The following is a 57,671-nucleotide window of genomic DNA, read 5'->3' as shown; positions in this document are numbered from 1 at the left end:
ATGTCTCTGGGAACCGTCACCGCAACTCGTCGATTGTCTCGACAAACGACTCTAGCAGTTCACGGGTCACGTGGGGCATACAAACGATTCGCAACTCGCCGTTCGCCGTCCGAGAAAGACGCCACCCTCGCTTACGGAGTCGCTCGAACAGCCGTTCGGAGACGCTCGCGGCCACGAGCGGTAACGTTGGTTCAACGACGTCGAATCCGCGGTTCGATAACGCGTCGGCTAGCCACTCGGCGTCCGACATCGAGGTCTCGAACTGCTCACGGTAGCCATCCGGCCAAAGTTCTCGAAGGACTGCCACGGCACTCGCAACACCAGCCCCGGAACGCGTTCCTGTGAGCGTCGCCTGTGACGTCGACTCGAGATACGGTGTTTCGACGGCCAGCGTGTCCATAATCTTTCGACTTTGGGTGAGGAATCCACCCGCGGGAACGGCAGCCTGTCCGAGTTTGTGGGGATCGATGGTCAGGGTGTCGACGGCCGCGTCTGCAAAGTTCCAGTCGTACTCCGTGAACGGGAGATAGAACCCGCCCCAAGCGGCGTCGACGTGGGTGAAGGCGTCGACCGCCGCTGCGAGGTCGGCGAGTTTCGGAATCGGGTCAACGCGTCCGTACTCGGTCGAGCCGGCGACCCCGGCGACGAGTACCGTGTCTCGATCTGTCGCTGCTGCGACCGCATCGACGTCGGCGACGAGACGTTCGGTGAGCGGTACGGTCCGGAGTTCGACGTCCAACACGTCCGCAGCCTTGTGGAAACTGAAGTGGGCGTGCTCCGGGACGACGACGTTAGGATCGTTGACATCGTGGAAGTCGCGTGCGGCGCGAACAGCCTGGATATTTGCTTCCGTTCCCCCGGAGGCGATATAGCCTTCGACGTCTGACTGTCCAGTTACCTCACCAAGCCGTTCGACGACCTCACTCTCTAACTTAGAGACAGTACGGTAGGTAGTCGGGTCACCTGGGTTCGTGGCCAGAAAACGGCTTGCCGCCTGTCGAGCGAGCGGATGGGGTTCGGTGCACATTGACGAGAGCACTCGACGGAAGTTCTGGGGTTCGCAGGTCACGGTGCGTGTGGTCATTGGTACGGTATCACGTCGATAACGTTCTACCGGCATAAAAGGCCGTTTTCGCTCAACGACGCCCACTGTCTACATGCGGTGTCAGATTGCGAATCGTGAATAGTTATACCATACCGAAACGCTCAAATGAAACGTACCTGTTTTATAATTTGAGTCATGCAAGAGAATCTCCCAGAGGAGCACCTCCCTGACGGGGAACTCGCTCCTGACCCGGTTTACGCTCTTCCCGAAGTGAACTATCCCGAGCACGTCAACGTGGCGGAGGAGCTTGTCGACCGTCATGTGGCGGAGGGACGGGGGGACAACGTCGCCATCCGATTCCGAGAGCAAGAGATCACGTACGCCGAACTCTTAGAGAAAGTAAACAGTCTCGGAAACGCATTACATTCACTCGGCGTCGAACCCGGAGACAGAATGCTCGTTCGCTTCCCTAACCGTCCAGAGGCCATCGTTACTTGCCTCGCGGCACAGAAAATTGGTGCCGTCCCACAGCCGTCAATGAAACTACTTCGGGCGAAAGAGCTCTCCGAGATTATCGAAGACGCGGGCATCAGGTTTGCCGTCGTCTACGACGACCTCCTCGATGAACTTGAGGGGGCCGCCGAGAATGTTGACCTCCTCGAGGAGATCGTCGTCGTCGATGACGTTGGTGTCGACCATGACCATCAGAGCTATCGCGATCTCCTCGCCGAGGCGAGCGACGAACTGGATGCCTACGAGACCAAAGGGACTGACATCGGACTGATGCTGTACACGAGCGGGACAACTGGCCGTCCCAAGGGTGTCGTCCACAGTCACCAGGCGATTCTCGCAACCGCCGACACGTACGCGCGATACTGTGTGGACGCGTCCGAAGATGACGTCTTCGGCGGAAATCCGCCGCTACCTTTCGCGTACGGCTACGGCGATCTTGTGACACATCCGCTCCGATTCGGTGCGACGACGAGTCTCGTCCAAGACGCGACACCCGAGAAACTGCTCAAGACAATCGAGAAGCACGAAATCACTGTCTTCTGCTCCGTTCCGACGGCGTACAACCAGCTTCTCTCGAAGTTCCCCAAGGGACCTGAGAAGTACGACGTCAGTTCACTCCGACTCGGGTTAAGCGCGGGAGAGCCATTGACACCCCACACGTTCGACCGGATCAACGACGCGTACGGCATCGACATTCTCGATGGAATCGGAACGACCGAAATGCTCCATATCTTCATCAGCCACCGACACACCGACGATATCGAACCTGGAGTGACGGGGTTCCCAGTACCTGGATACGAGGCGAAGATTGTCGACCCGGAGACGAGAAAGACGCTTGAACGGGGACAGTCGGGGCTCCTCGCTGTCCGTGGTCCGACCGGAATCACATACTGGAACCGTCCAGGGAAGCAGCGAGAGGTCGTCGAGGACGGCTGGAGCTATCCCGGAGACATCTTTGTCCAGCGTGAGGACGGTCGCTTCGAATACCAGTCGCGACAGGACGATCTCATCATCTCCAGCGGTTACAACATCCCTGGCCCTGAAGTTGAGATGGTGCTTGAGGACCGCGACGCCGTCCAAGAGATTGCCGTCGTCGGCGCACCTGACGAGGAGCGTGGGGAGATCGTGAAAGCGTACGTCGTCCTCCACGACGAGTACGAACCGAGCGAGTCGCTCGTCCAAGAGTTCCAGACACACGTGAAGAACACCCTCGCACCGTACAAGTACCCGCGCGAGATCGAGTTTGTGGAAACGCTCCCTCGGACCGAGACGGGGAAGATACGGCGAACGGAACTCCGCCCATAGGTGCCCTGAGTTCGTCTTCATCGCTTCGTTCAAGCCGGTCACCCTCCACCCGGCCCGTTTCATCTTTAGGGTGGGATTCGCTCGTTCTGATTTCGGTAGTAGAGTATGTATAGAGAGTCGACATGTCGTTTTTGCGGCTGTAAACGAATTTGTAAACACCTACTGAAATTAACCACACTAACATCGAATCACCGCTACCAGGAATTCGAGATCCCCGAACTGCTTTTGACCTCGTGTGTTCTCTGTGAAAGGCTGGGTCCGATATTGACCATCATAGTGGTCATTACAACTCTATATCTGTAATGGGATGGAGCTCCACCTCTCGCGTCACACGTGTTTCCCTCGCTCAACAATTCGACCAGCGCTGTCCAGAGGTTTGGAAGTGTTGGTGCGAACGGTGTGCCCGTGTAGGAGTGGTGAGATGTTGTCGTCATCAGCGACGTCAACGGTGGTATCTAGACTCAGAGAACCTCAACATGCACACCATCCCCTCCAACAAGAATAGCCAGAAGAGATAATGAACTATGAAATCTCAGAAGAGGTGGCGAACGACGACTCCTCAAACGGGAGAGCGACGCCCCGCCCCTCTTGCAGTCGGCGGTGTAATCACGGCTGAAAACGTAGACTGAATACGAGTCGACCTCGTTGTCGGAGGTGCCAACGGGCGATCACCTTCAGCGGTGACAAGCTCTCGTCAAGCAGGACGTTCTGGCAATTCTCGATAGTCTCGCAAATGCCAGCAAGGTGACGTTGCCGTACTTTGAGTGACCAGAGAAATCAATCGCCGAGAATGTCGAAAGAGCGGCTCGGCGGCGAAGTTGAGTCGGCGATGCTATCCACATGGGACGACATCCCGATGGTCGTCGCCAAGCGGGGATTTGTGGTGAGATGCGGCGGGCGTTTTCGCTCTCAGGGCACCGATGAGGTAAGGAGACGGCGGACTGTGGAACCGACCGACACACGTAATTTTCATCTAAAGGATAATCATTAAAAGACATTAACCGGTATATCGAACTGGCCGTGGGTAATCGGCCTCGTGATCGAGCGTCTTCAGTCATAGGCAGGCACGGGTGGCCAGTGCGAGGGACCTGAGCACCCCCCGTCTGCCCGCCCGTTGCAACGCTCACACGAATCGTCACAGTCTGTCCCAACCACCCGTTACCATTTTTGTCGGTCTCGACGACTACCGATATGCCGACCGCCCGAGTTCGTTCAGGCTATACGGGCAGTTTACGAACTCCGCTGATTACCGCCGATGTCCACAGTACCGGGATCGGTCCACCTTGTGCACGACGCTAGACGCCGTTGTTCTCTCCCTACACGACGCGTGCGCTCCTAGGGTAACGGCGCAGTCGTTTTCAATCCCAGTATACAGGAACACGAACTACGTGGCACCCCTCGTCGATAGTGTCCGCGTTCGGCGACGAGACAGAGCGCCGTGATCAAGTATCGTCGTCTCGAAGAGAAGAGGTAAGAGTCGAGGTTGGTCCGTCGGGTTGCTGCGTCGGCCGACGTCGCTACTGTGCGTCCAGATCGAGGTTGACGTTGACGTTCTTTGCCTGCGTGTACTCCTTGATTGCCTCGGTCCCTTGTTCGCGTCCGAGGCCGCTCTCTTTGTACCCACCGAACGGCGTCTGCGGGAATGTCTGGGGGTACTCGTTGACGCTTATCATCCCGTAGTCGAGCCGCGAAGCGGCTGCGTGCGCTTTGTTGATGTCATTCGTCCAGACGCCAGCGCTGAGTCCGAACGGGGAGTCATTGGCGATTTCGAGTGCCTCCTCAAACTCCGAGAACTCAATGACCGAGAGCACCGGTCCGAAGATCTCCTCACGGGCGATCTGCATGTCGTTCGTCACATCCGTGAACACGGTCGGTTCGATGAAGTACCCCTGGTCGGTGTCCTCGGGGACACCGCCACCTGCTGCCACCGTGGCGCCCTCATCGACACCGAGTTGGATGTACTCAAGCACGTCGTCGCGGTGCGACTCACTTACTGCAGGCCCCATCCGTCCGTCGTCGTCGATACCACTCCCGAGCGGCGTCGCCTCCGCCCGCTGGACGACGCGATCGACTACCTCGTCGTGAACGTCCTCGTGGACGAGGAGACGTGAACCCGCCCAGCACATCTGCCCACAGTTCATGAAGATCCCGTAGTGGACTCCTTTGGACGCGGCCTCGAGATTCGCATCGGGGAAGACGATATTCGGGCCTTTGCCCCCGAGTTCGAGTGTGACACCGGTCACGTTGTCCGCTGCCTGAGACATGATGTGTTTGCCGACGCCTGTACTCCCGGTGAACGCGACGTGGTCGACAGCGGGTTCGTCGACGAGTGCACTCCCTACCTCGGATCCAGTTCCGGGAATGACGTTGAGGACGCCGTCCGGCAGGCCAGCGGCTTCGGCAGCCTTCGCGTAGTAGAGCGCTGACAGCGGTGTCGTGTTCGAGGGTTTCAGAACGGCTGTGTTTCCGCAGGCCAACGCCGGTGCGAGACTTCGCCCCGCGAGTTGGAAGGGATAATTCCATGGCGCGATGTGGGCAGTGACGCCCAGCGGCTCTTGGAGAGTGTAGTCGAGTCGATCTCCAGGGACCGGAATCGTCTCCCCGGTCAGTTTGTCTGTCCACCCGGCGTAGTAGCGGAACGTGTCGACGACCATGTCGACGTCGAGACCGGCCTCGAACGGCGTCTTCCCGTTGTCGTGCGACTCGACAAGGGTGATCTCGTCGGCCATCGCCTCGATTTCGTCGGCCATCGCGCGCAGAAACTCTCCTCGGTCGCTTGGTGCCGTGGTCCGCCACTCGGACCCGCGTTCCGCGGCCGCATCGGCTGCCGCGACTGCACGACTCGCATCTTCCGCGGTGGCGCAGGCGACCGTCGCATACGTTTCTTCGGTCGCCGGGTCGAGTGTTTCTAACGTACTGCCGTCTGCAGCGTCGGTCCATTCGCCGTCGATGTACAATTGTGTCGGGCCATCATACCGCATACTGATACCACTTCTCCGAACTGTGAAAAAAGTTGACTCGGCGGTAATCTACCGGAACTCCGGACGCTCTCCGTTCAGAAACGCGTTCACACCGGTCTCGTGGGCGTTACTTCCGTATGCAAGCACCTGGAGGTGTGCCTCTCTGTCGAGTGCGTCGCGGAACGGACGACCGATGTTCTCGTGGAGTCCTCGCTTCGTCAGTGCGAGCGTCTCTGTCGGTTTCTTTTCGAGTGTCTCCAACAGGTCGCCGACGGTGTTGTCAAGCTCCTCGGTGGGGACAGCACGGTTGATGAGGTCCATCTCCACTGCCTCCTCGGCGTCAAAGAGTCGTCCTGTCATCGTCAACTCCTTCGCCGTCCGGAGACCGACGAGTGCAGGGAGGATTACGGTTCCACCAGAATCGGGAATCAGACCAACGTTGGCGAACACCTCGCCAAACCGCGCCTCCATGTCCGCGTAGACGAAGTCGCACGCTGCGACGATGTTCGTCCCCGCACCGACGGCGTCGCCGTTCACCTTCGCGATTACAGGGAACGGAGCTGTCAGCATCGTTTCGACGACCGTATTGAGCGTCGACTGGACGCGATCGTAGGACTCGTGTGGTGTCTCCTCTCGTTCGGCCATCGACTGGATGTCGCCGCCGGCGCTGAACGCGTCGCCGTCTCCCGTCAGCACCACGGCGCGAGCGTCAGCCTCGGCCGCCGCTTCCAGTCCGTCGACGAGTTCTCTTGCCGCCGTCGGGGAGAAGGCGTTCTTTGTCTCGGGTCGGTCAAACGTAAGAGTGTGGACGCGGTCAGCTGTCTCGACTCGAACCATACTGACTCTCTCGGTCGACGGGCGTATAAATCCAGCCGGAGCCCACACTTTTTAGTCATCTATCCGCTTCGATAGTGTATGACCGATGCGTACGTAATCGGTGCTGGACAGTCAGACTTCGGTTCGTTTCCGTCGGAGACGTACCGTTCGTTGTTCGACGACGCGTTCGACGAGGCACTCGAGAGTACCGGGGGTGACTTCGACACTAACCGTATCGACGAGGCGTTCCTCGGCACACTCGGCGTCGGCGGTCGGCAGTTGGGGCTGAGCGGCCCGGCCGTGACCGAACATCTCGGGCTGCACGGCATCCCCACGACGCGCGTCGAGAACGCCTGTGCCGCCTCGGGGTATGCGCTCCGACAAGCGGTGATGGCCGTCCGGTCCGGGATGGCGGACGTCGCGCTCGCGGGCGGGTACGAGGTGATGACCGACATGAGTTCCGACCACACGAAGTGGTGGCTCGGCGTGAGCGGCGAGACAGAGTGGGAACGGCTCTCCGGAACCACGTTTGCGGGCGTCTATGCCCAGATGGCGAGCGCTTACATGCGCGAGTATGGTGCCGAGAAAGAGGACCTCTCCCGTGTCGCCGTCAAAAACCACGCCAACGGGGCGCAGAACCCGCACGCGCAACTCGGCTTCGAATGTACATTGGAGGACGCGATGAACGCACCGGACGTGGCCGCGCCGCTGAACCTCTATCACTGTTGTCCGACGACTGACGGGGCGAGTGCCGTCATCGTCGCCAACGAGTCGGTCGCACACGAACTCTCTGACGACCCGATTCGCGTCGCGGGGGTGGGGGCGGCCAGCGGTCGCGTCGGACTGTTCCAGCGCGACTCGCTGACGAGCATCCCGGCGTCACAGACGGCTGCCGACAGAGCGTACGAAGAGGCGGACATCTCGCCGGAGGACCTCGACTTCGCGGAGGTACACGACTGTTTCGCCATCGCCGAACTCGTCGCCTACGAGGACCTCGGGTTCTGTGAGCGCGGCGAGGCACCCCGACTCCTCCGCGACGGTGTCACAGACGCCGACGGAGAACTCCCAGTCAACACCTCCGGCGGCCTCAAGTCAAAAGGTCACCCCATCGGCGCGACGGGAACCGGACAGGTCGTCGAGGCGTTTGCCCAACTCCGAGGTGAGGCCCACGTCCAGACTGACGACCCAAAGGTCGGGCTCACCCACAACGTCGGTGGCTCCGGCGGTGGTGTCACCGTCCACGTGCTCGAGCGGGTCGACGGAGGTGCGCGATGAGTTCGAACCGCGGCATCGTCGCGACGGGCGTGTACGTCCCGCGGCAGCGGCTCTCCGGCGACGAAATCGAGGCCGCGTGGGGCACCTCCGCACCGGTATCGCGGGTGGCGGTGCCAGCGGCTGACGAGGATACGCTCACGATGGCTGTCGCTGCCGGTCGAGACGCCCTTGAGGGCAGCGACGTCCCTGCTAACAATGTTGGACACGTCGCACTCGCGACGACGACCCCACCGCTCGACGAGGGAGAGTTCGCACCGCAAGCCGCAGCGGCACTCGGTCTCGCCGCAGATTGCCGTCTCGAAACGGCGACACAGAGTACTGCGGCTGGTGCAGATGCACTATGCTCGGCAGCGATGGCGGATGTCCCCGCGCTTGCCATCGTCGCTGACGCCCCAGCGGGAGACGCCGCCGAAGTGGGCCAGCGCGTCGGGGCCGGGGCTGCCGCGTTCCTGTTCGCCGACGACGGGGCCGTAACGCTCCTCGACACGGCGACGCGCTCTCGTGACGCGCCCGGAATTCGGTTCCGCGAGCGAGGTAGCGAGACCGTCGCCGAACCGGGCATCACGACCTACGAACGCGAGGCGATTCGCGACCTCGTCGCCACGTCAGTCGAGGCACTTGACGTCGACCCAGACGCAGTGACCGGCGCGAGTTTCTACCAGCCGACGGGAGATATCCCTCACCGAATCGCACGAGCCTTGCCGTACGGCGGTGAGGTTGTCAGCCGCGGCACGGTCGTCGACGACGTCGGCGATGCCGGAACTGCGACGACGGCACTCGGCCTACTGGCGGCCTTGGAGTCGAGCGACCCCAGTTCCGTGACTGTCGCAGGGTTCTTCGGCAGTGGGGCGACGGCTACTGCACTTGCCTTTGCAACCCAGGAGTCGGTCACGACGGGTGTCGCCGATGTACTCGACGCCGGAACGGACGTCTCGTACACGACCGCGCTGCGCGAGCGGGGAACGCTCGGGGAGACGGACGTCGCGGGCGGCGGTGCCCACGTCAGCCTCCCCTCGTGGCAGCGGACGGTTCCCCAGCGGTACCGACTCGTGGCTGGGCAGTGCCCCGACTGCGGGGCGATCGCGTTCCCACCGGAGGGTGCCTGCCCTCGTTGCCACGAGCGGGTCACGTTCACGGACGTCGAACTCCCCCGAACCGGTGACGTCGTCGCCGTGACGACGATCGGACAGGGTGGTGCACCACCGGAGTTCGTCGAATTCCAGCGCCGTGACGGCCCGTTCGCCGTTGCTATCGTCGAGATCAGGGTAGACAGCGAAACGGTACGGTTCCCCGTGCAGTTGACTGACTGCGACCCGGATGGGGTGTCCGTCGGTGACCGAGTCGTCGGGCAGTTCCGTCGTATCTACAGTACAGAGGGTGTCACCCGCTACGGGCTGAAGTTCACTCCCGAGTGAGGCAGATCGACGGGTCATCTTGCCGTCGCCGACCGCTCGTCTGTTGCCCCGATCGTGTCGGTCGCGTCGTCCTCCGAGTCGCTCGCATCGACCCGCCGTACCGCCGACTCGGCAACGTGTTTGCTGACTGGGACCGCAAGGGGAGTCGATATCAGTCCGTGTTCAAACCGACTTTTCGCCGGTACGAAAGTACCCAATTCTGTATTAAAGTCAATATCTGACTGTATGCTCAAGTCTTTTGCGCGGACATTCGTCTCTTTGTCCATGCGCGGCGACGGTCCCGAACGTCCCCTTTCCGAAGACGATACGTGAGCCGTGATTGTGCGAGACTGTCGCCAGCACCGGTCCGTCGACTGAACAGTTCGAACTTCCACCTATGTCCCACCAATCACCACAACAGGCAAATTCACGCAGACGAGCAGACGAAGCGAGTGACAAGCAGTCGACCCCGCAGACATGTCCAGAGTGCGAGTCGGAGTCAATCGCCCAGGACGGCGAAGAACTGCTCTGTGAAGATTGTGGACTCGTGCTCGAAGAGCAGGCGATCGATCACGGACCGGAATGGCGCGCGTACAATCCTCAAGAGCGTGACTCGCGATCCCGGGTCGGCGCGCCGATGACACAGACGATGCATGATAAAGGATTGACGACAACCATCGGGTGGAAAGATAAGGATGCCTATGGGAAGTCACTGTCTGCGCGGAAACGCGAGCAGATGAGCCGGTTGCGTACGTGGCAACGGCGGACACGAGCGAAGGGTGCCGCCGAGCGCAACCTTCAGTTCGCGCTCTCGGAGATGGACCGGATGGCCTCGGCGCTCGGTGTGCCGCGTTCGACGCGCGAAGTCGCCTCGGTCATTTATCGCCGGGCCCTTGATGAGGACTTGATTCGCGGGCGCTCCATCGAAGGCGTCGTGACGGGGTGTCTCTATGCCGCTTGTCGGCAGGAACACATTCCTCGTAGTCTTGACGAAGTCGCGGACGTGTCACGCGTCTCCTACAAGGAGATTGGCCGTACCTACCGTTACGTCGCACAGGAGTTAAGCCTGGAAATGGAACCCGTCGACCCCAAAGAGTACGTGCCACGGTTTGCGTCCGAGCTGGAGGTTCCCGAGGAAGTTGAACAGAAGGCCAATGAGATTATCGACATCTCCATGGCTCAAGGGTTGTTATCGGGGAAGTCACCGACCGGGTTCGCGGCCGCAGCGCTCTACGCGGCGGGACTCCTGTGTAACAGAAAGCGGACACAGAAAGAAGTAGCCGAGGCTGCACAGGTGACCACGGTGACGATTCGGCTGCGATATCAAGAGCAACTCGAAGCGATGGGGACTCGCTGACTGTCACCGGGTGATCCCACTCCACCGAGCCGAGAGATTTATTAGCATATCTCACACCCACTCATACTGTGCAAACTATCGACACACACAACGTTCGGTTCGGCGAACTCGCCGGCCCGCTCGTCAACGGTGCACGGTTCTTCGACTGGGAACTCATCTCGACACAGGTCATCACAGAGGCATTCGACCACGCCTTCGAAGACATCGTCGACGTGGGGGGTATCCCGTACGCGCCCGTCGTTGCAGCGACGACCATCCATCGCTACCCTGGATTTCGGGATATAGTGACAGTCGAGACGACGCCGATATCGGTCGGTAAGAGTAGCGTCGAGTTACTCTACGAGATGATTGACGGAGACGGTGATCCACTTGCGACAGCGCGGCTCACGCACGTCACTATCGCTCCGGAGGGAGGTGCACAGCCCCTACCTGAGGAGACCCGGGAAGCGTTCCGCGACGCACTCGAAGATGCCGATCCCGATGTCGGCCCGCAAGAGTCGAACGCGGAAGGTTCGTGGCCGTCCTTCACAGAGTCGTTCGACATCCGCGGTCCGCACGTCGAGGGATCGGAACTCGCGTACTTCGAAGAGTACCCACGATTCGCCGACGTCGCACTTGAGCGCTTTCTCGAATCAAAAGACACGAGTCTCGACACGCTGAATGGGGACCGACAACCGTTCCGTCTGCGCAACTGCCGCTGGGAGTTCGTCTCTCCTGTCCAGTACGAGTCAACCCTCACTGTCGAGTCGGACATCCGCGCTGCCACCCAAAATACTCTCAGAATCAAGCATCTGTTCAAGAGCGACAATCGAGTCTGTATTGAGGGTGTCACCGAGTACGGTAGTTTCGACAAGTCGGGGGCTCCAACTTCGTTCACTCCTGGGATGCGCGCGCTGTTCACTGAAGGGTGACCTGCTAGACTCGCGATTTTGAGAGCCAAAGATTCCGGTCAGATAATGTATCCTCTACAATGAGGAATACTTAGGCTCCACTGACGGAGTGCGAACAGGCTTTCGAGCCATCCGAGACAGAGTCGACGAGTGAGAGACAACTGTCGACGTGACACTGCCGCCAACGTGGTACTACGGCTGAGTTCGACGAGGAGGACGCAGCACATTTCGTTCATTAACTGCTCTCGAAGGAGCATATAGACGTACTTCGTGACGAAGTGACTAGTATATAGTGAGTAAGATGCCCGAGATTACCACACCACGCGATTCACCTCTCTGATCAAGTTGGGCAGCTCGTACCGGAAGGGTGTTTTTATAGGGATTCGCGGAAGTGTTGATGTTCTCTGAGGACGCAATTACTTTGTGACTGTCGAAGACCAGAAATCAGTTGGTGTGAAAACAGTGTCAGCCCAGCTAGTCGATTCATCCCACGAACGACAATGGAGGTACTTGACATCACATAGATGCAAGGGGAAGCCTACGGACGAACTACACCGAGCCTCAAACCAGATTCTCGAAGAAGCCCACGAGTCCGGATGCACACATATCGCGTTCGAGAATCTAACCGATATTCGCAAGCGGAGGGCGGGTGCAAAGCGAAAGGAAATTCCACGTATGGGCGTTCCGACGCCTCTACCAGTACGTTGAGTACAAAGCCGAGATGTCCGGTGTCGTGGTCAAGCAAGTGAGCCTGCGTACACGTCTCGTCGGTGTTCGTCGCGTGGGTTTACGCTCGAATCGACGGTCGAAACACCGTTCGGGTGTCAGAAGTGTGAGTGCGAACTGAACGCGGACTACAACGCGAGCAAGAACATCGCTCGCGAACTGTTGAAGAAACCCCACTCGGGGCAGAAGTCTTCGGGTGGAGGCGCACCCTGTCGGTGTGTGCTAACGTCAGGGACGCTGAACCTGAGCGGCGATTTCCACGCTTCCGTCGAATCGACGGCAGAAGGGAAGTCCACTGACAAGCTAACGACTGAAGTCGTGGGTTACTGACAATGTGTATTGGCACCGTGACTCAAATAACTGATATAGTTCTAGAACATTGTTAGCGTGTAACGGCTTTCCAGCAGTATACACTGCCCATATTGCCGGTCCCCAGTCTGATGTATACCACAGAAATCACTACTGAGAGTCCAGCACTGTACAACGCGTTGAACGCTGCGCCTTCCATGCGCGTCGAATACGTCGACGATCGGATGGTCCCGGACGGACCAATCAAACTAATTGTGTGGGCCAGTGGAGGTGACTTCAGCGAGTTTGAACGCGCTCTTAACAACGACCCAACAATTGGAGGGGTCAGGACACTCACCATCGAAGAGACTCGCCGCTTGTATCGGATTAATTATTCCCCAGAAGGCGAATGTGAGTCCTTAACGACAGTGATCACTGACCTCGATGCGACAATTATTGATGCTGTCGTGACAGTCAGTGGACTCTGGATGAAAATTCAGTTCCCTGATCAAGAAGCGGTCAGAACGTTCGCAAACTGGTTTCAGCAACACCAACAAACATTTGCTGTCGAATCCGTTTACGAAGAAACTGAGTTAACACGAGGCTCTGCGGTCAATCTCACCGATCCCCAACGTGGGGCACTCGCTCTCTCGCATGAATGGGGATATTTTGAGATTCCCCGCGAAACGACCGCTACAGAACTTGCATCAGAATTAGATATCTCAGCACAAGCGTTCTCTGAGCGAATCCGCCGTGGAACAAGTACAATCCTTGAGCAGCTTGAATTATCATCTTCTCTGATACCTCGACGATGACAATGGATTGGACTAAAAGATGCTGTGTAGTCACCTATAGTAACCGGATTCAACACTGATTCCATACGAGACAGCCTCTTCGCCATCCATGTTCGGTCAAGGCCGTGAGTGGTGAATAGACGAGTCTTAAGCTCTAACATCACCACAGCCAAGTGGCACAGATTCTGCATTTGGATTTCTACAAACCACCAATTGGAAAACATTTGTAGTCGCTCGCAGATTACATCGTGTCTGTGTACCGTTTACTCAAGAGGTTGGGTACGTAGCTAATGGGTCTTGGCGACACAGGCAACGCATATCCTCGGAGAATAGATTTGATGCACGCATTTATTCAAGCCGAATAGAAATTAACCAATCTTGTAGAACGTCCTGTGGACTCTCATTGGCGAAAAGATAGAGATAGACCGCTTACGTCCAAGTCCTAACTTGTCGAATGTGCGTGCGGTGCTCCGCTAATCGTGATTTTGTGAGCGGCGTTACGGTATTGTCTGAATATATTGAGAGCCCAGTTCACTGCCGAATCAGAATCGTTAGCAAGAGTCCCGCGAAGTCCCCCACCATCTCGGTAGACGCAGAGCCAGACCATCTTATCATCAACAATAATGAGTCCGAACGGAAGTTCATCATCGATTTGCCACAGAGCGCAGTTATCTGATGCAGCGACGGGGGTGAACTGTTCAGCGTACGTGACTGTAAGCGCCGAAATGATCTGCTCCTCTAGGATGAGTTCAACCGTAAGGTTTCGCTCCATAATCTGCTCGTGGAAAAAGTCAACGTAACTCGGCAATACAACAGGTGAGTAGCCTTTCACGCAGTCAGCCGATCTCACCGCCTCTTTGATTTGTTTGAATGGTCCCTGTGGTGTCTGTCTCTTGGACAGAGTGACTTCTCCACCCCCCAGCAGTTGCATGTCAAGCTGAGTGTCGGCTGGGAGATTCGCGGATAATTCTATCGCCTTTGAGAGGTGGGTGTACGACCCTGTGAGGTTCTGGTATTGCTGATAAGCGAGCTTGCCGTGTAGTGTGAGTCCAAAGCTGCCGTTGTGAGTTTGGATCATGCCCATCTCTGTGAGTTCGCAAAACGCGCGATTCACTGTCGATCGCGAGATGTTCAGTTCGTCTTCGATATCTCGTTTATCGTCAACTCCCTCTATGAGAGATCCAAGGATCGCTTCTCGTTTCGTGACTGTTTCAAGGATACTAGAGGGGTGAGAGTCGCCCATTGGCCGATATTAACGAAACATGGCAGTTGGATAAAACTTACTACTGAATCAAACTGAAGTATCCCGCGCGTTGCTATTCATATACTGAGTTGTTAATCACACCCTGCATAGTCAATCATATCTTACGCCCCTAATCATCCAGTAATAACACTATCTTCCCAGATTATCGTTCACTTGGGTAGCAACCCATGACACGCGAAAGCAACGCAGACAGTAAAAGTATCAGTCGTCGAAACGCATTAAAAAAGACCGGAGCAGTTGCATCTGCCCTAGCGATTGGTGCATTGCCTGTTCGGGGTGCGGGGGACGATATGGTACAGCTCCCGAAGTACGTGTCCGGTGGCGAAGCTGTTGAATACTTCAGCGTACCCAGAGAGTGGAACGAGCATCGAAAGATCGCGAAGAGCGTCCAAGGTGAGGTCATCAATAAGTACACTGATGATACAGGAATTTACGGAGTCGGTCTCACACGGTCACCGAAGACGTACGGTGGTAAGAACGGGCTGGGTGTTGAACTGATCGTCGACGAAACGTTTGAGAACCTCGCTATTCCTGCTGAGGTTGACGGTATTCCGATCACACTAGAGGTTGGCGAACCGGGCCAGCTAGGTGGGTGTTCTATCTCTAGTGGGACTGCTAATTGCGTCAATAAAGAAGGGGATACAACAGTGAATCCCGCCGAGCGTGTATCCGGAGCCAATTCCGCTGGGACAGCAGCCATGCAGATGGGCGGCGGCAGCAACCAGTATCTGCTAACTTGTGCCCACCTCTTCAGAGACAGCTGCACTAACAATGTGAACGGCAAATCAGCATATACTGCTGACGGCGACAAGATCGGCGAGGTATCGGATTCGAACTCCGTTGACGACTGGGCCGTTATCGACTTGGGCAACGGGAGCACCAGCACTCAGATCGACGACAACGCTAATTATCCGACCTGCACAGATGCGGTATCGGAAGCTACTCTCCAAAACTGGGAATCTCAAAGCAAAAGCAGCCGACCATGCCTCTACCAGATGGGGTGTACAACCGGCAAGACGACTGGAAGACTCAAGTACGCCAACTTCGCAGAAACGACATTCAATGGCTGTGTCGACTACAACGATGATGGGAGTGCTGATGGGGTATACACGTACTGCGGCTTCGGACAAGGCGATTCCGGAGGCCCGACGTGGCATATGGATGGTGGAAACGCCCACCTCGTGAGTACTACGGCCCTCTATCACGGATACTCTGGATCTGTCTGTGGTGGCAATGACTTCGGACCAGACTCGTCTGGTATGGGAGCATACGCTATCGAGGACGTGACCGGCTATTCGGTCCCTTAACCACCTTCCCCGCTTTGTGGCACTGTGGAAGCTCTATACTGGCTAAGGGCTTTAGATTCGGTGGAAAGTATTAAAATAGATGGTCGAATCCAGCACGAAAACTCCGTAAGCTGGTTGACTTCCCACACTTAACCGTCGGATATCGTTCCGAGAACTCCTTGTTTGAAGCCCCTATGGAAATCTCGAATTCGGTCCTTACAGTAGACAGTAGTGTAACTTCTTCATTTAGAATCAACCAGAAAAAAGGGCCTGAGTGGGTTCAGTACAGAGAAAGAATTGAATCAACTGGCCGTGTTACCAACTACTGGTAACAATGGTCAGTAGAGACTATTCCGTACCAAAAATCCGTCTCATATTCATTCTCCGGACAGTTTAGTCAACCTGCGACTTTTTGTTTTCGGCGGTATTCCAGTCCCCCCGATAAACTCGCAAGAGCAACCACACCGACCCAGAGTAGAATGTACAGAGCGAACGGCGTCGGAATAGCAGACGGTGCACTAACTGGCCCTGCCAGCCACGACCCGAAGCCTGAAAGCAGCAGAGATAAAGCAACGATTATCGCGGGCGACATTACCTTCTCACCTATGTAAAACACAACTGGGACGAACCCAAGGAGGAACATTCCAAGTATAATATACGCTCCGTTGAGTGGTTTAGTCATAAACATCGCCCATAGATCATCGAACCAAATATTCCATAGAGCTATAGCAAGACCTGCGTGAACAAGCCCACCGACCAAACCGCCGATTATCGAGTTCCTTGTTACGATCGAGTGTGTTGAGATCCGTGCCATACTCCTCAGTTGACTACCCAGACCCTTAATACGATGCTTGGCTCAAAACGAGTTTTGAATGACTCGGATACTGGTGGTCTATTGGGTCCGAATCCACCATAGGAAAAATAGTCCGAGGATAAATAATCCGCCGAGAAGGAACTCTAATCCTGGGAAAGATAGTAGGTCGATAATGGTTGTTCCATCGCCTGCTCCACCGGGCCGTCCAAATGCCTGAAAGATGAATAGGAACGCAGAGACGAGAGATAACAGTGTGGTCGCGCCAACGAGTCGCTTGAGTAGATTACGGAAGCCGGTTGTCCGTTTCTCGGTGCCGACAAACATGACTACAGGGTTGTCTGCGGGTGCATACACATTCATTTCTTTTCCTTTCTCAGAGTAACGTGTGTCAGCTACTTGTACCAATCCTATGTCATGAAGGCGATCGAGGTGGTAACTCACGTTCTGAACAGATAAGTCAAGTCGGGTAGCAAGTTCGGATGGAGGGGCTGGCTCGTCATAGATTGAGGATAGAATATGCCGAGCCGTATCTGATGACAGGGCATCGAATACATCTGCGGTCTCATCTTCATCGATCCCAAGAATCTGTATCTCGCCCTTTTGTTTAGCAGCCAAGTCATCGGTAGAGGGTAACAGAGACATAATGTCTATACTCACCCCCATCGTTATAAGTTCAAGGTGATTTCTCTAGAGAATTTTGCGACACGACCAACCGATTGGACTCTGCCATGAGAGTAATAATCGGAGCCATGTTTCCCTTCATCAACCCGCAACAGCAACCCTCTCAGCTGTCGTTTGATTCAGACTCATCATTGTCTCGATTAACGGAGGTCAGATCTTCTTCCATTCGCTTGTACGTTGCTTCCTTCAGCTCCTCTTCAGACGGTTTCTCAAACTGTGTGTCTAAGTATTCGAACTCTTCTTGTGAATAGTCGGCGCTCAGTCCGGGCTTCGCATCCTGAACGAGAACCGTTCGGTCGCGGTTCACCTTTCCAAGGAACTCCTCGAGCTTTGCGTCCAACTCGCGTTGGACCCGTCGCCGTGCCCGTATCTTCCGGTGAAAATCGGTCTTCTCCGCCCAGTCGTACACTCGTTTCCCGAGCTTCGTGAGCACGTATCGCTTCTGTGTACCGTGGTCGGTTGGTCGGTGCTTGATTTCGATGAGGTCGGCCTCCCGTCCGTCGGTCAATCGATTCGACACCGTCGACGTACTCGCTAGAACACCACCCTCTAGGTCTTGAAACGTCGCACTCCCGCGACCGATCTCGATGAGGATTTCCGACCCGCCTGTGCTCCGAAGAAACGACTCTACCGCATTCTTACTCATGGTTCGACCCATTCGCCAGCAAGATATAAATCGAACCAATTATTGAATCGTTCCAATTCTCAATTCACTCCAACCCCTGAAACAGTCCAATTCTGGATTCAGAGCGTCCTTACCAATTGATGTCCCCGCCACGGATAGGTTTGAACAGATGCAGACGAATGCCCTCCCAATCGAGTTTCGCTCTCATTCAAAGCTATAGTTTTCTGTCTCAGAGATGAATCGCCCACATACTCACTCGAACCGACAGCCCCGTTCGCTCTGGGTAGCTGTGGGTTCATTCAGAGGGTCAGTACGTGGCTGCTGATCCGTCCGGAATTGCGGAGTCAATCGTTATCCATGCGGAGACGCTCTGTAAGCGCGAAGACCACCTCTGGGACGTCATCCGTGAGCTCTCGATTCCCGTCGAACAACTGGAAGACGCACGCGACCAGAACCGCGTCACCTATGGAACTGACGAGATGTTCCGAGCGCTGTTGTTCATGGGGATTCGCGGCATCTCCCAGAACGAACTCGCGGCCAGATTAGGACAGAGTTCGAGTCTCATCAAGAGTTTTCACCTCGATATCACCGATTTCTCGAATACGCCGACGCAGCAACAGCTCTCGTACACACACGCGCAGTTCAGCGAGGACACCCAAGAAGTGCTCAATCGGACGGTTGCTGGCGTGCGACAGGCCGCACTCGACCACGGCGTAATTACCGAAGGACTAGTTCCAACCATTCCAACCGAACCCGAGGAGGCGAACTCGAAGAGCGAGAACGAGTACAAGAAAGAGAAGGCACAGAAGACACTGACGCTCGCTCGGAAACACGTCCTTCCCGAGTTCGACACCCACCGAGCAGCCCACAAGACGTACTCCGACGAGGTAATCCTAGATATGTTCGCGCGGATCTGTGCGAACAAGGGGAGCGCTCATTCTGAATCGGAGTACGGCTGGCTTACAGACGACGACCTCATCTGCGACGACTCGACGTTCTTGCGGGCGATCAAGAAGATAGCTGCTCCAGAGGAGTCGGACGGCCAGCTCACGTTCGAGAATTTCGGGGACAACGACTCAATGCCGAAGATTGACCAGATTCGAGACGCGATTATGACGGCGTTCGACGCCGCGACGGACAACATCATCAACTCGATTCGTGGTGAGGACCCCTTCAGTACTCGTGAGACGGTTGCAGCTATCGACATTACGACTGAGCAGTTCCACGTCTGGCCGTGGGAAAACAAGGAAGCGGGCATCGCCAAGCCAGACTATCCGAAGATGGTGAGCGGGTACAAGAAAGACGGCGAGTACAAGCGTGGATACAAGTACGCGACAATCACCTTAGTCGGAGACCACGCACCGATTGTCCTCGGCATCGAGCCGGTGAAAGAGGATTCTGCGTGGGAGCCGGACGACTCGCCATCGTACTCGAAAGCCGACCTCGTGAGTCGGCTGCTGGACAGCGCCGAGCGGTTCGTCGATCTGGACACGGTGATGTTCGACCGAGGATTCTACGTCAATCGCGTGTACGCGGACGCTCATGAGCGGGGGCTGACGTACCTTTCACCAGTACCGACGTACGAGGATGACTTAACGGCGATTCACGACATTCAGGAACATCCGACGGCGGATGCAGCTGTCAAACACGACGTGCCGCTGGGAATCGACGGTGAGGTTCACCACGAGGCGGAGTTCCTCTACGCGCCGAGCACGAGCGACGATGCTGACGGGAAGTACGCGGTATTCGTGACGAACCAAAACCGTGTGGAACCTGAGGAGATTCGGAGTGTCGTGAACGGGTACAGTCGGCGATGGGACATTGAGAACCAGTACAAGTCGATCAAGAGCTTCATGCCGAAGACGTCGTCGACGGATTACCGGCTTCGCTTCTGCAACTTCGCGCTGTCGACGCTGCTATACAACCTGTGGCGGCTCACAGACTATCTGATCAAGGTCGCGCTTGACGAGCCGATTCGGTCGCCGCCCGTAATCACGGCGAAGACGTTCGTGCGAGCGTTGGGTGATTTCCTGCGTGAGTTCGGGTAACGCTTTTCTCACTCCGGTTTGAGAATCCAGTAGCGGCTGCTCTGTCGATTTTCGCTCGTTTTTTCGATATTCGGAGACCAGTAGGGTCGTGTCTGGTCGCTAAATCAACTTCACCCGGTTTTCGCACCCTGATTTGGCCTACTCATCCGGAAATCAGATAGTCTCGTTTGTAGGCTTATAAGCGCGCCAAGAATGTGAAGTGGTGATAGAAGCCGTTCCGCATTCGTCTCTGGAAATCATCTGCACACAATACCTGCTTGATCTCTTTGTGGAACTGTTTGACGACCCACCGCAGATGCGCCCATGAGACCAGTTGCTCAAGAGACACCTCATCAACTCCCCAGCAAAGCCGGACCTTCAAATTCGGGTCGTTATCGGCTGGGTACTCTTGGGAAAAGAACAGCCAGCCAATAGACGCCTGCGGAGACTGTGACCGCTACGCTGACCACATTCAGCAATTCTGGTGGCACGGTCAGTGCAAGTCGCGTCGTCGAAACAGGAAGCTCCATCAACAGAAGTCCTAACTTCTGGTTAGCAGTCAGAGCTCTTCAAGTCCTGGTCTGTATCAGCAGACGAGTAGGGTGGGATAGTTCACGTCTCTTAGTAAGTGTTGGTATAGTGCATGACTGTTCAGGTGGATAGCTCATGTTTGTCTTGGCTAATTATCTTTTGAGAACGTAACACACGTTCCCATCCCTCTATCAGACCACAATGTCAACCGAAAACGACGACACGATGTCAGATAGTTGTCTTTCAGAATGCCCTCTTTGTGGGGCTGACTGTGGACCTGAAATGAGCCTCCGAGAGCACATCATGGTTAACCACCGGAAGAATGCAATCACAAACGAACTACTGTCCACACTTTCAGACGATTCAATATAGTCTAATGGTAGTTTCATTACATAAGGTGCCTGCTAGAGAAAACAACAAGGACGACGCAAATGCCTCACCACCACAAGACGAAGACGGGAACTACATCTGCGGGAGAAAGTGCAAGGATGGGAGTATTTGCCAACGCACTATCCGTGTCGCGTGGATGCCATGTTATGACCACTTCGGACAACCCGTGCAGATGAATGATGAGGTGAGATGAGGTGCTATCTGATTTTCAGTACGCAATCTCCATCACGTCAATTATGTAATAGTGAAGCGTTCGATCGTATATGCGGTATCACCTTCGCTAGTTGTCCACACTATCAATAACAGCAGAGACAAATGACCAGTATCCTGCCTGAATCAAGCCGACCGAGAAATGTAGAGTAGTGATCATATATTCAGTTACGCTGGAACTGTTCAGAGGAAGTAACTATCACCCACTATTGTGTAGGTCGAAAAATTTACCTTGAACGACACGATAGTGTTCCTTCTCTGAGAGCTACCGACTGTGAACGTCGCAGTTATTGGCACATCCATGACCAAGTTCGGCCAGCGAGACAGCTGGCTCGGCGAGTTGCTCTCGCAAGCAGGTCAGGAGTGTCTCGACGACGCCGGTGTCTCACCCGATACAATCGACCATCTGTACGTCTCGAACATGGCGAGCGGCGAGTTTGAGGGGCAGACAGGCGTGATGAACGCATTAGCTCACGATCTCGGGGTAATGCCAGCCTATAGCCAGCGAATCGACCAGACCTCCTCATCTGGTGGCGCGGGTATCTACCAGGCGTACCAGTCAATTGCATCGGGAGTTAGCGAGATGACGCTGCTGGTCGGTGGTGAGAAGATGACCCACAAGACCACTGGTCAAGCAACCGACATTCTCGCCTCCTGTACCCATCCTGAGGAGTATAAGCACGGTGTGACGATGCCGTCGTTCGCCGGCCTGACGGCTCGACACTACCTCGAACGGTTCGACGCCCCGCGGGAGTCACTTGCACAGGTCGCCGTCAAGAATCATAAGAACGGCGTCGATAATCCCAATGCGCAGTTCCAAAAGGAAATCGACATCGAGACGGCTCTAGAATCGCCAATCATTGCCGACCCGCTCCGATTGTACGATTTTTGTCCGATCACGGATGGGAGCGCAGCGATGATGTTTACGACTGAAGAGCGAGCGAAAGAGCTTACCGATGAGTACGCTGTCGTCTCCGGTGTTGGCGGCGCGACCGATACCCACGTCGTCCACGAGCGAGACGACCCGACCGTAATGGGCGGTGTTGTTGAGTCGAGTAAGCAAGCCTACGAAATGGCTGATGTCGGGCCTGATGATATCGATGTCGCTGAGCTCCACGACATGTTTACCATCTTGGAATTCCTCCAGTTGGAAGGCATAGGCATCGCAGACCATGGTACTGCCTGGGAGCTGGCGATGGACGGTGTCACTGCGAAAGATGGTAATCTTCCGATTAACACCTCCGGTGGGCTCAAGTCGAAAGGCCACCCGTTGGGGGCAAGCGGCGTTGCACAAGGTGTCGAAATCTACGAGCAGCTCGTGGGCGAGGCTGGTCCGCGGCAAGTAGAGGCTAACACTGCCTTGGCATGTAACGTCGGTGGTTTCGGAAATTGTGTTATCACGACTATCATGGAGACTGCAGAATGACCTTGGAAGCTGGCAAGTGTTCTAACGGACACGTCTCGTATCCAACGCACCCACGTTGTCCGACGTGTGGCGAACCACAAATCGAGACGCTCGACCTTTCGGACCGGACCGGAGAAGTTGTCACGTGGACTCAATCTACGGCGACTCCTCCGGGTGTCCGTCAGCCGAACACGATGGCAATTGTTGAGTTCGAGGTAGACGGTCATGCAGTCCGCGCACTCGGACAGGTAACCACAGACGACGTTACGACCGGTGACGAGGTGGAACCAGTATACGTCGAGGAACTGCGCGACCCCAAGGCAGGAATCAAGGACCCCGAGAGCCAGTCGTGGGACGGCTATCGCTGGAACCCGGTTTGACAGTCTTCCGTATAATCTCTAAAGACGGACTCTCTCCACACCAATCAGAGATACTCTGTCAGTGGTCGTTGCCTCAGATGAACAATATCTCTGAATTCTCGTTCCGCTGCCAGTCGATTATGACGCGATAGTCACCGATGCGAGATTGGGAATATTCCGAACTACGCCGGTGCTTGAGATAGTGGTCGGGAAAGTCAGCAATTGAATGGGTGTCTGTTCGGCGGTAACGATGACGGATGGGGGTGCGACGGTTGTTCGAATTATTATTGAGTATATCGAATGGTTGGAACTTAAAATGGCTCATAAATAAATTTCCCGTGACAGAATTTTACATTGTTTTGATTCACCATTCGATATGCGACATATCGTGACATACTCACAACCAAAATAAAATTTGTACAGCTATTTTTGTGTTCCATTGGTCAAAGGATGATAACAAAACCATCGTGGAGAGTCACATCGGGATTCACACCACGGGTACAAGGCACACGGGATTAGATTGAACAGCCGCCAGGTTATCAAGGCAATATACGGAACCCCCTCAGCGTGATAGCCGGACAAAGATGTGCATCGTAACGGTCTCTCAAAGACGCAAAAATAGTCAATTTCAGACTCTCATCCACCCAAGGTGATATTGCTCACACCGATTTCTGGAGTGGGTTGGTTTCTCGTCGTTCCGCAGCACGGACGAATTAATCCCCTGGATCAATCTGTCCACCCGCTGGCCGATAGATCTCAGGTGTAGGGTACCTAATAAGAGTGCACGGATGTTGTTCATAACAACTTGTATTTTGGCATCCAAAGTCACTGCGATATGTGTCGGCCATTTTGTTGCATGATAGTCAGGACTGGCCTAATACTGATATCTATGCTAGCAAGTCACACTTATTTCACTCGCCATCAAACAACACTAGGACTATGTCTGGACCAGAAAATGATCCGTCCGATAGGGGGGCACAACTTCGTCTCCAATTCACCGACGAGGTTGAGCCTGAGGAGAGCATCATTGAAGCTGACGACGGCCTTGTTGAATGGTTGCGTAATGAATTCGAGAACAAGTTGCGCGTAGTCGGTGTCTATAGTGAGAACACGTTCGAGTTCCTCTATGTCAATCCAGTAGTTCGCGAGCAGTACACACGACAGGAATTTGCTGCAACCGGCGACGAATTTGTTCTGAGTGGCAGACAAGAGGACTCCTACCAGGAACGACTCTACCATCTCGGGAGTTTCGAGTACGAAGTTCGAGGGTTCGAAGAGGGGCAGGTAGTTCGGGTTCCAGTTGACATGCGGAAAGGGCTCATCATCTCTTTCGAAAAATCGGTCAATATCTCTGTCCCCCAGTTCATCGATCAACTGAAGCGCCGCCACGAAATTGCCATCTGTTGATATTTTTCCGCTATAGACGAGTACCTCGACAACCCATTAATGACAGACTCTTAATGGTTCAGAGACAGACCGTTTCACACAGACAGACAGACATAAATTCAGTACCTCACAAAGCATCCTGGGCCAACTGTTTCTGAAGCCTGGGTTCTGTGTCGGATCGGCTGTACTGGCGGTCTCGACGAGCTGCGGCGCGATTTGCTTCCAGAATCGAACTGACTTATTTGTCCTGTGTCCAAATCTCCTTTGCTCGGTGTTCGAGTCGCCGGAGGATCCGAACGCGCTGTTGATTTGCGTTCTCGTAGGCGACACAGGCTCGAAGCGTGGCTATGTCGTGAATAGTCGCGATACCTGCGTCGATGAGGTGGTTGGTTGGTGGTTCGAGACGCTGCTCGGGGGTGAGGCTGGTCGATTCTGTCGATTCAGTTGCTTCGTTTTTCATTGAGTTTCGCCTCCAGCCATTCTGGAGGCGCGAAAAACCAACTCTCTGAGAGCTCTATTCTGCCTCGTCGTCAGGTTAAATATCCCGAACGTCCTCGGTGAGTTAGTGCCTCCGCAAGCGTTCATGCTTTGACCTTGGCCGTCAGTTCGTCTTGGTCTCTCGTCGCCGTTCCACGTTTCAGTTTCACCGTCAACGAGACACCAACGTCACTACGCTCAACGTATTCGGTCTGGGTTGCTTTCTCTCGATTCGATTCCGTCGCTGTTGGGTTGTCGTCAGTCATTGGTTTACTGCGAGAGTTCTCTGTCTCCCGCACCCCTCTGGGGGCGAAAAACTCACTCGGCGCTCACCGAGTCAGCAGGATCGTCATCTCATTAACCAACAGAAACGGCGGTGGTTGCGCTCTGTTGGTTAAGACCATAGTGCCTGTTCTGTTGGGCGATTCTTAGCTCAGTAGTGGACGTCCGCCGGAATAATCCACACCTGCTCGTCGGACTCGAGGACACGATCCAACTGGTCGCGATGGCGAATCGCCCCGCCGTACTCGTCTAGTAATCGAAAACGGCGGCAGTGTCGGGGCCGACGCCGACGAGACGGTCAAACGCTGCATTGCCTCTGGTGGGGGCATCGTCTCGATTCGGTACTTCAACGAGCACGTAGATGAGTAGGTGCATTGTAGTTCTCGGGACGCGATGTGTGTGACGCCCCGCGCACTTCAGGGGCAGAAAGACTCACCAGACTGCGTCTTCGTCACTTGACGATTTCGCTACCGCGGCTCGTAGGGGTTTGTCGGTGTGTCAAGGCGGTAGACATCTTCGGCAGCGTCGAAGTCGTCATCGAACGCGTACAGATATCCGAGCCCTTCAGTTTGCATGTAGGCAACAAGACAGGCATCGACGAACGAGAACGGCTCGTGTCTGCGGAAGAGTGCCTTACCCGTCGCAAACGCATCTGCAGTCAGTGAGCCGACGTGAAAGCGGGTGTTTTCTTCGATGCGGTCGAGAAAGTCTACAGCCGCATCGTGGCCAGCGTGTGTCGTCAGTCCGTTCAGAGTCTCTCCAAGCACATAGTCGATGATTACTCCTTCTGGCAGTGATCCGTCATCGATGCCTCGAACGATTTCGAGCCCGTCAGCATGAGAGCTGTCTCGTCGATACGCAGCTGCAAAGAGGACGGATGTATCGATTACTGCTCGGGGCATTTATTCGACGTTGACACCCCAAGCGTCGTGGTCTGTACTCACGTCGGTTTCGGTGTCGCCATCGTAGCCGTTAAATTCGGCAAAGGTCCCACTTTGTCGTTGAACGACTTCGAGACGAACGCTCCCATCTGTGTCGAGATGCCAGCGAAGATAATCCCCGTCATCGATGTTAAGTTCGCGACGAATCCGAGCAGGAATGTTCGCCTGGTTACCCGATACCTTACTTTCTGCGTCGACTCGATCACTACTCATAGATAGTGCTTGGAGACCAACCGTCAAAAAGGCCTAGTGTGGCGGAACACTACTGTATCATTCCAGCAGCGCTCGCTTCCCGGTTCGATAGCACTCCCGAGCGTGTCATAGAATTCTCCTCATACCTTGAGCATCTCTCGCCCCGGATTGTCTCCTCGTTCGCAGTTGGTGATTGCGATGACCACTCGCAGACACAGTGCCAGAAACACTTGTGCTCGCTCGTGGACGCGGCCTTGACCGCATCGTTCGTTCGCTCTAGCTGTGTCCGGCAGTTGTACATCTCCAAGCGCGTCTTAGAAACAGGAAACCCATCCTCAAGCGCGAGCCATCAGGCGAGCGGTAGGATGGGGTAGTTCACCCGGTTTTGAAGGAGTAATCGAGTGTCGGGGCTGAGTGAGTGAGTTGTCCGATCGAGATGATGTCCACCCCTGTTTCTGCGTAGTTAGTCACATCACCGACGGTGATACCTCCACTTGCCTCTGAAAGAACGTCATCGGGAAGCGGTTCGATCGCTTGTTCAATCTCCGCAGGGCACATATTATCGAGAAGAACGATGTCAGCTCCCGCCTCGACAGCCGTCTGAGCGTCTGCTGGATACTCGACCTCGACTTCAAGCTGTGTAGGGAACGACACGCGGTCGCGGAAATACTCGATAGCGGGTCGCATTCCCATCTCTTCGATGTGATTGTCCTTTATCATCACCATGTGGGAGAGGTCGAGTCGATGGGTGTCGCCGCCACCAGCTACGACGGCACGCTTCTCGATACCACGTAGCCCGGGCGTGGTCTTTCGGGTCGCTGCGATTCGGACTTCGTCGTTCATCTCACGCGCGGCATCAACTGCGGTTCGTGTGAGTGTGGCGATGCCAGAGGCATGACCTGCGAGGTTCACAGCGACGCGTTCTCCGCGCAGCAGATCTCGAGCGGATCCTTCAACTGTGAGGACAGTATCGCCCACTTCGATCCGATCACCATCGTCGGCGTGTGTCTCGACGTCCACGTCTAGATAGTCGAACACAGCGACTGACGCGTCGAGACCCGCGACTACTCCGTCTTCTTTCGCCACGAGACGACCACTCGTCTCACCCGGGACCTGATTCGTCACGTCATGGTGCCCAACGTCTTCGCGAAGCCATTGTTCGATCCTACTCGTCTGAATCATCTGGAGATCACGCCTGCGTTTGATTTATCGTCCGAGATTAGGGTGTGCGTTCCAACGGAGTCCTCGTTTTCGGCAGCACCCCGAGCGACGAGCAGCGCTGTCACGCTTGCGTTCCGCAGTTCGTACAGCGATCGGGACGTCCTAGTCCGGGTATAGGCGTCGACTTCGCCTTTCAGCCGACGCAGACCCGCCTGAGCGCGTGTGAGTTCGTCGGGGTCGCGCCACAACCCAACGTAGTCGTCCATCACGCGCCGGAGCCGAACGAATTTATCGTGGACAAAGGCGCCCGGAAGTTCCGGATCACGGGTCAACAGTTCGGGTGGGTCGATGGGTTGGGCTTCCTTTTCGGCAGCGTCGGATCCAGCTCGAAGTCCCCAGACAAGCCCTTCGAGAAGACTCGTGCTGGCCAGCCGATTCGCACCGTGGACGCCCGTTCGAGCACACTCACCGACGGCATACAGGCGATCGAGTGTGGTTCTCCCATGACCGTCGACGGTGATGCCGCCACAGAGGAAGTGCTCGGCTGGTGCCACCGAAATCCCCGAAGTCCAATCGACAGCATGTTTCGCACATCGCTCTGCAAGGTCCGGGAACTCGTCCTCGAACGGCATCGAACTCACATCGAGGAGTACCTCGCCAGTGCTCTCACGTTCGTGCTGGATAGCTCGGGCGACCACATCACGTGGTGCGAGCTCGGCATCCTTGTGGACAGCGGACATGAATCGTTCTCCTTTCCCATTCCGGAGTACGGCACCTTCTCCACGGACAGCTTCACTAAGCAAGAACGGGTCCTCACCGGCGTAGACTGTCGGATGGAACTGCACGTACTCCATATCAGAGATGTCTGCGCCGGCGAGCGCGGCCATTGCGATTCCATCGCCCGTCGACCCCGGGGGATTCGTCGTTCGAGAGTAGAGATCACCGATCCCTCCCGTTGCGAGGACCGTTGAACCAGCGTAAATCGGAGCAACATCGCCCGAGCGTTCTAACATCGCACCGTGGACCCTCCCCTCGTGACGGATAAGCTCGAGCGCAGCAGTATCGTCGAGAATTGTCACTTCCTCGCGTTCAGCGAGATAGTTTAGGAAGGGGACGTGGATGTGCTTTCCAGTCGAGGCGTCGACGTGGAGAATGCGATCGGTGGAATGGGCTGCCTCACGTGCAAAGTCGAACATCTCACCATTGCTGTCAAAGTCGACCGAAAGCGTCTCCACCAAGACGTCACGGACTGCGTCGTTGGCGTTCTTGACGAGCACCTCGATGGCCGTGTGATCTGCCGTGTGACTGGAGGCTGCTTGGATATCCTCCTCGAAACCAGCGGGGTCGTTACGCGTGACTGCGACGCCACCCTGTGCCCACCACGTCGACGTTCCCTCAGGTTGAGTTGACTTGGTCGCGATTGTCACTGATGCGCCCTCGCGAACAGCACCGAGGGCAGCGGCTAATCCAGCGATACCCGACCCAATGACGAGGACATCAGTTGTGCGTGTCTCCATCGTTATATCTCCAGCATACGGTTGAGAGCGACCTGTGCGAGTTCTTTTTCCTGGGGTGCAACTTCGATGACGTTGCGTTCACGTCCGGCGACGAGTTCTTCGAGGACCCACGTGAGGTAATTCGGGTCGATTTGCCGCATCGCGTTGCAGTCCATGCACGCATCACCACATAGTGGAAGCACGTTCACGTCAGGGTGCCACCGCTGAAGGTGGTGGGTGAGGTGAACCTCAGTTCCAATTGCCCAGCTATCGCCGGGAGACGCTGCTTCGATAGTCCGACAGATCTCGGCCGTGCTTCCGGATTTATCGGCTGCTTCGACGACCTCTCGGGGACATTCGGGGTGGACAATGACATTCACGTCCGGATTGTGGGCTCGAATTGCTTCGATGTGTTTGACTTCGAACCGCTCATGTACTTGGCAGTAGCCGTCCCAGAGGATGATATCGTTTTCAACTGCTTTGCTGGCGTCTTTGGAGGCAGGGTCCCACGGATCCCATTCGACGGTCTGGTCTTCCATCCCGAGTCGGTAGGCCGTATTCTCTCCGAGGTGCTTATCGGGGAGAAATAGCACTTTGTCCCCTCGATCGAAAGCCCACTCGAACGCTTTGTGCGCGTTCGAAGAGGTACAGACAAGCCCACCCTGCTCGGCGCAGAATGCCTTCAGATCAGCATACGAATTCATATATGTGATCGGAATGATATCCGCGTCCGTCTCTGCGGTAATCTCGCTCCATGCCGAATCAACTTGGAGCGCCTCTGCCATGCCGGCCATTGGACACGACGCTTCCATGCTCGGGAGAATCACCGTCTGATCGTCTTCGGTGATGATATCCGCTGATTCCGCCATGAACGTGACGCCTCCGAAGACCACGTATTTTGCCTCTGCGTTCGCAGCTTGCTTGCTCAACTGGTACGAATCACCAATAAAATCGGCATGTTCAATGATCTCTTGTCGTTGGTAGTTGTGACCGAGAATCACTACGTCGTTCCCGAGTTCGGCTTTCGCTTGGACGATTCGTTCATTCCGCTCGTCTGCTTCAAGCGTACGGTACGCTGGCGGAAGCTGCTCTAAGCTATCATATTTGAAGAGGCTGAGGTCGGTTTCGAATTCAGCCGTTTCCATTTGTGGCATGGTAACTGGCTCCCTAGTAGCTAGTCATCTATTCTGGCTATTGTATAAAATTTATCTTCAAAGCAAATCGCTGTAGAGGGTCAAGGTACTAAACGCAGTTTCCAAATCAACTTCGTTAGTTATTATCTCATATTGATGGCTCTAGCTGCCGCAGATTGCTCGATGGCTTAAGAGCACGGGAACAATACGCTCAACCCGCTGAGCGCAGATTCAACCGGAGAGGATATCTCTATCATCCAAAAAGACCCCAATAGTGAAATGTTCGTCAGCATTGACGAACAAGACGCATGTCTCGGGGCCGTTCGGGAAATCAACTATCCCCGGTTGCCTGCCGGACGTGGTCGGCAGTAGTGAGACTCAGTAGATTTCTCAAGCAAGTTCAAGTCACGACGATTCACCTTTCGATTGACCCGTTGGATTCCTTCTGAGAGGCCTCCGACCCCTTGGTCGTGAGTTCCTGCAAGTATGTTTGCCCATCTGGTGTAATCTCATAGACGCTGGACGTGGCATGACGCACGTAGCCCTCAGATTGGAGACTATCGCAGTGACGATCGACCATGGATGGATGGTATCCAAGTGTGTCTGCCAGCGCGGGCACGCTCACTGGGCCCTGCTTGTTGAGTTCTGACAAGAGGAGTTGGCGTGCGTAATCCTCCATGCTATTGGTACACAATAACATGAGATAAGTCAATATAGGCGTTGGGGGAAAGACTGGAACACTATTTTACCCACAAAAGAATGATACTGAGGTATGTCATCGATTGATTTGACGCCGAGTCAGCAAACGATACTCACCGCACTCGTCAATCTGCATCGCGAGTCCGAACAGGCTGTCAAAGGCGAAATGATTGCCGAAGAAATCGACCGTAACCCCGGGACTGTCCGAAATCAAATGCAGAGCCTGAAGGCACTGCAACTCGTCGAAGGTGTGCCTGGTCCGAAAGGGGGCTACAAACCGACGGCACTGGCCTACGACGTGCTCGATATCCAAGAGATGGATGAGCCCGCAGTCATCCCACTCCTCCACGAGGGTGAGCGTGTGACAGGCGTGAACGTCGACAGAATTGACCTCTCGAGTGTCCACCACCCCGAAAAATGCCGTGTCGAGGTTCACGTACAGGGCTCGATTCAAGACTTTCACGAGGGTGACACGGTGACAGTTGGCCCGACACCACTCTCGAAGTTGCTTATCGAGGGTCTCGTCGATGGGAAGGACGACACAAGCAACATCCTCATCCTCCGCATTGCGGAGATGACGGCCCCTGCAGAAGAACCAGCTCATTAAACGGATTCAGCTGGATCTCCTGCAGAAGAGCGTAGAGGTTGTATTCAGCAGATAGTCACTCTTTATCTCACTTTTTGGTTGTGAAGCACCAGCGGAATCTCCATGTCCTTCGCAACGCTGGCCACGCTCGTTGAGTAGCATAGATACCCCTTCTTTGTGCTGTCCCTTCTACGAGACACTCCTGACGATATGGTTAGTCTATATCTTACCTTGTTACGGCTCAAAGACGCTTCAAGTAGTGCTTGACCGAGTACGTCCCCATTACTTACTAACCAATTAGTTTTTACCACACAACTGCATACGAGCCACCATGGTGAGAGCAGTAAACCCTCCGCGGACAGATTTTTCGAACCTTGAGATGAGTCTCATTGGCTATATTATCTTCCTACCATTGCTCGTTCTACTCGTTCCCGTTCTCCCGTTCTTGATTGTTCTATGGGTTGGAGAGAAACTCTCAAGTAGTCCCTAAGCATCGGTCTCCAGCCAACAGTGAGTGGACTATTCAGTGCCCAAGTGAACGTCAGAATATGGGTTTACTCCGTTATTTGGATCCCTACAGTCGGAATTTGCCGTTTATCACCTTAACCAAGCACAGATGAGTTCATAAGGTGACCGGCAGTACCTCGAGCGTCTTCTGCGTGCAAGCTACCGCAGAGTGGATATACGAATTGGAGAGCGAATCTCAGCCGTGAGTGAGGTGTGAATTCGATAGCAGGGACACCTTCCTCAGAGCAACTCACCGTCTTTCCACGTCAGTGAATGTTCGCAAGTATCCCACATTCGCTGTCGTCGCAAGCTCCTCAAGCGCTTGGCGTGCTTCGTCTCGTCTCCGTTTGGCATGAGTGCGAAGTTCCTGCTCGTCAAATGCGGGTGGGGCAACTTTGGCCCACTTGGACTCTGGGTCAAGCGCGTGGCGTATCTGTCGTTCCGTACTGAACCCACACCCTACCGTTGCGAGGTCGTCACGGCGAGTACCGTCAACGTCGGCCAGTATCGCCCCGAGAACAGTCGCAGCCGCACCGATGCTGCCAGCCGTCATATCGAAAAACGCACACTGGTCGGATGTCGGTGGTGTCGGCTGCATCTTGATGAGAGTGAACGCTTCCGTTATCGTCTCTGCTACGCTCGACAGCACCTCAAAACAGTCACTGAGCGCGGGATGGTCAATCGACCGAAGCGACGAGTATGCCGAGGTAGAGAGATACTCACCGGCCAACAACGCTGATGTGGGTTCCAGCGTGAACGAGTGTGGTCTATCGTCAGTAAGTTGGATCAAAAGTCTACTGCGGAGGCGGCAGTATCCACGAAGGAGTTCGGTTGCCACCGCAGCGGGAAGAACCATCTCAGGGTCTGTCGTCGACCCACTTGAGTTGTAAGCTCCTATCACGAGCTGACCATACCATCTGTCGTCCGGTTCTTCGACCGTCCTGCGTGCAATTGGTAATCCGTCTTCGTCCGCTGCGCTGAGCACCGTATCGAGTCGAGCGTTGATGCTCTTCCGTCTGAAGATGACCGATTCGTCCATCGTTGTCAGTCTCCTGTCGAGGCCCCGACGCTGGTCTCATCAAGGTCGACCTTGGCTCTCGTCAACTCGCTCGCCCGCCACGCCCCACGCTGGTACCACACGTAGGCGATTATCGCTCCTACGATGTTCGAGATGGCGAACGACAGCCAGACGCCGGTCTCTCCAAGTGGACCGGAAGCAACCCACGCGATCGGGAAGCGGATGACACCGAGCATCAAGACGGAGATCGCTGCTGCGGTCAGGGTTTTCCCAGCACCGCGGAAGCTCCCTGTGAAGGCGCGCATGATGCCGATGAATCCGAACGTCAGTGCAACGTAACGGAGGAACTGCGCAGTGATCTCGACCACGGCGGGGTCTGTGGTGAACAGCCCTGCGACCGACGTTGCAGTGAACCAGACGAAAATTCCGGCTACGGTGAGGACCCCGAAGAGCACCGTCGCTGCGAGTCTGGTTGCCTGTTCAGCCCGGTCCGGTTCGTCTGCACCCATGTTCTGTCCGGTCATCGTTTCGACACCGCGGGCGACGGCAATTGCCGGCAGGAAGACGACAGAGAACACGCGCGTCCCGATTCCGTAAGCAGCGACCACCGTATCGGGAAAGAGCGCAACGATGACTAAGAGTAGGTTCATCGACAGCGCTCGTCCCGTCCCTTCGATAGATGCCGGGAGTCCAATGCGGACGAGTTGTCGAAGATACGCGAGATTGGGCGTCATATCTCTGAGATGAATCTCGACACCGCGATTGCCGCGGAACATGATTGCGAGGCCAACGAGGAGCGCGAGCACACGCGAGAACACGGTCGCGATGGCTGCCCCTCCGATACCGAGTTCCGGGAAACTGATCGTTCCTATCAGCGGTGCGTTCTCGACGATAGTCCACCCGAAGATGAGAAACGGGTCGATGGCGATATTGAGCACGACCGACCCGAACATGACGAGCATCGGGGTGATGGTGTCGCCGTAGCCCCGCATGAGTGCGTTGAAGACGAAGAACCCGAACATGAACGGGAGACCGAGCGAGATGACTTCCATGTACCTTGTCGCCATTGGCAAGGTATCCGGTGAGGCACCGAGCAGTCCGAGGAACCCTTCGACGCCGAAGTAGCCGACCATACCGACGAAGACCGATGCGAGCACAGCAAACGTCATCGTCTGGGAGGCCGCGTACTCCGCCTCTCGTTCCTTGTCAGCGCCCGTGTACTGGGCGACAAGGATGCTGCCGGCGACAGAGAGACCCATCCCGAGAGAGATAAGAAGAAACACCATCGGAAACGCGAAGCTAATTGCCGCCAAAGCATCTGTACTATACTGACCAAGCCAGAACGTGTCTGCGAGGTTGTAGGCTGTTTGAAAGAGGTTTGTGACGACGATCGGCATCGAAAGAAAGAACAGTGGCTTCGCGATACTACCCGATGTCAGGTCAAACTCTTCGGGCCCCTTGAACAACGAACCGATGTGGTTCCGCAGCCCCATCAGCGTGGGTCCCCCGTAGTCTCGGCTGCGAGTAGGTGTGTCTCAACATACCGCGTTATCGGTTCGTAGAGCCGTTCTGATGGGTAGCCGACAGCAACGCGGCGCGTGTGCGCCCCTGTAATTGTCGTCACAAAGAACTCGGCGGCGACAGTCGGGTTGACGTCGTCAGCGAACTCACCTGCGTCGACACCGGCGATGATGATCTCTTGGACTCGCTCGAAGAGGAAGTCATCGAATCTCCTTAGTCGCGCCTGAATCGCGTCGTCGTAGGGCGCCTGTACCTTCACCTCAAGCATCGCCGTCCGCAACTCTTGGCTGGGAGTCGTCTCGTCGTCAGAGAGCACGATGTCGAGGATAGAAAACAGCTGTTCACGCGGTGGTTCGTCCTCAATCGACGTGAGCTGAGTCGTATATTCGTTGTATAGAAACCGGAGGAACTCGCTAAATAGGTTTGCCTTGCTACCGTAATAGTAGTGAACCAGTGATTTGCTTCGCTCCGCCTCAGCAGCGATATCCCCGACTGTGAGATTTGCGTATCCATGCTGGCAAAGGGCGCGATAGGTCGCCTCCAAAATCTCTGTGGTTGGGTCGTCATCCATTAGTCGTTACCCATACTTACTAACTAGTTAGTCAAAAGGCTTCGGACTATGAGGGTATCGCCACCGGGTCCCTTGAGACGCGACAAGCGATACCCGAACCATTTACTCGAGTTTCTCTCTGCATCTCCCAACTACCCGGTCAAAACTGTTATCTGCCTCTCGACAAACTCGTTGTGTAATGACCGACCCCACGGAACGTACCTTCTCGGAGCCGACCGAGGCGATTATGCAGGCTACCTATCGGGCGCTTCGCAACTACGGCTACGCCGATCTGACAATCAAACGGATCGCCGAGGAGTACGGGAAATCGACTGCTGCTATTCACTATTACTACGATACGAAGGATGACCTTCTCGTCGCGTTTCTCGATTACCTCCTTGAGCAGTTCGTCGACTCGATACGTAGCATCGAGACGACGGATCCTGAGCGGCGGCTAGAGATTCTGCTCGACGAACTCCTCGTGACACCCGAGGAAAATCGGGACCTCTTGGTCGCGATACTGGAGATGCGGAGCCAAGCACCATACAAGGAGACGTTCCGAGATCGGTTCCGACAGAACGACGACTACATTCGATATATGCTCAAAGCAGTAATCAACCACGGTATCGACGAAGGCGTGTTCGACGACGTCGACGCCGATCACGTGACGCGTGCGTTGATGACGATCGTCGACGGAGCACGGACGCGAGCGGTCGTACTGGACGACACCGCACTCCCAACGGCCAGACAGACTGCGTCCGAGTACGTCGACGCGATGTTGATGCCGGAGGGCCACGACTGACCTGGTACCACTTGTCTCTTAGAGAGATTCGCCGAGGTGTCGATACACTCTGAGGACGCAATTACGCTCGACGCTCTTCTGTAGGAGATTGTGGATACAGTTCACCTGTTGGTCTAGAATCGAAAAAGGCACGGACACCGCACTTAGCGGTGTCCGATACGAATGATTCCGCTGGATGTATTTAGCTCGGAATCGCTCGTAGTGGACCTGCTTCAACAGGTTTGCTGGCGCGACGGTGGCTCTCGCCGCATTGAGGCGTCTCAAAGGACAATTTGACACAGTATTTCCGTGCCTTCTAGCTACGAGCGAACTCTTCGAGAAATCCGGTCGAGAAGCACTCAAACATACTGCCAAAGCGACTCTCTGAAATCAACAATGTGCTACATATGAGCGTAGTTCGTTAATCCTACTTTCGAGTGGTAACCAGATGTGCCAAATCCGGCGTGAGAAGCTGATACAGACGAAATTGGACGTGAAAACAGGTCTTCGAGCTGAGCCTCCACGGGACAGTGGTGATTGCGGAAAAATCGAGAACCTCACTACACACCGTGTTGCCGTTGTAACTCCGATTCTTACAGGGTATACCGGCTAGTACAGGTAATACTCACCGCACTATTTCCAGCTAATCGAGAGAACAAATTAGGAGCCCGCCGATTTGAGAAGTCGTCTCTTTGAGTTGAAGATGACAATGAGACTGCTAATCGCCATACAGAGCGCGGCAATTAGGGGATTGATGTAACCCGTAATTGCAAGCGGAATGGCAATTGCATTATAGCCTGCTGCCCAGATAAGATTCTGTTTGATGCGTCGTCGTGTCGACTGCGCGAGTTCGAAAATCGTCGAGAGGGATGTAAGCTGATCATCCATGATAACTGCGTCGGCTGCATCAACTGCAATTTCAGTTCCGCTGGCGAGTGCGATGCCAAGATCTGCACTCGCCAACGCAGGTGCATCATTCGTCCCGTCACCGACCATCGTCACCGTACCGCGCTCTCGCAAGCCTCGAACAATCATCTCCTTGGACTCAGGTCGGACGCCAGCGAAGACGTGACCGATCACTGGATGCGCTTCGAACCGCTGGGCCATTCGTTCATCGTCACCCGTGAGGACAACAAGTTCACGATCATCCTCCGATAACTGCGAGATAACTGTTTGCCACTCTTTACGAGGTGTATCCCGAATCGTAATGATTCCTTTAACGGTCTCATCCCACCCGACAGCTGTCGGATGTGCTCCATCCTCGTAAGCGGCCTCGATCGCTTGCTGGATCGCAGACGGAACGATCCAGTCGTCAGCTGTGAACGAATTCGGATGCCCGACAGTCACACGTGTTCCATCAACGAGTGCTGAAACACTGCGGTCGTTACGTTCAAAGTTTGTGACCGTCGATGTGGTGGATGGTGCTGCGTCGTCAATCGCCGCCGCAATTGGATGGTTTGATCGACGTTCGACGGCAGCCGCGCGGGCTAGTACTGTTTCGGTCCGCTCGCCGTATACATCATCGACCGACATCTCACCAGTTGTCAATGTCCCCGTTTTGTCGAAGACAATAATATCGGTCTCGTCGATCTGCTCTAGGACATTCTCGTTGACAACGAGGATTCCCTCGTCGGAGGCATCGCGAGTGCCCGACGTCAGCGCTAACGGCGTCGCAATCCCCAGTGAGCAGGGACAAGAAATAACGAGTACAGAGACGCCAGCCATGATAGCGGTGCTGAGTGAGTTTCCCAAGACCAGCCAGAGACCAGTTGTGCTAACGGCAAGAACAAGAACAAGTGGGACGAACACAACAGCAAAGCGATTGACAATACGTTGGATACCAGAGTCAGAGCTTTGAACGTCCCATAAAAGCTCAACAAGACGATCGATTGTGCTGCTTGCATCTGCTCCGACTTCGACAATCAGTGCATTGTCAGTAAGCACTGTACCGCCGAGAAGATTGTCACCAACGGACTTTGACTGCGGAATCGATTCTCCTGTCACGAGGGCTTCGTCGACAGCACCCGATCCTTCGATGACTGTTCCGTCAACCGGGATTCGTTCACCGGCCTTGACCAGGAGCTGGTCACCAGCTGCACATTCGCTAGTCGAAATCTGTTCGGTAGCTCCGTCCTCAAGCAAGCGCCGAGCTTCGGTAACTCGGGATTTGGTGAGTGCAGATCGATTCCCGAGCGCTTCTTGCTTGACTCTCGATTCGAGATGGTTCCCAATGGTAACCACAACCAACACCATCACAGCGACGTCGAAGTATGGGTCGCGCTGGCCCATGAGATAGCTTCCAAGCGAGTAGAGGTACGCAGCAAGTACGGCAATCGCAATCAAGACGTCCATATTCGGTTGGCCAACTCGAAGGCTCACGTATGCACCACGGAAGATGGGATAGCCAAGTCCAAGCACGATTAGTGTACTCCAGACGGCAAGCGGCCCGAAAACCATCGAAACGATGTTCGATCCGTATAAGAAACTCTCCGGGTAGATACCAAGATACACAGGGTAGATAAACAGAATATAGGGTGCCATGACCGGCATCATGAGGATGGCAGCGATGACTGCCCGATACTTGCTAAATTCGATCCGCTCCTCACTTTCATCGTCTTCCTCGTTCGGGAGCGTTGCGTGGTATCCGAACTGACTAATGATGTCGGTCAGATTGGTTGGCGTGGTTTTTGCTGGGTCGTATGTTACCTGTACCATCTCCGTTGAGTAACTTGCTTGTGCATCGGACACCGCATCGCTCTCGGTTGCAAGGAGTTCGAGAAATCCCTCACAGGTCTTACAATGCATTCCATCGACAGAAAGGTACGCTGTCTCTTGGTCCTCAGGAACCTCGAGTTCGTCGTCACTGGATTCGAGCCGTTGTTGGAGATCCCCGACTGAGAGTTCGGTTTTCTCAGTATCACCCACAAGCTGATAAATCTCGAGACAGCCACGACAACAGAACGTTCCAGCAACGCTCGCGTCAGTAACCGCCTGACTTCGAACCGGGAGGTCACAAAGCGTACACGTAGTCATAGGGGGATAGTGGAGCGAAAGGTGGCTGTTTCAAGTGGTTGGTAAATCGGGATGTCGATCATTGGAAGATTGATGCCGAATCGTGTCGCGCCCATTGCAACCAGCACATATCCCATGCAAACAAATAGAATGCCGAGACCATAGTGCACGATATGTCGTTGCCGGGCGGTAACTGATTGGATAACTGTTCCATAGAGAAAGAGAGTCGGGATTGTTCCGAGACCAAGCGCTGTGAGCGCCACTATCCCGTAGATAGGGGATCCCTGAGCAAAGACGTAGAGAAACGCTGGGTAGAGCAACATACAGGGTAAAAGTCCATGGAGTGCCCCGAGGCCGACGATACCAATGCCATCGACCCACTGATCGATTCGTGACGAAATTGCGGTGTAACTTCGGGCAAAGATAGATCCGATCCCACTTCTCGAGAGGGCTGTTTCAAAGGCTCCTTGGTGATACCCAACGAGACGTGTCGCACCCATGAGGATGACTAGCGTCCCAGTGATGATACCGACACCACCCTGAACCGGGCGTATTACTCCTGCTAGTTCGACGGTTCCATACAGTACGGCTCCAAGAAATCCGAATACCCCGCCGAGAATTGCGTACCCGATGGTTCGCCCGAAATTGAACAGCCCGTGTTGTCGAACTTCGTAGAGTGTGAGCGCTCCATCCCAACTTGCTGTCTTTGCCATTCGCTCTGCATAGGTTGTGACCAATGGACCACACATTCCAATGCAATGAGCACCGCCGAGAAGACCAACGAGAAAGAATGCCAGAAGGTCGAACTCGGTAGGGCTCGTGCCTAAAGGGGAATCAAGTAGCTCGATTAGCCTATTGTTTGGTATGACGTGATTCTGCAACACACTGGTTACAAAGACGTACCCTCCCAAAATGTATTAATTGGTCTGTCTATCGAATCTGCAGTGATTGCCCAGTTATTGAGTCTTCGGGTCGCTCGTCCCTACAACTAACCTCTCAAGCAGGAATTCTTCACATACTCAGAGGCTCACAGTGAGACTCGAGTGGCTGTAGCCACGACCCAGATTCGGCAAAGGAGAGTGGTCGACCTAGTTGACTAATAGAATCGATGGCACTGTCTAGATAAGGAACGAGCAGGTCGAAGAGTAGTGATCTATGCTACTCTCAAACCTGCTCAAAGAGAGTGTAGATACAGCTACGCTTGAATGTTGGCAGCGGGAGCGGACGGCGACGTTAACGAGACGCTCCGTGTCTCGTTCGTATACCAGAATGCAAAGCGTTCTGGGGGATGCCCGTCAGGGCGTTCGCCGTCCACCTCCACGCTGCCGGTTTGCCACTCAAGGCGACAGAAGCGATTCTTCGACTCCTCGGCGTAGAGCGATTATTTCAAGCAATTTCCCAGTGGGTACATCGGTTGGCTGACAGCGTTGCAGACCCGCCGACGTTCCCGAGAGCTTCGCTCTCGTGAGCCAACCAGAACGCACCGCGTTCTGGTGACGGCGCAGCCGAGGCGGGTCGCAGTTGACGAGACCGCTGTCAAAATCAACGGAAAGCGCTCTTGGTTATACGCTGCAACAGACCTCGACACAAAGGTAATCCTTGACGTCGCGTTGTTCGAACGTCACGGGACTGATCTGGCGTTGGTGGGGAATCGAACATGGGTCACCGTTGTGTTAACCAACACAGATTGGTCTTTTCAGGCTACAATGAGATAGGACGTTGGATACCCTGTTTCCCCACCGTCACCTCACCCGTCGATAAGAGGGCTGTCGCATTCCTCCTGAAAAGACCAAGACATCAGTGCCAAAGCTGCGTTGGTTAAGTGAGTCCTGATCCAGCGTTGATTCACTCTTCGAGCAGGGCGAGAATCTCTGTCGACGTTCGACTGATCCGTCCGAGTCGCTCACGGATCACGTCAGCATCGTCTGACTCCCACGTGGCAAGGTAGAACGCCGAGCCACTTGTATCGAGTCCACAGTACCGCCCGACGATGTACGCCACGGCTTCGGCTTCGACCTCGCGTTTTGCCCGCTCGGTGTCGTCGTCGACGTCGAAATGCAACAGCGCGTGCGCGTACTCGTGAACCAACGTCCGTGCAAGGTCGGCTTCGTTTGCTCGGTCCTTGACCTCGACGAGTGGTTGGACGTCGACGAGGCTCAATCGCTGGCAGATACCGCGTGCACTCCCGTGAGACCACTCCTCTTCGGGGACAATTCGGACCGTCACACCAAGTTCATCAGCCGCGTCGGTCAGCTGGGACACGAGATCGCCAGCGTCACCCGTTGCGGCCGTCTCGAGGTCGGGGAGCGGTTCGCCGTCAGTCTGGGAGATGTCGAATACCGGAGCGGGTCTGAATCCGACGAGTCCTCTCGACCACTCCTCGGGTGGTGTTGCGTCGTACTCACAGTCGGTGTTGGCGTGGTAGCTCGGCGAGTTTGCACACTCGGGACACCGCTTGGTGATGATGGGTGCCCAGATCCAGATTGCGCTTTCGCCTTCCTCAACGTGGCGGTCGAACTCTGCTTGCCAGGTTCGATACCCGGCGACGCGACTGGCCTCGGGACACTGCTGCTTGATGAGCAGTGTATTCCGGTAGGAGTAATCGTGGAACTGCCGTTGAACGTCAAGCCACTCCTGAAATTCTGCGCTCGCTTGTGCGTCGTCGACGGAGTCAACAAGGTCGTCAATCCACTGTTCGATGGTACTGTGCATCTCGTCACGTCGGGTGTCGGAGTCATCGAACGACACCACTGCATAGTCACTCGTCGCCATGAATTTCTCGCGAGCACTCCAGTTTTGGAATGCCCCGCACCCTTCGGGGGCAGAAAAACTCGCCGGCGAGCAGCGGTTTCTCAGCCTTCCGCTCAGTGCCTCACTACCTGAGCTCACAACGATGCCGCAGACGAGTCCTCCGTACTGCTAATCACCAAGTTAAGATGAGTGAGCCACAAGATTCTCAGACGAGCGTTACATATGCAAATTCCAGACGACTTACTTTGCCTCTTCAGCGCCCAGGTGGATGAGCAGAGAGGTTCATACGTTCTCGAAGTTCCGAAAGAAGAAGTGACAACAGGCGATGTACAAGTGGGTGATGTTCACCGCGTGGCTATCTTTGCGACTGATACTACTGATGACACTCCGTCAACCCACGAAGCGGTGCAGAATCGGGAGAGCCTCGCACCGGTAGAGAAAGGGGATCAGCGGACCGTCGACATCGAAGACATCGGAGACCAGGGCGATGGCATTGCCCGTACTGACCGTGGATACGTTCTCATCATCCCTGATACTGAACAAGGCGAACGAGTAACTGTCGAGGTCACTGAAGTGAGCGAGTCAGTCGGCTTCGCAGATGTGATTGAGCGAAAGCCCTACTACGAATAACCGAGGCTGGACACCAATCTTGGCGCATAAGAGTGACGAGGGGCGGACAAATACCGCCGGGGGGTGAGTTACCAAACAACCTCGAAATCGGCCCCACTCTGTTGGTTACTCCTCGAACAAGCAGCGAGTGGCCGCCTCGGTACCGACGAGCGTCTGCTGAGTCTCGTCGATATCCGCGAAGAGCGTCGCCTGATTACCCTCGATGAACGGGTCACTTCCGGTCAATCGTCAACGCCAAACTCGGTCGCCGCTGGTTGATCACGTCGCGATTCACGGTCGCGATGATCGACCTCTGCACCGAAGTCCTCGAGTGAGGTTTCGGCGCTCGTTTCGGTCATTTCGAGTTGGCCGTCGTCGCCAAAAGCTGTCTGCCGATGCACCGAGATGTCTGGTCGTTCGCTCATCTGAATCGAGCCTCCAGCCATCTGAGGCTCGAAAAACTCCTCAGAAGACCCGACTGGAACCCGTGGTCACCACGATGGTTCTCTGAGGGGTTGGCAAACAGACGACGTGTTATGTGGGTAAGCGTTTAATCTGCAGCCATGCTCCGCAAGATACTCACAACGATTGGCATTGTCGAACTCTTGGCACCAGAAGCGCTCATCGAGACTGCCGAGCAGGTCGCCCTCGAAGACCCAGACGAGTGCGAGTTGCGGTCCTGGGTTGTCACTGGTGCGCGGGTTGAAGGACTCGCCTTGTTACTGCTTATGTGGGGCAGTGACGCCTCGTATTCGAGATTCAAGAAATTCCTCGGTCTTATCGGGATTCTCGCCTTGAGTTCTCCACATGTCTTTGTGGGCTGTGCAACACCACTTGCGTACACCGACGCAAGCAACTGCAATTGGAAGCCATGGGTGTACGAAGGAACGCGGCTGGTCGGAGTGCTCTACGTGCTGATCGCTCTCAACGAGCTACGGCACGATTGGCTTTCTGACTCAAACTGAGTTATTTTTTGTGTCCGATTTTCGAGCCGTCGGAGAATCCGAATGCGCTGTTGATTTACCTTCTCGTAGGCGACACAGGCTCGAAGCGTCGCTAGTCAATTACAAACTGAAGAACTGAAAAAAGGGTTACACTGGACGGAACAATTGACTACAGCTGTGCATTCAGGTGGGCTTTGAGAAGCGTGCGATGGCACCGTTTCTGATTGGTGTTCTCAAAACAGACTAAGACGAGGCGTTCTTCATCACGAAGCCGGCTCGTAAGTTCGCTGACTGCTTCGCGGGCATCTACGACTTCGGTAAGATACGATTGGTACCGCTTCTCAAACTCCACGTCATCCCAAGCAGCATTATGCGCCCCTTCGTCACACAGCCCTTGCATCTTGAAATCCTCGTGGCGCTGTTTGAATTCGTTGAGGAGGTCTGCTGGGGGGCCGAGTGCTGGATAGTTTTCATCGACTGTTGTTCTGAACCAGCTGGTTGGCCGCCGAACCACACCCACGAGCGTTGCCTCCGTGGGAACGTCCACGAGGTTATGCTGCAGCGCTGCGACGTACGTGTCCTCGAGGAGGTTAGTTGTGGTCATGGTTTCTCTCTTAGTGGTAGGGGGGCTGAGGTAGTCAATCTCCTGGCAAGATGCTGTACACCGGATATGAGGATGCAGGAGTCAATTGCGGGTGTTGATTTCCTTCACGGTGCGATTTGCGAGCTCAGAGAATTCGATTGTGTCTGGTAGGATGTCCACCGTGATGTCATGCCTCCGAACTACACGAGCGGTCGGCGTTCCAATGGCCCCAATAACCGTCTCCGCTACTCCCCGTTGGAGTGCGTGTACATCGTCTTGCTCCGCGGCAATCTCGAAAAAGTGGTCGACCGTTTTCGGTGAGGTAAATAGTATCCCATCCAATTGACCGTCAATTGCAAGCGAGACAGACGGACCAGCCGCTTGTGGTCTCTCCAATTTGTACAACTGCGTTTCATGGACATCTGCACCGGCGGCGTCTAGTCCCTGGATTAATACGTCGCTGCCGTGAGCGCTTCGAGCAATCTCGACAGTCGATCCGTCGACCTCCCCAGCAAGTTCTTCGACGAGACCAGCGGATGTGAATGTCGACGGTACAATATCTACTGACACGCCGTAGGCCCGTAATGCTGATGCGGTGCGTTCGCCGACCGCACACACTGTTGAGTTACCCGGATGCCAGTTTTGTTCGGCAGCTATGTGTACTCCGGTACGGCTTGTGAAAACGTAATAGTCTCCTACTGAAGGTGTCGCTCCGGTCGGTCGTATCGTCAACATGGGGTCTGCCACTGGCGAAGCCCCAAGTGACCGGAGATACCCGACTGCCTCAACGATACGAGTGTCATCAGGTCGGAGAACAGCTACTGTCGGCTTGCACATTTTTGAGAGATTGTGTTGTTGGCCATGTTCGTACTGAACTTCGTGTGTAGTGGTCTGGGCGATTCGTCACTTTCATGATTCTACACTGGTCTGAGTGCAGCCAACCAAGCTAGAATTGGATTAACCGTAATTCGGACTGTGGCTGCACCGAAGCCGAAAGCGATGAGACTTGTCAATAGGACAAATTCGGCGTTAGCATCTTTCACACTCACTAGCAGTGTGAGACACGTAAGTGAGCCAGAGAGGAGACAGATGAGTCCCCCGGTGAGAAAGCATAAAATCGTGAACACGGGATCAGAGAAACTCATCAGCGGGAACGAGGGTGTATAGACCCTAGCGATGTGGAGCGCACTGCCGATACAAAGATAACCGACGAAGCTGATGATTGTTACTGCGCTCCCAGCCGATGACAACCGGAATACTCGGTAAAGCTCTCGCTCAAGTGGGGTCGATGGATGCCACATCTGAAGAGCGGAGGGGTGAGGCATCTGATTACGGCCACAGCCCTCGTGCTTCGTGTGCTTCTGCGATTCGGGACAGTGCAACGATGTAGGCCGCATCACGCCAGGTAACATCGCGCTGTTCGAACTCTTCTCGAACCGCATCCCACGCGGCCTGCATCTCTGCATCGAGTTCGTCGTTTACCCGTTCGAGTGACCACGCTCGCCGATTGATGTCTTGGAGCCACTCGAAGTAGCTCACCGTGACACCACCGGCGTTAGCGAGAATGTCAGGAATTACTGCGATATCTCGCTCTGCAAGAACCGAATCAGCTGCGGACGTAGTCGGACCGTTCGCACCTTCGATGACAAAATCCGCGGCTATCGCCTCCACGTTTTCTTTGGTAATCACGTTTCCGAGGGCGGCGGGAATGAGTACGTCGACATCGAGTGTGAGCAGTTCGTCGTTCGAAATGATGTTCTCGGCGTACTTCGTGACTGCTTCCGGTTCCTCGTCATGTGACGGAACTGATGTCGTCTCGATCCCCTCTGGGTCGTACATTGCACCATTGACATCGCTGATAGCGACGACGGTCGCGCCCCAGTCGTCGAGAAGGCGAGCGGCATTTGCACCGACGCTCCCGTAGCCCTGGACTGCAACCGTCGTCTCTTTGAGCCGTCGGTCGTAGTATTCGCAGACTAGCTGTGTGATAATCGCGACACTCCGCCCGGGAGCTTCTTCACGCCCCTTACTGCCACCGACAACAGGTGGCTTTCCAGTGACAACACCCGGCGTCGTCTCGCCTTTCTGCATTGAGTAGGCATCCATCAACCACGCCATCGTCTGGGGATCCGTTCCCATGTCGGGGGCGGGAATATCTTGATTGGGGCCGATTGATTCACGAAGTTCCTGTGCAAACCGACGAGTGAGCCGTTCCTTTTCGTCTGTGCTCAATTCCTTCGGGTTAACAGCAACACCACCCTTGGCACCCCCAAATGGGAGGTCCATGACGGCACACTTCCAAGTCATCCACATACCGAGCCCAACACACTCATCTCGAGTTACCTCGGGGTGGTATCGGAGTCCACCTTTGAATGGCCCTCTGACGCTATCGTGTTGTGCTCGATAGCCCGTGAACACGTCAACTGTTCCGTCGTCTCGTTTGATTGGAACCGTTACTTCGTGAACCTTTTTTGGATACTTGAGCCGCTCGACGATGCTTGGGTCAATATCTATGTGAATGGCAGCATGACGCAACTGTCGGCGAGCCGTCTCAAGCGCTGATTCCGACCCATCTGATTCTGTATTTGCATCAGAAGACTTGTCGTGAACCGTATGATTTTGGGATACCATGGTTACTCGAGCGGTATCTGTCGATTTCGTATCGGTCCGCTACAGTCGGGACATTGTCCCGGTCTATCTTCTTCGATGACGATGTTTCCACACTGGAAGCATTCGTATGGGGTTTCCTCGTCCGGTTGGGGGTTGACATCTCTCATAGTGGGTTTCCGAGTGCTACGAATCCGGGGCACTCTGGGTCGTTATAATAGGTGTATTAGGGAATATTTGGCAGTTCATTACCAAACCATTTCCTGAGAATTGGGTTTGTTATTTAACCTATTTGCGAGACCCCGCGAGGGAAAGGTTGCTCTCTTCGAAAATCGTTGCAAACAGCTTCCGCTGGACGGTTCGAGCGTGTTTGTAGAACGCAGGCGGGGAGATACCGAGTGTCTCTGCAACGTCTTCCCCCGTACTCTCGCGGGGTGACTCGAAGAACCCACTGTAGTATGCCGTCTGGATCACTTCGAGTTGGCGCTCAGTCAACTTCTCAAGGAACTTCGAGTAGAGGTCGTGTTCTATCGACTGATCAAGCGTCTGCTTCGAACGGAGTTCGACAGTAGAGAATGTCTCACGAACGAGTTGGGTAATCGTTCGGACGTCGATACTGTTCGGAATATCAATGACGAGCGTCGTAGAGGTTGGGTCAGCAGTCGCCTCCCGGAAGATTGCGCCGTGGTCGGCTAACTCCAGAGCAAGAAACGGCTGTGTGAGGCGGAGCCGCAAGACACCGCCGTCCCCTTCGGTACTGATCTGTTGGACGTCATCGATTGCAACCAGCTGCGAGGCGGCTTCTGCAACGTTTTCTAGAGACCCGTCTTTGACGGTGACAAACACGTAGATTCCTTCTGTAGATTGCTGAACACCGCCCTGATACGAGAGTGTGCACGCTCCATCCTGTGCAAGCCGTGAGAGGATGAACGCGGAATCGTCGACTGCGAACTCAACACGCGTTATCGACGTTGTGAGCAACGCATTCTTCCGCTCAATTGCACTGAGAGCAGAGGCGATGGTTTCGCCAAGTTCAGCTAGAACGGCCTTCGTTGTGTCGTCGAACGCGTTTTGAGTCGGCGCGTAGACGGTCAAGACGCCGTGCGTGAGGTCGTTGTAGACGAGGGGAATACTCAATACAGAGAGATAGTCGCGAGCGAGTGCGTCCTTCCGCCACGGCTCGTCGCGGAGCCCAGCAGCGACGTTAGTCACTATCGTCACGTCGCCAGTCGCAGCGGTTTGTCCAGTTGGCTCTGTGTCCGATGCGCTGACAGCGAACGACTGACTATCCAGATATCCTCGTTCGCTACCAGCCCATGCCCGTGGTTCAACGGTGTTGGTCGTCGGGTCGACCGTGCCAATCCAGGCGAATCTGAACCGGTCATCTGCAGTCAACAGCTCACAGACTGTGTAATCGATTTCCTCTCGCGTTTCCGCTTGTACGAGCGCTTGATCGATCTCTCGAATCGTCTCATTGATGCGATTCAGTGCGGTGAGCTGTTCGTTTTGGGCTTGAAGTGTACGATCTTGCTTCCGAAGTCTGGACTCTCGTGTGACCCGGTCGAGAGCTGCTTCAGCAGTTGCGGCGAGAAGATCGGCTAGCTCTCGCGTCACGTCGTCGAAGACGCCAACTTGGTTCGAGCCAGCGATGAACACACCGTGGTTGCCGAGTGGAATGTAAGTTGCACTGCGAAGGTCAGTCGCTCGGTTTGCAAGCCGGTCTGCGTCATGAACATCATCGAAAGACAGCGTTTCGCCCTCAACGAAGCTAAAACTCGGAAGGGTTTCGCCGTCGGCGTGAACGGTAGGAAGCGGTCCGTTCAATTCTCTCATTGTTGCCGAATGAGCTGCGGGTCGAAGGTCGTTAGTATCAGCATCGAAGAGGTAGACTGCACTCGCATCCAAATCGAGGACACCGGGTGTATCATCGACGACGTGTTGGGCAATTTCTTGGTGGGTTTCGGCGTACAGGAAATCACGGGCGGTCCCTTGGAGAGTGGCAAGCGCCTCTTCACGTTGCTTGCGTTTCGTAATATCTCGACAGCTGAAGAGGAGCGTCCCGTCCTGAATCGAGACTTCACGGACGTTGACTAAGAGCGTGTGTTCGTTCCCAGCCTTGTCCGTGGCGGTCGTCTCGATGTTCTTCAGAACGCCCTCGGCTGCCAGTTCGTCACGGTCGAAGAAATCGGCTCCAAGAAGATCGCTAATCTCTCCTTGTTCGTGAATCTCGTCAGCCGTGTAACCGAAGATGAAGTGAACGTTGGGACAGACGTAGGTATACTTGCCGTCTTCGTCCGTGATGAGGACGGTATCGGTCATGTTGTTGAGCGTAACTCGATGGAGCTCCTCTGATTGACGGAGGTCGCGTTCGAGGTCAACACGCTCGGTGATGTCGACGCCTTCGACGACGACTGAAACGAGGTCGCCGTGTTCGTTCTCGACCGGGCGTACGGAGAGATCGATGACACGCGGATTCTCAATGTGTTGCGGTTGTGGAACGACAATATTTCCGAACGTCCCATCAAGTGCGTTCTCCACGATTTGGTGCACTTCCGCTTCAGTTGCATCAGCCTGGGACCACCACGGAAGTGTCCAGAATGGCTCGCCGATGATTGTTTTGATGTCCTCGTCAATCATTCGCCGTGCTGTTTCATTCACACGGGCAAGTGCGCCATTTGGGTCAAGCACCCACGTTGCGGTTCGTGAATCGTTGAAGATTGCGTCGAACTGTCTGGCCCGCTCTCGTTGCGTGGCCGACCGCTGTGCGGATCGGATAGCACGTTCAGTTCGCTCGATGAGCTCGCCAGTCATCTGCTCGGGTGGGTCCGTGAGCGCGATGTAATCGGTGACTCCAGCTTCGATAGCCTCGCTGGCGATAGCCTCACTCCCGGCGGCAGTACCGAGTAACACTGGAAGTGCAGTGGTCTCGTTGCGAATTGCTCTAAGAAGTTCGAGTCCGGTTGCCTCACCAAGCGCGTACTCGGTGATGAGACAGTCCGTGGTGTGCGTCCGAATGACGTCAATTGTCTCTGACTTAGTCCGAACACGTTGTACAGTCGCGTCAGTTCGCGCTTTCAGTGTTGCGGCAAGTTGTGTAATCCAGTCGTTCGTCCCGACGAGCAAAATCGTCGACGAACCCAGGACGGTTGGGGGAGAGTCCATTATTCAAACAGAGAGGAAAAATCAACGCTGTTCTTGATGCCGAGTCGAGCGTGGCTCCAGCTCTGTTGCTGGACCGTGTCGGAATGTGCGTGCATAGATGGTTTGTTAATTAACCACCCGTGGACAAAGATATTTGCTATCTAACCCCTCAAAGTGATGAGAATCGATACGTACTATCGAAACACGAGCCTCGGGATTCAGCACGCTCAAACGCTTCTTCCCGATTTCCGCATTCCGTCTTCCGACCACACTCTCGAAGCATGACTTCCCGACCTACCACTACTCACTCCGACGACTTCACCAGCAACGAACCACAACAGAAGAGCCAGTCGACGTGGAGAATTGTCGCTGGGGCAAGCCTCATCTCGACAGGGTTGGCCGCTTATGAAATTGTCCCTGCCAGTGTTACCCCGCTCATTCGTGAATCGCTGCATATCGGCCCAACAATCGCAGGGTTCCTCGTCGGGATTATGTTCGGTACTGCAGTGATTGCAAGTCTCCCGGTTGGTGCGGTTCTCGATCGGACTGATTCTAGAAACGTCATGGCACTCGCGGTTCTCACACTAATTGTCGCTGGAACGTGGGGCTGGATTGCTGGAAAGCAGGGAGACTACCGGTCTGTAATTGCATCGCGAGCGCTTGGTGGGGTCGCCTACGTCATAGTATGGAACGCTGGCATCGATCTCGTGAGTCAGGCAGCGACCAGCGAAACCCGAGCGACAGCTGTCGGCATCTTCACTGCGAGTGGCCCGATCGGATTTGCGCTTGGTCAAGGAACTGGTCCACTGATTGCTCACCAGTTTGGATGGCCCGCAATCTTTGTTGCGTTTACTGGTCTCACAGTCATTGGTCTTGTCGTGTTCTGGCCGGCAAGTCGAGGGCTTGAGCCGAGTCGGGAAGACGCTCCTTCGGTTCAGGAGTTCGGCGCGGTCCTCCGAAACCGGAAGGTCTGGTCGATTGGGCTGCTTGGCTTTCTCGGCTATTCGCTATACCTGTTCGTGAATAGTTGGGGCGCGTCCTATCTCACCTCTGAGCTTGGACTGTCGCTCGCAGTGAGCGGTCTCTTGGTAGCAGTGTTCCCTGCCATTGGTGTGGTGTCCAGAATCAGCAGTGGGCTCTTATCCGATCGAGTCTTCGGTGGTCGTCGCCAACCTATTGTCCTCGGGTCGTTTGCAGTTTCCGCGCCCCTCGTGCTCTTCTTCACTCGATTTCGGTCACTTCCACTGCTTGTCGCTCTCTTGCTTCTCACCGGCTTTGCGGTTCAGCTAACGCTGGGCCTCTCCTTCACGTACGTTCGAGAGGTCGTTGATTCGCGGGTCGCTGCGACGGCAGTCGCATTCCAAACTAGTGTTGGGTTGGCAGGGGCATTCCTTGCTCCGATTGCAGGCGGTGTTATTGTCGACCTCGCTGGATTCGATACGGCGTTCCTACTCGCTGGGCTCCTCGCTGTTTGTGGCATCGCGGTTGCATGGCGAGCTCCAGAGCCCGGCTACTCGTAGCAAGATTCCCCATTATTCTCCTTGTGTCCGAATCTCCTGTGCCCGCTCTGCGAGTCGCCGGAGAATCCGAGCGCGCTGTTGATTCGCGTTTTCGTAGGCGACACAGGCTCGAAGCGTCGCCATGTCGTGGATGGTCGCGATACCTGCGTCGATGAGGTTGGTGGTCGGTGCCTCGAGACGCTGCTCGGGTGTCAGGCCGGTCGATGCTGTTGATTCGGCTGAGTCGTTGCTCATCTGAGTTTCGCCTCCAGCCATCTGGAGGCGCGAAAAACCAACTCTCTGAGCGCTAACTATCTCCGACAGTGACGGATGGCGACTTCCCACTTCACTTCCTTTCCCACTTCGAGGTGCCCCGAGAGAGGACCTATCTCGATAGACGATGAATAGGCACTATGGCTCACTTGCCACCAGTCGAGAGGAGACTCTCTACGCTATCTCACGTCATCGCTCTCGTTTCCGTTGGCGTTTGCTTTTTCGTGGTGGTTTACCTTTCGGTCACTGCGATCCCATATCTCGGTGTTGGTAATCGACTTCCGCTCACTGTCTCGCGGGTCATTCTGATTGGGTTGCTACTCGTCGCACTCGCTTCCTCATACATAGCTGCGTATGCTGGTGAGCGACTGACAGTCAGCTGGTTACCAATCCTCGCCATGGCAACTGGAATGAGTCTGTTTCTTCTCGTGAACGAACAATTCGGCCTTGACGCAGTCGAAGCAGACCTGCCGATCCAGTACGGGATTCTGTTTTATTTTGTAAGTGCACTCCTGTTGAGCGTCGTAATGTTCCTCCTCGGGAGAGGGACTGCTTGGGTACTATCTAGAGGCGGTTAGCACTTGGATGCGCTCAAAATCAGCCAATTCTCTGAGCGCTCTATTCTGCCTCGGCGTCGGGCTGAATCTGCCGAACGTCTTCGGCGAGGTCGTGCAGATACGCTCTCAGCGTGTCCATATCTTCACGGGCTTCTGCAAGCGTTCGTGCTTTGACTTTGCCGTCAGTTCGTCCTGGTCTCTCGTCGCCGTTCCACGCTTCAGTTTCACCGTTAGTGACACGCCGACGTCGCTACGCTCAACGTATTCCGTCTGAGTTGTTTCCTCTCGATTCGATTCTGTCACTGTTGGGTTGTCGTCAGTCATCGGTTTACGCGAGGATTCTCTGTCCCCCGAACCCCTCTGGGGGTGAACAAATTCACTCAGCGATCACCGAGTCGGTGGGTCCGTCATCGCCTTAACCAACAGAAACGGCAGAGGCCGCACCCTGTTGGTTAAGACCATACGCTCTTATGTAGAACTCAGGAGTGACCCTGTAGCAAGGCAATCGACGACGATTTCGAGAGATGCGCCGACGAGGTTCAACGAGCGAATGAGTCCGAACGTGTGAGCGGCCTGCTCCAAGCCTTGCTTGGACAGGCCGCGGAACTTCCGCAGCCACGGTTTGACCAGTGAGAAGAGACACTCAACCTGGTTGATGTGGACGCCGTCGGCGGAAACGTACCGTTCGTCGTGGACAACGATTCGATGGTCGTACTCCATTCGCCGGTACGCTTGGAGACCGTCGGTCCAGACCTCTCCCAGCGGTTGGGAGAGGTCTTCAGCCTCCTGCATGACCGGCGCTAAGTCCGTCTCAAAGTCGATTCCAAGATGACCGCGAATCACCCGCAGCACGTCGCGGCAGGCCGCGACGAGCGTGATTTGATCACCGTGACGTCCCTTCCATCGTGAGCGCCCCGATCGGGATGACCCGCCGCGGTAACGGCTGTTCCGCGGCGGGTCTTGGCCTTTGTAGCCTGAACACACCGTGCTCGACTCGTCGACTTGCGTTGGTCCCGAGATAGAGTCTTGGAACTGCTCCCAGACGAGGGGGAAGCCGCGCGTGACCGCGGCTTCCACCTCTCGGATCGTGTAGTAGACAGTCTTGTACGCCCTGTCGAGCACAACCGCAATCTGAGAGATACTGAGCAACGTATCCGCATAGAGGAGGTACGCGAGAAGCACCTCACCGCAGGAGAGGTGCTTCTCGTGAAAGGGTGTCCCATAGGTGTAAACCGGTTTGAAATCGCAGTTTCGGCAGATAACGCGATCGGACGATTCCCACGTGTGGATGCTGGGATGGTCGCAGCGAGGACACGTGGTATACTCCCAGAACTCCTTGAGTCGCCGCTCGATGCCGGCATCGAGCGGCTCGGTGTCCAACTCGAACAATCCAATATCGACGAGCTGGCGAAGCATCCCACCGAACGCGGGCTGAGTCTGAGGCATAACCTCAAGTTTTCGGCTCGCTCACCGTAACTACACGGTCGTTCCGCAGCTCTACACAAGAGCGAGACCATAGTGCCTGTTCTGTCGGGTGATTCTTGGCTCAGTAGTGGACGTCCGCCGGGATGATCCACATCTGCTCGTCGGATTCGAGGACACGATCGAGCTGGTCGCGATGGCGGATCGCCCCGCCGTACTCATCGTACAGGAAGAGCGACGGGCCACGGTACGCCCCGAGGTTGTAGCAGGCGTGTCGAGCAAGCTCTTTGTCGCGCATGAATTCCTCAGTAGAGAACTCGTCGACGGCGGCTCGCACTCGTTCGAGATTCCGCTCGAACTCTTCGATCGTTGCGCTCCATCCTCGTTCAAGGAGTTCAGCTCCCTCGTCGGAATCGACCGGGGCCACGACAGGTAGTTCGCCCCACCGTGCCTTTCCGGCGACAGACATTGTCTCGTCGTCAAACGTGACGTAGTAATCGAAGACGGCAGCGGTGTCGGGACCGATGCCGACGAGACGGTCGAACGCTGCGTTACCGCTGGCGAGGGCATCGTCTCGATTCGGTGCTTCAACGAGCGCGTAGATGAGTTGGTGCATTGTGGTTCTCGGGACGCGATGTGTGTGACGCCCCGCACCCTTCGGGGGCATAAAAACGCTCTCCGGTGCGCTCCAGTTCCTCTGTATCTCGTCGCTCTCGGTTACCCCTCAATCAGTGATAGGTTTCTGCGGTCGTGCTGAATAGAGCGCGCAAGTCGGGCACTGGTCATCGAGTTTCTGGTTAGAAGTCAGAGTGATAGATGCGAAATATTGGTATATCCGTTCCACTGTGAATATTGAAGATTCATATTTTCTAAGTCATTTTCTCAAGTTAGAATGAGATTTAAATAGTGTCGTAGTGTTTTTTCATCAATGACGCAAAAGCTCGTCGAATACGCTTCACACCGCGCAGGAGACTATCTACGTGTGGTTGCAACGTATTCAGAATCCTCGTATAGTATTGAGTACGTCCGTGACGACATTCGAAAGAAACACGCAGAGTCGTTCATTCGTCTTGTTGTGCAAGATCTCTGTGAGCAGTCTAAAGACACTGAACGGATGCGACGGACCTTCGGATCGCAGTATGCGACTGTCCACGCCTATCGGAGTAACTGTATTGTCCACGTTCGTTCAAGTCAGGACAGCGACGCTGGGTTGATCATCAGTCTAGACAAAGGTGCAGCGAAGAACCTTCTCGAATTCATCGAAGGGTGTGCATCCAAATGGAGTCAAAGTAGAATCTAGGGATTTTGACCCGACAGTTCGAATACAATTGATAGATGGATGGTATTTTCCACTCCTTGTATTGGTCTGTACAATTACTCCAGGATAAAACAGAGAGTGACGGATTGCTGCATTCACCCTCTAAGTTCAGCACACACCTTCTGTCACCACTTGGAGAAATACACCGATAGCTGCTCGCTTTGTGAGCCGTGAGCCGGTGCTACTCCGGCAGCGTTCGCTTCCCCGTTCGATAGCACTCCCAACAGGGGAACCCGTCGCCAAGGTCTGCACAGTCGCACTCGTCTGACTCCCCAGCGTCGCCGTCGCTTACGACGGTTCCGCCGTCGGCGACCGCCTGCGTTGCAGCGGCATCAAGGAGTGGGGTTCGAATCGCAACTGCGACACGGTGCTTACACGCCGACGAGTACTTCGCGTCGGCTGGACACTCACAAGCTACCGGGACTCCGTCGTCGACGGTGACGTGGTATTCGTGCTCTGCTGGCTCGGCGTGACTGCAGTTTCTGACGCGAATACCACCATCACAAATTTCGAACTCGAATGCCTCATACTGGGCTCGTTTGACGACTCTCCGGGTTGTGTCGAGGTGTGCAAATGCATTCGTCATGGGTCGACGAGGCACCTCTCGAGTGCCCCGCACCCTTCAGGGGGTGGATAAAATCTCCGTGGCGTTTAGCGTTGCAAGAGGTTTGACCTCGAGGACCCCCGTTGACCCCTTGAATGTGTCCACTCCCCACTTCCGCTGAATCGTGAGCTAGTCGGCGCTAGCGGGGGTACTGTCTGCGTCGACGTCGTCGAGAAGCGGGTAGTCGATGTGCATCTCGATTTTGTCGAAGGGGACGACTGGTTGAATCGCTCCACCGGGACCGCCTTCTTCGAGTTCGAGGATGCCGAGTACCTCCAGATGCTTCAGGTCCGCGTGGACATCGGAGACGTCGCGGTCGACGAGTCGGGCTGCCTCACGCATACTTGAGGGGTGCTCTGTGGCGATTGCTTGAATGAGTTCGAGACGAAGTGGGGTGAGGCTCTCGACGAGATCGTCGTAGGACCCAAACTGAAGGACTGCTCGGTCATCTTCCGTCGTTCCCCTGTCAGACTCTGTGTCTTGGACAAACTGCAGGGTGTCCTCACGAAGCTGTGCTCGGTCGCCGACAGTGATGTGAAGTGTCGTCATGGTGGGTTTGCTTGGAGTGGTGATTGTGTTTCAGTACGACCGTGGTGGGCTGCCCCCGATAGCGTCCCAATACTCGTCAGCGCTGGCCCAGAACTCGACGAGGAGTTCTTCCATACCTGGGAATTCAACGTCAGTATCGCCAGCTGCGGTATGAAGTTCGTGGCCTTTGGTATCCTCGTGGGCATTGTCGTATCGGATGAGCGTGAGGTCTTCGAGCGTTCCGAGATGAAGCGTGTACTTCCATCCAGATGGGTAGGCATCCGTATCGGTTGTTCGCCGGATGACGACATTTTCGACGAGTCCGGCTTCGACGTGCGTATAGCGACGCGTTAGTTCCTGGCCCATCCGTTACCTGTTGGGACGGTTCCCAACAGCAAAAGTGTGTTGGGAATAAGCCCAACACACTTCCAGTATACTCGTAGTCACAGTTTCACACTAGCAGTCAGAATCTGTAGGCCGCGACGTCGGTTGATTCACAGACTGGACACAAGTCATCGGTGCTGTTGAGTGTCGTTCCACAGTGACGACACTCGTGGACAACAGTCTCCTCTGTAGCGAACAGACGGGCAACTAGCCGTTTCATTGGCCCACACTCTGCCGTGCGACGCATTTCATTTGACATCCGGTGTTGCCAGGGGCGATACAATGGTTGCTCTTGAGAGGTGTCTGACTGGTGGTGTCTTTCGTTGTCATCGTTTACTCTCGGGACAATTCTCTCTGAGTGCCCCGCACCCTTCGGGGGCGAAAAATCTCTCCGAGGCAACAAATCGGAACCACTCTGCTGTTTAGTTCCATTCACGAGTTTTCTCACCAGAAAGAATTTATATGGAACTCACTTCGCTACTCCTGTCGGCACAATAACTCGCTGACAGTTCGGCCCTCCTCCCCTACCATTCTCTCGAAATTTCTCTGCGCGACCCTACGTCTCTATTCCCGGATTTGACCCAAAGCAGGGTGTTCCACAGAGATTGCACTCCCAGATTGGCTGCCCACTCCACCCGTCGTCAGGATTCTCCTCGAACGCTGAAAACCGATGTATCGTCTCTCGGTCACACTCCCAACATTGTAGTGGCCTCTTCGTTGGTATCTGGTGTTCTTGAGACTCCGAACGCGTCTCCACGGGAGCGTGCTGCAGTGCAATCGCTGGCACGAGCCAGCTGTCGTCGCCTGCGCTCTCGAGGAGCGTCGAGAGTTTCGCTTCATCCTGAACGGCGCTCCCACTCTCGTCGTAGAGGTACGTCGCGTGTTCAGTCGGTGAGCGAGCTGTGCTTCCCCAGGTCGTTCGCTGACGGGCAACTGCAAGCACCTCCGCACCATGCTTCGAAGCAACTCGCAGCGCAGGGGAGAGCGCTGGCCACGCGTCGGTCACCTGGGCGGCAGGCTCCTCGTCGAAGTCGTAGATGAGCTGGCACTCGTCGATGGCGGGGTCGGACCCGTTCGTCGCAAGCAGTCTCGCTGCGGCGGCTCCCTTCGCGACGGCGCCGTAGTACGTCGTCGACTCGACGAACAGGTGCACGACGTGCAGGAGCGACAGCTCGGTATCTGAGTGACGCTGCTCGTCCGATGGATCGAGATGGTGAGTGAGACAGAATCGGCACTTTGGCTGGCCGGGCGGAATCGACGTCCCACAAGAGGGACAGTTGGCCTCTCGTTGTTGAGACTCGGCTAGGTATCCTGCAATGGAACGACTGTTGTTCTGGGCGTCGAAACGAGCATTGAGTTCGTGATCCGGCGTCCGGGTAGCTTCACCCACGGGACGAAGTGCTTCATAGTCGGCGTAGTGGTCAGTCATCGGCTTGTCTCGATTTCATCCGTCCTCGTATTTCAATATCCAGACGACCCCGATGAATCGCACTCGGGTTGCGTTCGGCCACAGAACCACTCGTCTTGTCTGTCGACGCTGACCTCACCTGAATGCACCCTACGTTGATGCGACTTGGACCTCCCCGTCGATTAGCTCAGTAAGTTCTGCACGTCGCGCTCGTAACGTCGTCGGCGTCGTGCCAGCGGCCGCTGCAACCTGTGTCTGTGTCAGCGACTGCCCGTGTTCACGACTGGCGAGATAGAGACAGGCTGCAGCAACCCCAGACGGCTGATAGCCGTTCGTAATGGACGTC

49 protein-coding genes and 8 pseudogenes are annotated in these 57,671 nt (G+C 55.3%); 21 read left to right on the top strand and 36 right to left on the bottom strand.

Features of this window, described 5'->3' with window-relative positions; all coding sequences use genetic code 11:
• Positions 1-16: 16 nt before the first annotated feature.
• The gene (gene mfnA / locus BSG17_RS16320; RefSeq protein ID WP_089825992.1) at positions 17-1,084 is read right to left on the bottom strand and encodes a tyrosine decarboxylase MfnA; all 1,068 of its coding nucleotides are present in this window, start codon (positions 1,082-1,084) and stop codon (positions 17-19) included.
• Positions 1,085-1,240: 156 nt separating this feature from the next.
• Between mfnA and BSG17_RS16315 the strand changes: the two genes are divergently transcribed.
• Positions 1,241-2,863 carry an acetate--CoA ligase gene (locus BSG17_RS16315; RefSeq protein WP_089825990.1) on the top strand — a complete coding sequence of 541 codons (1,623 nt, stop codon included), beginning with the start codon at positions 1,241-1,243 and terminating at the stop codon, positions 2,861-2,863.
• Positions 2,864-4,380: 1,517 nt separating this feature from the next.
• Here the strand turns inward: BSG17_RS16315 and BSG17_RS16310 are convergent.
• Both BSG17_RS16310 and BSG17_RS16305 read right to left on the bottom strand, forming a co-directional pair.
• Positions 4,381-5,844, bottom strand: a complete 1,464-nt coding sequence (locus tag BSG17_RS16310; protein ID WP_089825988.1) for an aldehyde dehydrogenase family protein — start codon at positions 5,842-5,844, stop codon at positions 4,381-4,383.
• Between the two features lie 48 nt (positions 5,845-5,892).
• Positions 5,893-6,660, bottom strand: a complete 768-nt coding sequence (locus tag BSG17_RS16305) for an enoyl-CoA hydratase/isomerase family protein (protein ID WP_089825986.1) — start codon at positions 6,658-6,660, stop codon at positions 5,893-5,895.
• A 78-nt stretch (positions 6,661-6,738) separates the two neighbouring features.
• Between BSG17_RS16305 and BSG17_RS16300 the strand changes: the two genes are divergently transcribed.
• The 6 genes and pseudogenes from BSG17_RS16300 to BSG17_RS16270 all read left to right on the top strand — a co-directional run bounded on the left by BSG17_RS16300 (position 6,739) and on the right by BSG17_RS16270 (position 13,384).
• Positions 6,739-7,914 carry a thiolase domain-containing protein gene (locus BSG17_RS16300; protein WP_089825984.1) on the top strand — a complete coding sequence of 392 codons (1,176 nt, stop codon included), beginning with the start codon at positions 6,739-6,741 and terminating at the stop codon, positions 7,912-7,914.
• The gene (locus BSG17_RS16295; RefSeq protein WP_089825982.1) at positions 7,911-9,329 is read left to right on the top strand and encodes a zinc ribbon domain-containing protein; all 1,419 of its coding nucleotides are present in this window, start codon (positions 7,911-7,913) and stop codon (positions 9,327-9,329) included. Before BSG17_RS16300 ends, BSG17_RS16295 begins: the two co-directional genes overlap by 4 nt.
• Before the next feature lie 376 nt (positions 9,330-9,705).
• Positions 9,706-10,665, top strand: coding sequence for a transcription initiation factor IIB (locus tag BSG17_RS16285; RefSeq protein WP_089825979.1), 960 nt, complete (start codon positions 9,706-9,708; stop codon positions 10,663-10,665).
• Positions 10,666-10,733: 68 nt separating this feature from the next.
• Positions 10,734-11,576: an acyl-CoA thioesterase gene (locus BSG17_RS16280; RefSeq protein ID WP_089825977.1), complete on the top strand. Its 843-nt coding sequence runs from the start codon at positions 10,734-10,736 to the stop codon at positions 11,574-11,576.
• Between the two features lie 438 nt (positions 11,577-12,014).
• A pseudogene (locus BSG17_RS16275) lies at positions 12,015-12,611 on the top strand (zinc ribbon domain-containing protein); the annotation flags it as partial.
• A gap of 110 nt (positions 12,612-12,721) precedes the next feature.
• Complete coding sequence (locus BSG17_RS16270; RefSeq protein ID WP_089825975.1) at positions 12,722-13,384, top strand: helix-turn-helix domain-containing protein; 663 nt, start codon at positions 12,722-12,724, stop codon at positions 13,382-13,384.
• 421 nt (positions 13,385-13,805) lie between these two features.
• Here the strand turns inward: BSG17_RS16270 and BSG17_RS16265 are convergent, their stop codons facing one another.
• Entirely contained in the window at positions 13,806-14,606 is an 801-nt protein-coding gene (locus BSG17_RS16265) for a helix-turn-helix transcriptional regulator (RefSeq protein ID WP_139246659.1), read from the bottom strand.
• A 311-nt stretch (positions 14,607-14,917) separates the two neighbouring features.
• Here BSG17_RS16265 and BSG17_RS16260 point away from each other — a divergent pair, with 311 nt between their 5' ends.
• Positions 14,918-15,934 (top strand): hypothetical protein, encoded by a 1,017-nt coding sequence (locus tag BSG17_RS16260; protein WP_089825971.1) that lies wholly within the window; start codon positions 14,918-14,920, stop codon positions 15,932-15,934.
• Positions 15,935-16,310: 376 nt separating this feature from the next.
• On the opposite strand, the gene BSG17_RS27105 is transcribed toward BSG17_RS16260, so the two are convergent.
• The 3 genes from BSG17_RS27105 to BSG17_RS16250 form a co-directional block, all read right to left on the bottom strand.
• Positions 16,311-16,727, bottom strand: coding sequence for a hypothetical protein (locus tag BSG17_RS27105; protein ID WP_170864830.1), 417 nt, complete (start codon positions 16,725-16,727; stop codon positions 16,311-16,313).
• Positions 16,728-16,805: 78 nt separating this feature from the next.
• Entirely contained in the window at positions 16,806-17,342 is a 537-nt protein-coding gene (locus tag BSG17_RS16255; protein WP_211609165.1) for an ArsR/SmtB family transcription factor, read from the bottom strand.
• Between the two features lie 169 nt (positions 17,343-17,511).
• Positions 17,512-17,817, bottom strand: a complete 306-nt coding sequence (locus BSG17_RS16250) for a hypothetical protein (RefSeq protein WP_170864829.1) — start codon at positions 17,815-17,817, stop codon at positions 17,512-17,514.
• A gap of 530 nt (positions 17,818-18,347) precedes the next feature.
• Here BSG17_RS16250 and BSG17_RS16245 point away from each other — a divergent pair.
• The 4 genes from BSG17_RS16245 to BSG17_RS26105 all read left to right on the top strand — a co-directional run bounded on the left by BSG17_RS16245 (position 18,348) and on the right by BSG17_RS26105 (position 24,362).
• Entirely contained in the window at positions 18,348-20,081 is a 1,734-nt protein-coding gene (locus tag BSG17_RS16245; RefSeq protein WP_089825965.1) for a transposase, read from the top strand.
• 1,384 nt (positions 20,082-21,465) lie between these two features.
• Positions 21,466-22,617 carry a thiolase family protein gene (locus BSG17_RS16240; RefSeq protein WP_089825964.1) on the top strand — a complete coding sequence of 384 codons (1,152 nt, stop codon included), beginning with the start codon at positions 21,466-21,468 and terminating at the stop codon, positions 22,615-22,617.
• Positions 22,614-22,976, top strand: coding sequence for a Zn-ribbon domain-containing OB-fold protein (locus BSG17_RS16235; protein WP_089825961.1), 363 nt, complete (start codon positions 22,614-22,616; stop codon positions 22,974-22,976). The genes BSG17_RS16240 and BSG17_RS16235 overlap by 4 nt, the downstream gene beginning before the upstream one ends.
• A 918-nt stretch (positions 22,977-23,894) precedes the next feature.
• The gene (locus tag BSG17_RS26105; protein WP_139246653.1) at positions 23,895-24,362 is read left to right on the top strand and encodes a DUF7522 family protein; all 468 of its coding nucleotides are present in this window, start codon (positions 23,895-23,897) and stop codon (positions 24,360-24,362) included.
• Positions 24,363-24,579: 217 nt separating this feature from the next.
• Here BSG17_RS26105 and BSG17_RS16225 read toward each other — a convergent pair whose 3' ends face one another.
• The 8 genes and pseudogenes from BSG17_RS16225 to nadA all read right to left on the bottom strand — a co-directional run bounded on the left by BSG17_RS16225 (position 24,580) and on the right by nadA (position 30,044).
• Positions 24,580-24,801, bottom strand: coding sequence for a DUF8129 domain-containing protein (locus BSG17_RS16225; protein ID WP_089825957.1), 222 nt, complete (start codon positions 24,799-24,801; stop codon positions 24,580-24,582).
• Positions 24,802-24,928: 127 nt separating this feature from the next.
• Positions 24,929-25,084: pseudogene (locus BSG17_RS28950) on the bottom strand (DUF7389 domain-containing protein); the annotation flags it as partial.
• A gap of 483 nt (positions 25,085-25,567) precedes the next feature.
• Positions 25,568-26,002 carry a PIN domain-containing protein gene (locus BSG17_RS16210; RefSeq protein WP_089825955.1) on the bottom strand — a complete coding sequence of 145 codons (435 nt, stop codon included), beginning with the start codon at positions 26,000-26,002 and terminating at the stop codon, positions 25,568-25,570.
• Positions 26,003-26,254 carry an AbrB/MazE/SpoVT family DNA-binding domain-containing protein gene (locus tag BSG17_RS16205; RefSeq protein WP_089825952.1) on the bottom strand — a complete coding sequence of 84 codons (252 nt, stop codon included), beginning with the start codon at positions 26,252-26,254 and terminating at the stop codon, positions 26,003-26,005. It abuts the gene before it with no gap.
• A gap of 119 nt (positions 26,255-26,373) precedes the next feature.
• Positions 26,374-26,537 (bottom strand): annotated as a pseudogene (locus tag BSG17_RS26100) (IS5/IS1182 family transposase); the annotation flags it as partial.
• 71 nt (positions 26,538-26,608) lie between these two features.
• Positions 26,609-27,415, bottom strand: coding sequence for a carboxylating nicotinate-nucleotide diphosphorylase (nadC, locus tag BSG17_RS16200; RefSeq protein WP_089825950.1), 807 nt, complete (start codon positions 27,413-27,415; stop codon positions 26,609-26,611).
• Positions 27,412-28,911 (bottom strand): L-aspartate oxidase, encoded by a 1,500-nt coding sequence (locus tag BSG17_RS16195; protein WP_211609162.1) that lies wholly within the window; start codon positions 28,909-28,911, stop codon positions 27,412-27,414. The genes nadC and BSG17_RS16195 overlap by 4 nt, the downstream gene beginning before the upstream one ends.
• Positions 28,912-28,913: 2 nt before the next feature.
• Positions 28,914-30,044: a quinolinate synthase NadA gene (gene nadA, locus BSG17_RS16190; RefSeq protein ID WP_089825946.1), complete on the bottom strand. Its 1,131-nt coding sequence runs from the start codon at positions 30,042-30,044 to the stop codon at positions 28,914-28,916.
• A 751-nt stretch (positions 30,045-30,795) separates the two neighbouring features.
• On the opposite strand from nadA, the gene BSG17_RS16180 reads away from it, so the two are divergent.
• Entirely contained in the window at positions 30,796-31,329 is a 534-nt protein-coding gene (locus tag BSG17_RS16180; protein WP_089825942.1) for an Rrf2 family transcriptional regulator, read from the top strand.
• 310 nt (positions 31,330-31,639) lie between these two features.
• Positions 31,640-31,798: a DUF7535 family protein gene (locus tag BSG17_RS28945; protein WP_449271719.1), complete on the top strand. Its 159-nt coding sequence runs from the start codon at positions 31,640-31,642 to the stop codon at positions 31,796-31,798.
• A gap of 267 nt (positions 31,799-32,065) precedes the next feature.
• Here BSG17_RS28945 and BSG17_RS16175 read toward each other — a convergent pair whose 3' ends face one another.
• Genes BSG17_RS16175 through BSG17_RS16165 form a run of 3 tightly spaced genes read right to left on the bottom strand, consistent with a single transcriptional unit; the run spans position 32,066 to position 34,925 of the window.
• A complete protein-coding gene (locus BSG17_RS16175) occupies positions 32,066-32,854 on the bottom strand; it encodes an isoprenoid biosynthesis enzyme family protein (RefSeq protein ID WP_089825940.1) in 789 nt (262 codons plus the stop codon).
• Positions 32,855-32,859: 5 nt separating this feature from the next.
• A complete protein-coding gene (locus BSG17_RS16170) occupies positions 32,860-34,326 on the bottom strand; it encodes an MATE family efflux transporter (RefSeq protein ID WP_089825939.1) in 1,467 nt (488 codons plus the stop codon).
• Positions 34,326-34,925, bottom strand: coding sequence for a TetR/AcrR family transcriptional regulator (locus BSG17_RS16165; RefSeq protein ID WP_089825938.1), 600 nt, complete (start codon positions 34,923-34,925; stop codon positions 34,326-34,328). The genes BSG17_RS16170 and BSG17_RS16165 overlap by 1 nt, the downstream gene beginning before the upstream one ends.
• Positions 34,926-35,103: 178 nt before the next feature.
• Here BSG17_RS16165 and BSG17_RS16160 point away from each other — a divergent pair, with 178 nt between their 5' ends.
• Both BSG17_RS16160 and BSG17_RS27855 read left to right on the top strand, forming a co-directional pair.
• Positions 35,104-35,706, top strand: a complete 603-nt coding sequence (locus BSG17_RS16160; protein ID WP_089825936.1) for a TetR family transcriptional regulator C-terminal domain-containing protein — start codon at positions 35,104-35,106, stop codon at positions 35,704-35,706.
• A 224-nt stretch (positions 35,707-35,930) separates the two neighbouring features.
• Positions 35,931-36,073, top strand: a pseudogene (locus tag BSG17_RS27855) (IS1595 family transposase); the annotation flags it as partial.
• A gap of 272 nt (positions 36,074-36,345) precedes the next feature.
• Here the strand turns inward: BSG17_RS27855 and BSG17_RS16155 are convergent.
• Both BSG17_RS16155 and BSG17_RS16150 read right to left on the bottom strand, forming a co-directional pair.
• Positions 36,346-38,718, bottom strand: coding sequence for a heavy metal translocating P-type ATPase (locus BSG17_RS16155; RefSeq protein WP_089825935.1), 2,373 nt, complete (start codon positions 38,716-38,718; stop codon positions 36,346-36,348).
• Entirely contained in the window at positions 38,715-39,545 is an 831-nt protein-coding gene (locus BSG17_RS16150; RefSeq protein WP_244531571.1) for a sulfite exporter TauE/SafE family protein, read from the bottom strand. The genes BSG17_RS16155 and BSG17_RS16150 overlap by 4 nt, the downstream gene beginning before the upstream one ends.
• A gap of 307 nt (positions 39,546-39,852) precedes the next feature.
• Here BSG17_RS16150 and BSG17_RS16145 point away from each other — a divergent pair.
• Positions 39,853-40,337, top strand: a pseudogene (locus tag BSG17_RS16145) (hypothetical protein); the annotation flags it as partial.
• 205 nt (positions 40,338-40,542) lie between these two features.
• On the opposite strand, the gene BSG17_RS16140 reads toward BSG17_RS16145, so the two are convergent.
• On the bottom strand, positions 40,543-41,469 hold the full coding sequence (locus BSG17_RS16140) for an ArdC-like ssDNA-binding domain-containing protein (RefSeq protein WP_089825933.1): 927 nt from the start codon (positions 41,467-41,469) through the stop codon (positions 40,543-40,545).
• 201 nt (positions 41,470-41,670) lie between these two features.
• Here BSG17_RS16140 and BSG17_RS16135 point away from each other — a divergent pair, with 201 nt between their 5' ends.
• Positions 41,671-42,078, top strand: a complete 408-nt coding sequence (locus BSG17_RS16135) for a TRAM domain-containing protein (RefSeq protein WP_089825932.1) — start codon at positions 41,671-41,673, stop codon at positions 42,076-42,078.
• A gap of 105 nt (positions 42,079-42,183) precedes the next feature.
• Here BSG17_RS16135 and BSG17_RS28620 read toward each other — a convergent pair.
• Positions 42,184-42,482: pseudogene (locus BSG17_RS28620) on the bottom strand (hypothetical protein).
• Positions 42,483-42,620: 138 nt separating this feature from the next.
• Here BSG17_RS28620 and BSG17_RS16125 point away from each other — a divergent pair.
• Positions 42,621-43,022 (top strand): hypothetical protein, encoded by a 402-nt coding sequence (locus tag BSG17_RS16125; protein ID WP_089825931.1) that lies wholly within the window; start codon positions 42,621-42,623, stop codon positions 43,020-43,022.
• A gap of 148 nt (positions 43,023-43,170) precedes the next feature.
• On the opposite strand, the gene BSG17_RS16120 is transcribed toward BSG17_RS16125, so the two are convergent.
• The 5 genes from BSG17_RS16120 to BSG17_RS16100 form a co-directional block, all read right to left on the bottom strand.
• Complete coding sequence (locus BSG17_RS16120) at positions 43,171-43,605, bottom strand: DUF488 family protein, N3 subclade (RefSeq protein ID WP_089825930.1); 435 nt, start codon at positions 43,603-43,605, stop codon at positions 43,171-43,173.
• Positions 43,606-43,686: 81 nt separating this feature from the next.
• Positions 43,687-44,421: a uroporphyrinogen-III synthase gene (locus tag BSG17_RS16115; RefSeq protein ID WP_089825929.1), complete on the bottom strand. Its 735-nt coding sequence runs from the start codon at positions 44,419-44,421 to the stop codon at positions 43,687-43,689.
• Between the two features lie 492 nt (positions 44,422-44,913).
• The gene (gene gdhB, locus BSG17_RS16105; RefSeq protein ID WP_089825928.1) at positions 44,914-46,215 is read right to left on the bottom strand and encodes a glutamate dehydrogenase GdhB; all 1,302 of its coding nucleotides are present in this window, start codon (positions 46,213-46,215) and stop codon (positions 44,914-44,916) included.
• A 2-nt stretch (positions 46,216-46,217) separates the two neighbouring features.
• On the bottom strand, positions 46,218-46,361 hold the full coding sequence (locus tag BSG17_RS26095) for a rubrerythrin-like domain-containing protein (protein WP_139246651.1): 144 nt from the start codon (positions 46,359-46,361) through the stop codon (positions 46,218-46,220).
• 118 nt (positions 46,362-46,479) lie between these two features.
• Positions 46,480-49,353 carry a bacterio-opsin activator domain-containing protein gene (locus BSG17_RS16100; protein ID WP_089825927.1) on the bottom strand — a complete coding sequence of 958 codons (2,874 nt, stop codon included), beginning with the start codon at positions 49,351-49,353 and terminating at the stop codon, positions 46,480-46,482.
• 260 nt (positions 49,354-49,613) lie between these two features.
• On the opposite strand from BSG17_RS16100, the gene BSG17_RS16095 reads away from it, so the two are divergent.
• A complete protein-coding gene (locus tag BSG17_RS16095; RefSeq protein WP_170864827.1) occupies positions 49,614-50,852 on the top strand; it encodes an MFS transporter in 1,239 nt (412 codons plus the stop codon).
• Positions 50,853-50,864: 12 nt separating this feature from the next.
• Here BSG17_RS16095 and BSG17_RS16090 read toward each other — a convergent pair whose 3' ends face one another.
• Positions 50,865-51,086, bottom strand: a complete 222-nt coding sequence (locus BSG17_RS16090) for a DUF8129 domain-containing protein (RefSeq protein WP_089825926.1) — start codon at positions 51,084-51,086, stop codon at positions 50,865-50,867.
• A 158-nt stretch (positions 51,087-51,244) separates the two neighbouring features.
• Between BSG17_RS16090 and BSG17_RS16085 the strand changes: the two genes are divergently transcribed.
• Positions 51,245-51,682 (top strand): hypothetical protein, encoded by a 438-nt coding sequence (locus tag BSG17_RS16085; protein ID WP_089825925.1) that lies wholly within the window; start codon positions 51,245-51,247, stop codon positions 51,680-51,682.
• Between the two features lie 40 nt (positions 51,683-51,722).
• Here the strand turns inward: BSG17_RS16085 and BSG17_RS27845 are convergent.
• The 8 genes and pseudogenes from BSG17_RS27845 to BSG17_RS16045 all read right to left on the bottom strand — a co-directional run.
• Positions 51,723-51,985, bottom strand: a pseudogene (locus BSG17_RS27845) (DUF7389 domain-containing protein).
• Positions 51,986-52,129: 144 nt separating this feature from the next.
• Positions 52,130-53,107: an IS1595 family transposase gene (locus BSG17_RS16075; RefSeq protein ID WP_089825924.1), complete on the bottom strand. Its 978-nt coding sequence runs from the start codon at positions 53,105-53,107 to the stop codon at positions 52,130-52,132.
• Positions 53,108-53,207: 100 nt separating this feature from the next.
• Positions 53,208-53,699, bottom strand: coding sequence for a DUF7995 family protein (locus BSG17_RS16070; protein WP_089825923.1), 492 nt, complete (start codon positions 53,697-53,699; stop codon positions 53,208-53,210).
• An 883-nt stretch (positions 53,700-54,582) separates the two neighbouring features.
• Entirely contained in the window at positions 54,583-54,987 is a 405-nt protein-coding gene (locus tag BSG17_RS16065) for an SWIM zinc finger family protein (protein ID WP_089825922.1), read from the bottom strand.
• A 147-nt stretch (positions 54,988-55,134) separates the two neighbouring features.
• A complete protein-coding gene (locus BSG17_RS28460; RefSeq protein WP_089825920.1) occupies positions 55,135-55,554 on the bottom strand; it encodes an HVO_A0114 family putative DNA-binding protein in 420 nt (139 codons plus the stop codon).
• Positions 55,555-55,584: 30 nt separating this feature from the next.
• Positions 55,585-55,899 carry a toxin-antitoxin system TumE family protein gene (locus BSG17_RS16055; RefSeq protein WP_089825918.1) on the bottom strand — a complete coding sequence of 105 codons (315 nt, stop codon included), beginning with the start codon at positions 55,897-55,899 and terminating at the stop codon, positions 55,585-55,587.
• Positions 55,900-56,473: 574 nt separating this feature from the next.
• A complete protein-coding gene (locus tag BSG17_RS16050; protein WP_089825916.1) occupies positions 56,474-57,346 on the bottom strand; it encodes a biosurfactant protein 1 in 873 nt (290 codons plus the stop codon).
• 129 nt (positions 57,347-57,475) lie between these two features.
• Positions 57,476-57,671: pseudogene (locus BSG17_RS16045) on the bottom strand (transcription initiation factor IIB family protein); the annotation flags it as partial.

The sequence above is a fragment of the Halogranum amylolyticum genome, assembly GCF_900110465.1.
GTDB lineage: Archaea > Halobacteriota > Halobacteria > Halobacteriales > Haloferacaceae > Halogranum > Halogranum amylolyticum.
Note: the sequence above shows the minus strand (reverse complement) of the source record. Positions and strands in the feature narration are given on the sequence as shown.

Excerpts from the sequence above, each read along its gene's own strand:
- mfnA (WP_089825992.1), bottom strand. The coding sequence starts at position 1,084 with ATGACCACACGCACCGTGACCTGCGAACCCCAGAACTTCCGTCGAGTG.
- BSG17_RS16315 (WP_089825990.1), top strand. The coding sequence starts at position 1,241 with ATGCAAGAGAATCTCCCAGAGGAGCACCTCCCTGACGGGGAACTCGCT.
- BSG17_RS16310 (WP_089825988.1), bottom strand. The coding sequence starts at position 5,844 with ATGCGGTATGATGGCCCGACACAATTGTACATCGACGGCGAATGGACC.
- BSG17_RS16305 (WP_089825986.1), bottom strand. The coding sequence starts at position 6,660 with ATGGTTCGAGTCGAGACAGCTGACCGCGTCCACACTCTTACGTTTGAC.
- BSG17_RS16300 (WP_089825984.1), top strand. The coding sequence starts at position 6,739 with ATGACCGATGCGTACGTAATCGGTGCTGGACAGTCAGACTTCGGTTCG.
- BSG17_RS16295 (WP_089825982.1), top strand. The coding sequence starts at position 7,911 with ATGAGTTCGAACCGCGGCATCGTCGCGACGGGCGTGTACGTCCCGCGG.
- BSG17_RS16285 (WP_089825979.1), top strand. The coding sequence starts at position 9,706 with ATGTCCCACCAATCACCACAACAGGCAAATTCACGCAGACGAGCAGAC.
- BSG17_RS16270 (WP_089825975.1), top strand. The coding sequence starts at position 12,722 with ATGTATACCACAGAAATCACTACTGAGAGTCCAGCACTGTACAACGCG.
- BSG17_RS16265 (WP_139246659.1), bottom strand. The coding sequence starts at position 14,606 with ATGGGCGACTCTCACCCCTCTAGTATCCTTGAAACAGTCACGAAACGA.
- BSG17_RS16260 (WP_089825971.1), top strand. The coding sequence starts at position 14,918 with ATGGTACAGCTCCCGAAGTACGTGTCCGGTGGCGAAGCTGTTGAATAC.
- BSG17_RS27105 (WP_170864830.1), bottom strand. The coding sequence starts at position 16,727 with ATGGCACGGATCTCAACACACTCGATCGTAACAAGGAACTCGATAATC.
- BSG17_RS16235 (WP_089825961.1), top strand. The coding sequence starts at position 22,614 with ATGACCTTGGAAGCTGGCAAGTGTTCTAACGGACACGTCTCGTATCCA.
- BSG17_RS26105 (WP_139246653.1), top strand. The coding sequence starts at position 23,895 with ATGTCTGGACCAGAAAATGATCCGTCCGATAGGGGGGCACAACTTCGT.
- BSG17_RS16225 (WP_089825957.1), bottom strand. The coding sequence starts at position 24,801 with ATGAAAAACGAAGCAACTGAATCGACAGAATCGACCAGCCTCACCCCC.
- BSG17_RS16210 (WP_089825955.1), bottom strand. The coding sequence starts at position 26,002 with ATGCCCCGAGCAGTAATCGATACATCCGTCCTCTTTGCAGCTGCGTAT.
- BSG17_RS16205 (WP_089825952.1), bottom strand. The coding sequence starts at position 26,254 with ATGAGTAGTGATCGAGTCGACGCAGAAAGTAAGGTATCGGGTAACCAG.
- nadC (WP_089825950.1), bottom strand. The coding sequence starts at position 27,415 with ATGATTCAGACGAGTAGGATCGAACAATGGCTTCGCGAAGACGTTGGG.
- BSG17_RS16195 (WP_211609162.1), bottom strand. The coding sequence starts at position 28,911 with ATGGAGACACGCACAACTGATGTCCTCGTCATTGGGTCGGGTATCGCT.
- nadA (WP_089825946.1), bottom strand. The coding sequence starts at position 30,044 with ATGCCACAAATGGAAACGGCTGAATTCGAAACCGACCTCAGCCTCTTC.
- BSG17_RS16180 (WP_089825942.1), top strand. The coding sequence starts at position 30,796 with ATGTCATCGATTGATTTGACGCCGAGTCAGCAAACGATACTCACCGCA.
- BSG17_RS28945 (WP_449271719.1), top strand. The coding sequence starts at position 31,640 with ATGGTGAGAGCAGTAAACCCTCCGCGGACAGATTTTTCGAACCTTGAG.
- BSG17_RS16175 (WP_089825940.1), bottom strand. The coding sequence starts at position 32,854 with ATGGACGAATCGGTCATCTTCAGACGGAAGAGCATCAACGCTCGACTC.
- BSG17_RS16170 (WP_089825939.1), bottom strand. The coding sequence starts at position 34,326 with ATGGGGCTGCGGAACCACATCGGTTCGTTGTTCAAGGGGCCCGAAGAG.
- BSG17_RS16165 (WP_089825938.1), bottom strand. The coding sequence starts at position 34,925 with ATGGATGACGACCCAACCACAGAGATTTTGGAGGCGACCTATCGCGCC.
- BSG17_RS16160 (WP_089825936.1), top strand. The coding sequence starts at position 35,104 with ATGACCGACCCCACGGAACGTACCTTCTCGGAGCCGACCGAGGCGATT.
- BSG17_RS16155 (WP_089825935.1), bottom strand. The coding sequence starts at position 38,718 with ATGACTACGTGTACGCTTTGTGACCTCCCGGTTCGAAGTCAGGCGGTT.
- BSG17_RS16140 (WP_089825933.1), bottom strand. The coding sequence starts at position 41,469 with ATGGCGACGAGTGACTATGCAGTGGTGTCGTTCGATGACTCCGACACC.
- BSG17_RS16135 (WP_089825932.1), top strand. The coding sequence starts at position 41,671 with ATGCAAATTCCAGACGACTTACTTTGCCTCTTCAGCGCCCAGGTGGAT.
- BSG17_RS16125 (WP_089825931.1), top strand. The coding sequence starts at position 42,621 with ATGCTCCGCAAGATACTCACAACGATTGGCATTGTCGAACTCTTGGCA.
- BSG17_RS16120 (WP_089825930.1), bottom strand. The coding sequence starts at position 43,605 with ATGACCACAACTAACCTCCTCGAGGACACGTACGTCGCAGCGCTGCAG.
- BSG17_RS16115 (WP_089825929.1), bottom strand. The coding sequence starts at position 44,421 with ATGTGCAAGCCGACAGTAGCTGTTCTCCGACCTGATGACACTCGTATC.
- gdhB (WP_089825928.1), bottom strand. The coding sequence starts at position 46,215 with ATGGTATCCCAAAATCATACGGTTCACGACAAGTCTTCTGATGCAAAT.
- BSG17_RS26095 (WP_139246651.1), bottom strand. The coding sequence starts at position 46,361 with ATGAGAGATGTCAACCCCCAACCGGACGAGGAAACCCCATACGAATGC.
- BSG17_RS16100 (WP_089825927.1), bottom strand. The coding sequence starts at position 49,353 with ATGGACTCTCCCCCAACCGTCCTGGGTTCGTCGACGATTTTGCTCGTC.
- BSG17_RS16095 (WP_170864827.1), top strand. The coding sequence starts at position 49,614 with ATGACTTCCCGACCTACCACTACTCACTCCGACGACTTCACCAGCAAC.
- BSG17_RS16090 (WP_089825926.1), bottom strand. The coding sequence starts at position 51,086 with ATGAGCAACGACTCAGCCGAATCAACAGCATCGACCGGCCTGACACCC.
- BSG17_RS16085 (WP_089825925.1), top strand. The coding sequence starts at position 51,245 with ATGGCTCACTTGCCACCAGTCGAGAGGAGACTCTCTACGCTATCTCAC.
- BSG17_RS16075 (WP_089825924.1), bottom strand. The coding sequence starts at position 53,107 with ATGCCTCAGACTCAGCCCGCGTTCGGTGGGATGCTTCGCCAGCTCGTC.
- BSG17_RS16070 (WP_089825923.1), bottom strand. The coding sequence starts at position 53,699 with ATGCACCAACTCATCTACGCGCTCGTTGAAGCACCGAATCGAGACGAT.
- BSG17_RS16065 (WP_089825922.1), bottom strand. The coding sequence starts at position 54,987 with ATGACGAATGCATTTGCACACCTCGACACAACCCGGAGAGTCGTCAAA.
- BSG17_RS28460 (WP_089825920.1), bottom strand. The coding sequence starts at position 55,554 with ATGACGACACTTCACATCACTGTCGGCGACCGAGCACAGCTTCGTGAG.
- BSG17_RS16055 (WP_089825918.1), bottom strand. The coding sequence starts at position 55,899 with ATGGGCCAGGAACTAACGCGTCGCTATACGCACGTCGAAGCCGGACTC.
- BSG17_RS16050 (WP_089825916.1), bottom strand. The coding sequence starts at position 57,346 with ATGACTGACCACTACGCCGACTATGAAGCACTTCGTCCCGTGGGTGAA.